Consider the following 54,987-nt stretch of genomic DNA (forward strand, 5'->3'; position numbering starts at 1 on the left):
AGAATAAACTTCGAAATGTAATCCCATATTTGAAACCATTTAATCAAAATTCACAAAATGGAAGTTCACAAGCAAGAAGAAGGTAAATATTTGCCTCCAAGAAAAAGCGCAGCAATTGACGCTATGTTGAAGATAAATCCGGATCACCCGATTGCAAAGAAATATCTGGAAGATTTTGAAAAGTACGGCAAGGCATTTACTGAATTTGTTAATGAGAATAAGCCAAAAGAGGAATTTGTAAAGCCGGAGTTAAAACCAATTGATCCAGAATATTTCTATGGAGCGTTTGTTGAAAATTACAAGTTTATTTCTGTAAAAGAATTTGACGAATCTCTAAATGATTTTGAATCAAGAAAGCTAGCAAGAACGTTAGTGTCATATTTCATCGGTAATAAAAGCTTTTATAAGTCACCATTGTTATGCAAAAATTCAGATGGTACATTCAAAAGTCAACCTGATATGAATAAAGGGCTTATGATTATTGGATCTTACGGCATTGGGAAAACATCAATAATTGAAACGTTTCACAATATTTTCAAATATGCCAGGGATAATGCTTTTAGGATTAAAAATAAAGCTGGTGAATTTGAGCAATTACGCTGGTATGATATATACTTTTCATTCTGCACGACTAACGATGTTGTGAGCGAATTTGAAGGTATTAAGAGAAATGAACATTCAGGTGAAGACTATGTCTGGGATCAGTTCTGGAAAAAACATTCAAAGGGTTTCAGGTATTATGATGACGTAATGACGGAGAAGGTAGCTAGTAACTTCGGAAAGGTTGAATTATTCAAGCAAATATTTGAAAAAAGATATTCCAACCGGGCAAAGACTATTATTAGTTTAAACTACGAAGGAGAAAGTATTGATTCGACTTTAGAAGCTTTCGCTAAACGTTATGGAGAGCGTAATTATGACCGATTGTTTGAAATGTACAATATCATTGAATTAAAAGGAGAATCATTACGAAAATGAAAACAAAAGTTAACCGAACGCCAACTGATTTACTGGATGATCTAAGAATTTACTGTTTTAGGCTCCGGGAAAAAGGATTATCGCTGCACAGAATTGCAATGAAGATAGGTAGAGATCACACAACAGTTATTTATCACTTAAGGATGTACAATGATCTTTCCAAGTTTGATAAAGGGTTTAAATATAAAATTAAAGAGTTTGAAGAAAATGAATTCATCAAAAAATACGAAGCCTTTAAAAAGAGATTCTGCATTAATGTCGTTTGTTGAATCACAAAAGCCAAAGAAGCCTGTTAAGACTGTGGGTGAGATGTTTAAGGAGTTGAGAAAAGAAGAAAGCTTTACTCAACAGTCAAAGCATTAAGTTCAATGGAAAGTTCTTTTAAAACCTCCAAAGCCTTAACTGCATCTTTCTTGGAAAAAGATCTTCCATCAGTATTATTTAGCTTTCTGCTTAAGTATGCAGCAGCGTTCTTATTTGTTGGCCACATTCTACTTGCAATGTGCGAAAGGTCAACCTTACAATGATTTTTAAATAATCTTCAACTGTCATACAGCAAAGATATAAAAAAATGTACAAAATAATTTGCACGGTACAAAAATAATTGTACATTTGTATCAACAAAAACAAACAATATGAAAACAACATTAATCATCATCGCTTACACTTTATTATTAATTGGAGGATTAACAACGGCAGCAATTTTAAATCCTGCTAAGACAGAAGTTAAATCAAAAACCTTTTTGGGAATTGATGCAGTGGGAGTAAAGCACGGATCTGGGGAAAAATCAACAATTAAATATCACTAACAAAAGCAAAATCAACAACAATTAAAATTTACAACATGGCAAAATTAACTGCACAATCAGAAACTACTTTTAAGTCAGGAGAAAAAGGGAAAAAAATCACATTAGAATTTGTGAGATTTGGAAAAAAAGGAGGTAAGAATACTAAAGAATACTTTAGAATAGTAACAGAATATCATGGTGTACAAGGAAAGACTCACTACGTTACGATTGAAGATTTAAAAAGAATGGTTGAAGACTCTGAGTTGCTAATAAAAGCAGCAGACGGAGAACTTTAGAAGTGTTTAACAAGGCTGGCCACCTATAACGGCCATCATGGTTATTAGTTTTCCCCGGCTTCTGGTTTTAGAAGTTCCACTGTGCCGGGGTTTTTATGAAAAATTTAAATCCAAAATATTATGAGTACAGAATACAAATACACTACCGATGGTAAAAAAGTTATTGTCGTTGGAAACTTAAACAGTCAAGAAAAAATAGTTCAAGAAATTTTCCTGGTAAATGGAAATGAAATACCATCTGGTGAAAATTTCGTAGTAAAATCATTACATGATGCTCCTGCTGTGTCTTGGAAAGAATCAAAATTGATAGAGCTTGAAACACGATATGAAAAAGATAAAAAGCACTGGGACGCGAGAATTGAACAATTAGACAGAGATAAGAGTTTAGCTTATGATTCATTATCAGCCCGTGTAAAATGGTTAAGAAATGTTGCAAAAGAACCTAGAGAAGAAGAATTTAAAAAGGTGGTTAATCAAATAGCTGATTTTATTTCAGATTCTGAAAAATGGGTGTTTGTTAGAGATTATAATGAATGGCATTTGGAAAAGTTCAATGAAGCAGGGGTTAACCACTTACTTGATAGGTATGAAAGTACTTGGGGTAGAAAAAGGTTTGATTCAATGAGACTTTTATCTCTTTATGGTAGATCTGATGGCAGTCTTGTTTTTAGGATCAATGAATATAGCGATGGCAGTGGAAACGATAAGGACGTGATGTTTTTTAAATCAAAAGAAGAGGCTTTAATTTTTATACAAAAAGAATTTGACGAAGAGAAAGAATATAATGATTACAGTTTAAAAACTGCTGAAAAGTTTGCATTGAACTTAAATGATGAAAAGCTAAAAGCTTACAATTCTAAGAAAAATTCAAATATTGAAAGACAAGTTAAAGAACTTGAAGAAAGATTAGCTTATCTAAAATCGCAGATCAATGAAAACTAAATACATTAAAGTATCAGTAGCTGATCGGCTGCCGGAAAAAGAGGGCAGATATTTCCTTTGGGTAGATAATCCAAATGCAAGGAATTTAAATTCTCAAAAACTGTCTACAGAATATAATATGGAACGACATTTTTTCAAGAATGGTGAATTCCAAACATTTTATGATACAACTCACTATCTTGAAGAAGTTCCAGACTATGAGGAGGAGATGAAGGAGGTGCTATCAATGGCATTAAACCGATTAGAAAATACGACTGAATATGAGGTTGTTGACTTTTATAAAGAAGATTGTGATAAAATCAGGAACTTTCTTAACAAGTAAAAAATATGAGAAAAATTCAATTTAGAGGAAATGAACTAGGTTCAGGAATTTGGGTTTATGGTTCGCTACTTAATTATGATCCTTGTCCTGTAATCCAAAGTATAGAGCTTTACGAAAATGCATATGACTATTATCAATGGGAAGTGAATCCCGAAACAGTCGGACAGTACACCGGACTCAAAGACAAAAACGGAGTAGAGATATATGAGGGTGAAAATTCTGTTAAGATAGTAATCAAAGGCTGTGGAGAAGGTTTAGCTGATATTGTAATGCATGAAGGTAAATGGTGCGTATATGAACGATCCCAAGGATTTGCTCCTTTGTTTGATTTACTAAATGGAAATTCTGCTGAAATCTACTGCAATCCAGACATACTAAAATAAACGGAACCCGGACCGTATTCTTTCCGGAAATAATTTAAAATTTTAATCAATGAAAAAACAAATTTTCATCGGTGCATTAGCACTGATCACACTGGCTGCGTGCCAAAACGAAAGAGAAGACATTACACAAGACAACAGCGAAATCGCCGTCCAAATGGTTAAAAATGACGCAAAAGGCCAGTCATCAAGGGCTGGAATTCCAAAGGATGAGAGTCTTGAACCTCCTGGTCCTAATGATGCTGTAATTTCTTGCCATACTGATTATGCTTATCCGACTGGCAATTCTTGTGTTTGGGTTAATGGTATGCAATTTAGAGTAACCTGGACTACTGTTTATGTAGCAAATACCAGCAGTGCTTCTTATCCAGAAAAGATATATGAGGCAAAACAAGTTTCATTCTGTGGATGCTAATCACACCCGGCCCTTCGGGGCCTTTTAATTCATATTAAATCACAATGGAAAATACATTAGAAAATAAAGCAAAGTTCTTCGCTCAGTATATTTGGCAGAAAGTTTTTACATGTAAGGAGTATGAAGGAGAAATAAAAATTCTTGATCCAATTTACTTTAACGCAAAAGATAAAATATTAAACCATTGGCTTGCGAATGAATACTACTTAGAACTCAAACCTCTTTCATCAATTACTGATGAAGAGCTTGTAAAATCGCAAAGTTTTACGAGTCAACAGCCCACAATGTAAAACTTGGTGATGGTCAAATTTTATTCGATTTTATTTATGGTGATCAAGATGCTTCCGGAGCTATTGAAATTACTGATGGTTACTGTTTGGATTGGTTAAGAAGTAACGGATTTGCTACTGAATGGATGGGATTATCTGTTGAAGATCTTGTGAGTTTCGGTTGGATTAAAATTAAAGAAAACTAGCCATGAAAGTAAAACGAATTGTTTCATATCATCAAGGACGCGAAATATATGGTACTTATCCATACAGTGATGATGATTTGTATTGCTGGTTTAGTCACTATAATGGAAATACAGCCGATTGTAAGTTTTTGTTTGATAATAAAGCCTTAAGAGGTGTGAAATTAGAACTAACCATTAAAGAATATGAAATATGAGTCACCAAGAGAAACAGAGCATATTTGATGAGTATGCAGTTCAAAACGGATATGAAAATTTCATAGAAATAATTTCAGATTACATTACCCTCAAAAATCCTGAAGACATTCTAAAACATGCTTTTTTAGCCTGCGACCTCGTACAGGAGGAACAGCAGAGAGAATATCTGCCAGTTTAGGAAATGTAGAAACAGTAAAAAGTATTCTACATGAGCATGAGAATGAGTTGGGAATGATGGATGAAGAAGAATATGTATTGCTTAGGAAGGCTGAAATAAAAGAAGGCAAAGAGTTTTAAAATCTGTGAAATCAATCATTAATCCCGAAAACAAAATACAATGAAACTAACATCAATGACAGAATTCGTTCTGCAGCATAAAGGGAATACTGAATTCCATATGAATGACACAGTACTCAAGACCGGAAAGCTGATGCAACTTTTTTTCAAATATGCAGAATTCCTTAATCAGTACACCACATTGGGAATGTTTGTTCCTGTAGATGATCATGAAAATGTTATAGTAAGACCATACCCTTCAAAATATGGATACCATCAATCTTGTTCTCCCGAAGAGCAATCGGGATGGATGTATGATGGTGGAGAAGATAAGTATCATGAAGCTTTAAGAGTATGGGAAAAAGCCAAAGAAAAGGTTTTGTTTGAAGGGTTTGAGATTGAAGACATAGGTCTTGGTTCAATAGCAATTCGGAAAAATGGTTTGATAATAATGCGATGTTCAAAGGCCGTAGGTGCTACATGGGAAAATGTGAATTCTTATCCTAATATTGAAAGTTTAGTAGAGTTCGATATTGAATTAACCCCTTCCGCTTTAAAACAAATAGGCTTATGAAAGAACTAGGAGAACTAACCCGGGAGATTTGGAATAAACTGCCTAGGCTGATATACGAAGATGAATTCGAATTATTTGATGAGTCTAACGGATATAGGCATACAGAAAAACTACTGATTCCCGAACCTCCAATGCTTAACGATGTCATCGACTGGTTGTCATTTACAGCGAAATCAGAATTAGTAATTGATTTCTATGGAGGTATTGGAGAAGTAGTATGTGAACGTGGAGGATATTATATTTCTTCACTCGCTAAGTGGAATCTCTCGGAACCCTATTTAAAAGACCAATCCCCTGAGCTAATAAACTTCCTTCACTCACTTATAAAAACAAAACAATAATACAATGATAGAACTTTTAGAAATGCACGGAAATTCTATTGAACTTAATATAAATGAAATTAGGCGATATAGAGGGACTGATTTACCAAAAAATGGGACTTGGATAGAAATGAACTCAGGAACTGAATTTAGAGTATTTGAAAGTTTTGAGGAAGTCGATGAAAAAGTAGAAAAACAAAAAAGAAAAGCAACTTTAACCAATAAATAATAAAGTAATGGAAAATCAAAAAACAGGCGTAGAGCTTATCGCCGAAGAAAGACAAAAGCAAATAGGCAAACATGGATTTACAGCACAACATAGTATTGAGCATCCTGAATGGTATGATAAAGAGCAATTAGCTTATGCAGCTCATTCACTATTATCACTGGAAGGCAAACCTGCAATGTACATTAAGGAGCCAGATAATTGGGATAAGGAATGGTTTATTAGAATTTTGAAAAAGCATCAGCTGATAAAAATTACAGGTACAGAGTAGCAGGAGCTTTTTTGGCCGCTGAATTGGATAGAATTCAACTTATTAAAACCTCTTAACCCCGTGCCATCTTAGGGTGGCACTTAAAACAAGAATTATGGAAGAAAAGAAAATCAAAATAACATTTGGAATTCAAAAAAAACATATTGAAAAGATAGAAGAGAGAGTAGCACGCTATGATAGCCTTCTAACAGCAGATGATACTTTAAAAAATGGTTGGATTTTGTATGATAGAACTTTCTGGATTAATCGTGGAGAAGAATTCGAATGCGAGCCTTTAACCCTTGCGCTCCATTATTTTAAATACAAAAATAAGAACTCATGATAGCACCACAAGAACTACGTTTGGGAAACCTGGCATTAATGGGTGAAGATAAAATTGTAAGAATATTATGGTTTAGACTTGAAAACGCCTGTGTAATGGAGTTTGGTGTAGAATATCCATCTGGTATTGTTGAGCTGGACAGATTGAAGCCTGTAGAACTAACAGAAGAGTGGCTGATTAAGCTAGGTTATACATCCGATGAACCAATTCTTTCTGATAAGCCAATGTTCTACAGAAAAGGAAATCATAAAATATGGTGCCCTTTTGATCGGTTTCTTGATGAATATTACAGGTTTGAAATAAAATATGTACACCAGTTACAGAATCTTTACTTTACTACACAAGGAAGAATTAAAATAGAACAGTCTTAACAGGATATTAAAATAAAGCCCCTGAATTAACAGGGGTGTTTTTAACTGAAAAATATACGTTGATATTCTGTTTTGTCCAGTTCAGCAGGAATCCAGAATGGTCTTAAATCAAGGGCTCCGCATATTTTCAAAGACGTAGCAAAAGTCATTTCGCTTTCATTCTTCAAATTTCTAACTAAGGTACTTTCATCAATGCCGATAAGTTTTGCTAGTTGTAATTGTGTTAACCTTTTTTCTTTTCTTCTATCAGTTATGAATTTAAAGAACATTTGTTTGCCTACTTCGGCTGAATTATCGAAATTTGCCATAAGATTTTAATTTTAAATTAAAGTTTTATTATTACAAATAGGCCCTCAATTCAGAGGGCTTTATTTTTAAAGGCTTTCTAGTTCATTTAATGATTCAACACCAGCTGCTTCAAGTAAATTAGAAATAGCTCTTCTTCTCTCAAATGATAACCCGAAAGTCTCACCTTCAAAAACTGCAACATACATTTTTTGTTTAGATTTGATTTTTATTACCATCAAGCCTCCAATATTCAATCAATTCTCCTTCGTTTACGAAAACTTCAAATATTCCATTTTTAGATAAGTCAATTTGAGATTCAATTTTTTGGTCAAAAGTTAATGCGTTCATAATGTTTGATTTTAATTGTTATTGTTTGTTTTATTATTACGATGTAAAGATACAAACTATTTTTAAAACTTGCAAATACGCAAGTAAATATGCAAGCAAATATTTCTAATAATATTACAATTTATTTCAATTCTAAATAAGTTAGATTAATAAATAAAAATTGTTAGTAAAAACTATAAAAAAGTTTGATAGATATTGCGTTGACACTTTTATTTTCGTAACTTTACTGTAAAGCAAAGACTTATGAGTGTGGGATATAGTAAGCAGTATCAAAATAGGAACAAGTATAAAGCGGTAAAGCAAAAGGTTGATGGGTATACTTTTGATTCTAAAAGAGAGGCTTCTTACTATATGGAACTACAATGGAGATTAAAGGCTGGGGATATTAAAGAAATCATCAAACAAAAATCAATAGAGCTTTATTGTAATGAGAAACTTATATGCAAGTATAAGGTTGATTTCTGTGTTGTAACGAAAGAAGATGAAGTGGAACTACATGAGGTTAAGGGCTTTGAAACAAGGGACTGGATGTTGAAGTGGAAAATGACAGAGGCACAGCTTGAAGATATTGGAAATAGGCAGTTTGGAGGAGTTGTGCCGAAACTTGTTTTAGTTAAGTAAGATATGTTAATTGTTGTTGAATTACCAAGCACAGATGATGAGTGCAGAGGGGAAGGAGAGTTGGTTGATGGAGGAGGGTGCTTGGTGTTTTTTAAGTTAAAAGAAATGACAAAAAGAAAAGAACTGAGGTTTTTGAAAAGTTCAATGGATTATGCGCATACACAGGCAAGGCATTGAATGATGATTGGCAGGTTGATCATGCAGTTAGTAAATGTAAACATTTATATAATACTTATTATAGTTGTGGAAGCGTTGAAGAAGTAAATGCGAAACTAAAAGAGGTTGATAATATGGAAAATCTTTTACCTGCTTTAAAAATTGTTAATCATTACAAAAGAAGTTTAGATGTTGAATCATTCAGACGATATATGTCTAATTTCCATATAAGATTAGCAAAACTGCCAAAGAAAACATTAGTGGATAGGACTAAAAAGCGAATTGAATATATGAATGAGGTGGCGAACGCCTTTGATATTTCAATTGAAAAGCCTTTCAGTGGTAAGTTCTATTTTGAGACAATTAAAACGTGATGCTAGCATATAGGTAATGCGGTGGCGGGTGATAACACTACACAGAATCCGGTTCGAGTCCGGAGCATCAGCAAAAAGAAGGGTGAGAGGATTATTGCCTTTGTTTTTAACATTAATATTCAGAAAATCCATATTGCAACTATGGTTGGCACCGGGGAAGACTGGAAATGGAAATCCGATAGAATAAATGGTTTTTAGTCCGAGATACAGAGTAGGCGACATTTATGAAGGTGCAAGTCCTTCGATTTCCACAATAAAGAACAGTGGCGGAATTGGTATACGCGTCTGCATAGGCAGAATGACTTAGGCGAGGTTCGATACCTCATTGATTAATTAGTTTGGAGTACACTTGTAGTACCACTTGCTGTGAATTGGTTCGAAACATACAACAGTAAACCCCAAAGTATATATTCGGTTAAAGGCTTTGAAGGCGACTAATTAATACCGAAACGACTGGATAGACTAAGCGTTACAGGTTCGAATCCTGTCTGTTCTTTTAAAATGTCGGGGTTGATGTAATTGGTAGGCATGAGATGGAGTCTTGAGGGAATATAGTTATCGGCCAGTAACTCCCTCGTACAGGTTCGAGTCCTGTACCCCGAACTAGTGATTTGATTTAATGCAGTAGGAACTTTTTTCATATTAATATTTTGTGATTTGGTGTCCCGCTGCTGTAATAGGTAGCGGGGTTTTTAATTTAGGGAGTATGGGATTTTTAAAAATAATTGGAGTAATTGGGAAACATTGTCTGTGGGTACAATAAACTCAAAGATTTACTTATTGCAGGCTAGAAAGCATAAGAATGGAAAGATTAAGTTTCGTGTAGAGGTTTCATCCGAAGCATACTATGTTAAAATGGCTGAAGTGGAAGAAAATCTTAAAAGTAAATTTTAAACTAATTTTCTATGGCAGATGGAGTGACAGGGAGTGCGGTGAATGAATTGGAGGTTTCGGAAAGAGAGTACGAAAGCCGAATTCGAGCAATTAAGAACCTGGAAAAAATGAAGAAGATAGAAAGCACGTGGTGTCGTGTTGGAGTGTGTATGTTGAGAGGGGGAATATTAACGACTTTTAAACCTAATGATGGAAGGAAGAGACGATAAGGGAAAGTTTGTTGAAGGGAATCAGATTTCAGTAGGTAATGAAGGTGGAAGGCCTGCATTGTTTACAGACCCCGCAGTACTTGAAGAAAAGACTCTGGAATACTTTGAATGGTGTAAGGGTGAATTTATTATTGAGCATAAGGTCACTTCAAAAACAACGGGTAGTGGAAAATCTCAGGTAACAACTACAGAAAGTGAACCTGTGCAGATTTGGCTACGTTGGCCAGAGAAACCTAGTATTACCGGATTGGCTTTATATCTTGGATTTGAAAGCCGACAATCACTATATGACTACTTAGAAAAGCCGGAGTTTTCTTACTACATAAAAAAAGCTCTTCTACATGTGGAGAATACCTACGAAAAAGGATTGTGGGATGGCAAGGTTGTAGGACCTGTTTTTGCTCTTAAAAATATGGGCTGGACTGACAAGCAGGAAGTAGATCAGAAAACAGATTTATCCATTCATTGGAACGAGGAAAAGACATATGAGTAATGAGGTTGTCAAAAAAGCAAACGATTGCTCTTGACTATTTAGAAGATGGAGTAACTAATGAAATAGGGTATGGTGGCGGTGCTGGTGGCGGCAAGTCTATTCTAGGTTGTTACTGGCAACTTAAAAACCGTTTGAAATATCCAGATACTCGTGGATTGATTGGAAGAGCATCTTTAAAGACGCTGAAGGAAACAACATTGCAGTCTTTTTTTATGTGGCTAACCAACAAGGCTTAAAGGCTAACATTCATTACAAATTCAACGCACAGTCAAATCAGATACTTTTCCCGAATAAATCAATAATATTTTTAAAAGACTTATTTCTCTATCCTTCAGATCCAAACTTTGACGAATTGGGATCACTTGAAATTACAGACCTGTTCATTGATGAGACCGCTCAGATAACTAAAAAAGCATGGGATATTGCTCAATCAAGGATTAGATATAATCTTGATATGTATGGTTTAGTTCCTAAAGCATTATGGACTAGCAACCCATCTAAGAACTGGAATTACCAAGATTACTATCTACCTGATGAAAAAGGTGAAATGCCGGATAACCGAAAGTTTGTTCAATCTCTGGTTACCGACAATCCGTATATCTCAAAGCATTACATTGATAATCTTCACAAGCTTCCGGAAGTAGATAAACAAAGGTTACTTTATGGTAATTGGAGATATGATGATGATCCTGCAAGGCTGATCGAATATGATAAAATCATTAATGCATTCAGTAATTCATTTGTTGCGGAGGGACAAAGATATATAACGGCAGATATAGCCCGTTTTGGTAGCGATAAGGCGGTTATTATTGTTTGGTCTGGCTATCGAGTGTTAAAAATAGTTTCAATCGACAAATGCTCAATTACAGAGCTTGCCGAAAGAATAAAGTTATTAGCACGAGAGTATGGCGTCCCGGTAAATAATATCGTTTGTGATGAAGATGGAGTAGGCGGTGGAGTAGTTGACGTTTTAGGCTGTAAAGGCTTTGTAAACAATGCAAAACCATTTGAAGAAAACGAAGCGATTGTACAGTATCAAAACCTCAAGTCACAATGTTATTTCCATTTGTCTTATAAATTCAATTCGGATCTTATATACATCGGGGAAACTGAGTACAAAGACGTTATAATTCAAGAGCTCGAACAAGTCAAGCGACATAACATTGACAAAGATGGGAAACTGGCAGTTATTCCCAAGGAAAAGGTAAAAGAGTTGTTAGGAAGGTCGCCAGACTTTTCAGATGCATTGATGATGCGTATGTTTTTCGAACTAGAACCAAAACAAGAAGTGTTTGTTTTTTAAGTAAATTAGCTAAAAAAGTTAAATGGTAAATGTTGATTATATACACGAGGCAAAAGTATTTCTTCAATTAATGTATAGAGAAGAATGGATGACTGATGATGATTGGCAGGAATTTATTCGAATTTATAGTGAAGAATGCAAGCAGTTAGGAAATCAATATCCTTCAATAGAAGAGCATGCGGAAGCTTTGAAAAAGGGTGTAGATAATGGATATTCAATAGAGATTCAAAAAGAAATGTTAATAGAAATCATTAAAAATAAGTCTAGCTGACATATAAAGTGATTTAAAACATAAATAACAAATTTTCACTATATTAGAGATAAATGAAGTTAGGAAATGGCGAAGGATAATTTTTTTGGGAGGTTGTGGGGTAATGTTGTTGGATCTGCTAAAACTTTTGAAAATGCATTCAACAAGGCCTTTTATCAATTTATTGGTGGACAGGCAGCACAGTACGATTATAAGGACTCCACGTATTTAGACAAAGGATATGGTACAAATCCGGACGTTTTCGCCGTTGTTAATCAGATGTGCGATAAGACAAAAGCAGTCCCTTATGCTGTAAAAAATGTAAAAGACAAACAGAGTCTTTCTAAATTATCCTCATTACGAAATGCCACCAATGGTAATTATTCAACCAAACAATTAGCTGATAAATTCATTCTTGAATCAAAAGCTTATGAGGATAAGGAGCTTCCTTTTCCTTTAGATAAACCAAATCCTAACCAAACATGGGGAGATATTCTTTCTCTTTTCAAGCTATATTTGAAAATTACAGGAAACTATTATCAGTTTTCAGTATCGGCAACAGAAGGAGTAAATTCGGGGGTTCGAAATTGGTTTATGTGTTGCCTTCACATAAATGAAAATTGTTCTTAAAAAAGATGCTGATATACTTTATGATGAAAATCCAATAGACTACTATTTATTACGAGACGGAGAACAGTATATTAGATTTCCTGCCGATCAGATTATACATATTAAAACAGCAAATCCTTTTTGATTTAAACGGATCACATCTTTATGGATTATCGCCTATAAAAGTATTGCTCAGAAACATCGAATCGTCAAATGAAGCATTGAACAACAATGTTAAAACAATGAAGAATAGCGGTGTATTTGGATTAATTTCGGGCAAAGACTCGGTTTTAACAGCAGAACAGGCTATGCAATTAAAACAACGCTTAGTAGATATGGATAAGGATTCGGGTAGATTGTCAAAAATAGGAGGTCTTTCGGTCCCAGTTGATTTTACTAAGCTGTCAGTTGATACAAAGGATTTATTGCCTTTTGAATTTCTTAAGTTCGATCAAAAAGCAATATGTAATGTTTTAGGTTGGTCCGACGCTTTATTGAATAATGATAACGGTGGTAAGTATGATAAGCAGAAGGAAGAGCGAAAAAGAGTAATTACAGATAATATACATCCTGATTTAATACTTCTTCAACAGGCGTGGACAGAAAAGTTCATCCGAAAGTTCAAAGGATATGAAAATGCCGTCATAGAATTTGATATTACAGAACTGCCAGAAATGCAGGAAGATTATAAAGCCATGGTTGAATGGATGGACAAGGCTCCATTAACACCAAATGAAAAACGTACAGCCTTAAAGTATGAAACACTTCCGGATGATGGAATGGATACCGTTTGGATTAACTCTGGACTAAAACGCATTGATGATGTTGGAATAACCGCTTCAGACGTGCAAAAATCTTATGAATACTTAAAAAATGATATAGTATGAAACTAAAAGACGTAAATATAAACGCAGAAGATCTTTTAAAATTCTTCAATGAACACATTGCTTTTGAACAAGATCAGTCGGTAGATGAGAGAGGATTTACTCTTAAATTTTACTATAAAATGGAAGTATCTGAATTAGCTGAATTCATAAAGGAATCTGCCAGTAAATATAAAACGGAAAGAATTATTCCGAATACTACGCCAGATCAGAGATCAATTCATCCGTCACTTTAAAATGTCTGATCAAGTTTACAATTCATATATTCAACATTTCAACGCTTACGAATCAAAGGCGTTGAAATTGTTGCTTACTGAATTTGGTAAACAATTAAAGGCTATCAAGTTTGACAATCTGACTTTTGATCATGCAAAGCACGTTATCATTTTTAACTTTGATGAAGAAAGCCTTAAGAATACGCTTTACAAAGTGCATTATACCATTGGCAAGGCTTACGGAGCATTTATAGCTAAACAACTTAGAAAAGATAATCCTATACAGCTTAAAAAATGGAAACCGCTTCCTTTTTTCAATGAAGCCTTTCAACAATTCCTGATTCAGTATTATAGTAAATATGGCGGTACTTTGATAAGGACTTTATCCGAAACTATGACTGCTTCCGTAGTGTCCGAAATTACAAAAGGAACATACGAAAATGAAACCGTTGAAGAAATGCGAGATCGTATATATAAGACAGTAAATAAACGTGACTTCTATCTATGGCAGGCTATGAGAATCGCCAGAACTGAAACAGGTTTTGCAATGAATTCAGCCAAAGAAATAGCCGGACAAACTTCAGGTGTATTAATGCAGAAAGTGTGGATAGGGCGAAATGACGGAAGAGAAGACCTTCTCATGTTCAAGCCAACGGCCAGAAAGTTGATCAAAACGAAATGTTTTCTGTGGGAGGTATTAAAATGAAACATCCAGGGGATAGAGAAAACGGCACAGCCGAAGAAACAGTAAACTGTAGGTGTACTTTTGGTTACGAAGCTAAAAGAGACGAAAACGGGCGATTAATTTTCACAGATTGATACATAATCAAAATAAAATCACTATATTAGAGATAATGACGAGGGCAAAATGGAGAAGGAATTAAAACAACTATCTTACAATCTAAAGGATTTAGATGAAACTAAAGGCATCGTAATTGCCTATGCAAATGCATATGACTTTGAAGACTCCGACGGTGACATTTCTGCAAAAGGATCTTTTGACAAGACCGTTTCTGAAAACTTCAAAAGAATTCGTGTTTTAAAGGATCATAATCCACGGGAAATGATCGGCGTTCCTCTAAATATAGACACTAAAGATTCATTTGGACTACTTACAACAACTCAATTCAATATGCAAAAAGATCTAGGTAGAGACATGTTTACCGATGTCAAATTAATGCATGATAATGGATTGAACGCTGAGTTATCAATCGGATACAAGGTTGTAAGGCGTGATGAGCGTAAAAAGGCGATTATCACCGAATATCAATTAATGGAATATTCTTTTCTTTCCAGTTGGGGAGCAAATCAGCTATCCACTGTTCAGGGTATAAAATCCATTAAAAGTACTTATGGGATATTAGAACTGATCGAAAAATCATACAACCTTGATTATTCAGATACGAGGCTACGACAAATCGAATCTATCTTACAAACTATGACCAAAAACACTCAGGAAGAACCGGAGCCGTCCGAAGCTGACACCCCATCTTTTGAGCCGTTGATAAAGCAAATAAATAATTTAAAATTTAACATTCAATAATATGGACGTAAAAGAATTAGAAGGGGTAATTGAAAGTAAATTTAATGACCTTAATAAACAAGTTTCAGACTTTCAAAAAGCATCTGGTGAAAAGTCTGCAGAACAGTATAAGGAGTTAGAGACGAAAATGTCTGAACTTCAAAAGCAAATCGAAGAAGGGCTAAAGGCTGCTGATAATTCTCAAGAATTAAAAGACACTTTAGGTAAAATGCAGGACCACTTGGATAATTTAGATATGAAGCTTCAAAGAAAAGGAGTGATGAATGGTGTTGTAAAAACTTTGGATACTGCGGTCAAAGAACATTTCGACAATGAAGGTATTAAGGCCTCTATCGAAACCATGAAAAAAATCAACAGTCTGCTGTTAATTTTGAAGTAAAGGCGGCCACAACAATGGTTTTAGGAAGTTATGCTGGAAACGCATTAACAACCGAAATTGACAGGGTTATTTCTGCAGCGCCTAACAGAATGCCGTTGTTTAGAAATATCGTTAATGTTTCTACCATCAGAGGTAATAAGGTTACATGGGTTAACAAGGAAGCGCAAGAAGGAACGGCTGGAATGACAGCGGAAGGGGCTAAAAAGTCTCAAATCAGCTGGACTTATACCGAAGAAAGCGCAGATGTTAAAAAGATCACCGCTTTCGTTAAAGTTTCAAAAGAAGCCCTGGATGATCTTGATTTCTTAAGATCTGAAATTAATACCGATCTGAGAGAAGCAATCGAAATTAAACTTGACGAACAGATTTCTGATGGTGATGGAGTAGGTCAAAATCTTAAAGGTATTTTACAGTATGCACCAACATTTACTGTTACGGGAACTTCTTTTGCTACAGCTGTATTCAATGCTAACAGACTTGATGTTCTAAGAACTGCAGTAGCTTTGGTTAAAAGAAAAGATTTAACCCGAATTATATTGTGATCAGTCCGATGGATGCTGCTTTAATGGACCTTGAAAAAGGAACAGACGGCCATTATATTTTGCCTCCATTCGTTACCGCTGATGGACAAAGAATTGCCGGGGTTGTAGTTATAGAAAACGAAGCAATTGAAGAAGGTTCTTTCTTGATTGGTGATTTCACAAAATCAAATCTAAGAATTCGTGAGGAGATTAATATTAACCTTGGTTATGAGAATGATGACTTCACTAAAAACTTAGTTACTATCCTTGCTGAAATGAGAGCTGTACACTATATTAAAAAACATCATATTCCTGCGTTCTTGCAAGGAACATTTGCCGCAGCTATTACGGCTATCAATAAACCTGAAACTGTATAAACTATTTTATTCATTTGAAAGTTATTATCGCTCCCTTTTTTGGGGGCGGTTTTTATTGAAATTAAACTGAAAATCACTATATTAGATATAAACCTAAAAGAATTAAAATGAAGATAAAATTATTCAGCCTGTATCAGATAGGAATGATCAGTCTAAAATGTATGGAGTTGGAACAGAATTGGATTTAGGAGCAGAAAGAAACAAAGCTGCTGTAAATAAAAAAGTGGCCGTTTGGGTTGACGAAAAAGGAGCTGAAAAGGTTTCGATTCCAACCGATAAAAAAGAAAAAGGTTTCAAAGGCTGGATCTGAAGTAATTGAAACTAAAAAATCAGAATAATGCCTTTTTCTGTACACAAATGCAGGTTGTCAATCAAAAAACTAAGGAGTTAGTTTGGATTGATGGAATGAGGATTGAGGCGGCAAGTTGGAAGCTTGCCCAAGAAATCATTGATAAAGAAAATTATCATTATCTTATTATCACCGGGCAATTAATCAAAGAAATTCCATATAAAGAAGGAAGCTTTGAGCCTGACTGGAAAAACGCAGTTGATTACACCAAATTAAACCAGAATTAATGGCAAGCAGTTACGATCATATATTGTCAATTGATGACGTTAAAAGGTATCTTAGATTAGAACCTGAATTTACTGATGATGATTCGGATTTAGAAAGAATGATTGCTTCTGCCTTCGGGTATATTGAAAAGCAAACACAGCATATTTTCAAACCACAGGATAGAACATATCGTAAAAGTTATTCAGATTATATCAATGTTTATGATTATCCGATTAATACAACTACTTTTCCAGATAATGAAGTGCCTCTTTATTATCCTGGCTTTGTCAGGTTTTGCGGAGTTGATTCTATCACAGTAAATGTCGGGTATACATCAAAAGAAAAAGTGCCTTCAGAACTGATTGACAGTGCGCTGCAAATAATCAAAGTTTGGTATTACGAAGCTGAAAAGAATGTTAATACCACTTTACTTCCGGAAAACGTGAAACAGATTATAGACACTAATAGACGTTTTATAGCATGTTAGCAAGGGAATATAACAGATTGATTGAGATATGGAATAAAACATTTGTTCCTGACGGTTTCGGGGGAAATTTGCCACAAGATGTATTTGTGAAAAAGGTTTGGGCTAAAATCACTACCAATGCCGGGAATAAGTTTGTAAGCTTCGGAATAGAAAAGTTTGTCAATCCGATTGTATTTTCGGTAAGGGATAAAAAGAATGATGTTACTTACACGGAGAATCATTTTGTGAAGTATCAGGGAAAACAGTTTTTTATAAAGGGTACAGAGCCTAAAGGACTCGAACAAATGGAATTAAATTTATTATGTGATGAGAGTTAGAGGATTACGGGAAACATTAGCCTTACTAGATCAATTTGGCGAACAAGGCCGAAACAGGATTAAACAGATTACTGCTGTTACAGGACAAGAAATAGCAACAAAAGCTTCGCAGAATCTATCTGCTTATACTGATGTTGACCAAAATGGAACAATATCGCAGTCTATCAATGCGAAGATTGAAAATAACGGCTTCAAGGCGGTTATTTCAGTGAATCAACTCCCTATGGGAGCTTATATAGAGTTCGGCACCGGGACATATGTTCAGGTGGCTGATGAATGGAAAGATATTGCCTGGCAGTTCTATGTTAACGGAATGGGACAACTACATCCGCATCCGTATTTTTACCCTGCGTTTAACGAAGGGCGGGAAAAATATTTCCAAGATTTGAAAGACGCCTTGGACTCTCTAGCAAGGCAATTTAATAGAAGATAATAACTCCTTTTTTAAAGGAGTTTTTTTATTTACGTATTCCGTAATTCATTTTATTTCATTATATTAGAGATAATGAGGTTGGAATTATGGTGAAGAATCCTGATAAATGGATCAGAAAGTATTTTAATGATACTCTTTCAAATATGGTAGTGAACGGAATACCCGTTAAACTATACGACACTACTACCCCCAACAAAGATACGGCAATGATCATTTTATCCACACAAAGTGGATCAGATCAATGGAATAACAAATGTTCGCTTGATAAAATGCGAGATATTAATATTGATGTTGTTACTCGATATAGCGGCAACGTTGGAAGCCGGGCTTTTTAGATGATATTATTGAGGAAATATTACAAAGGACCGAAAATATTACAGTTGAACATTTTATAGTTCAATACTACAACAAATCATATCCACTCGATTTAAATCAATCAACATCAACCGAAACTATTTACAGAAAAATAATTAAATATTCATTAAAACTTACAGAAGATGGCAGGTGAAAAAACACTAAAGGGTAAACTTGAAATTCTTTTCATTTATTGCTCGATCAAGAATGCAGAGGGAACAACAGTAGCAGCGAATTACTTTCCTGTGGGATGTCTTACAGCAAATAACATTACAAAAACTGTAGAAACGAAGGAGGGGACGATAACAAAGTGTAATCTATCACCGGATCCTATTTATGGGCGTAAATCTTACCAGGGTGGATTTGAAGCTGTTGCAGTAGAAAATGATGGCCTTAAAGCTAGTTATGAGGCTATTTCTGAGGCTATGGATGATGCGCATGCAAACGAAAAACCAATTTTTGGAAGATCGAAACCACGCTTTCAGACGGCACTAAAACAACTGAATTTGGTAAGGCAATTTTGACCGAGCTAACTCGTGAAGCTCCTGTTGATGGAGAAATTACATTTTCTGGAACACTTCAAGGTATCGGTGAAATTTCAAAAACAGATTTACACGTATAATCATGAGCAGGTACATTAAATTAAATATCGGAGGAAAAGAAAGAGGTCTAAAGTTCGGGATTGGATTCTTGCAGCAATTTACAGAACAGGAAAATATGACCTTAACGGATCTGTTTGTAAAATTTGAAACAGACTCGTTTTTCACGGTTCCTAAAATGATTTATCACTCACTTACTTGCAATGACAAAATAGCCGGAAATACAATCGACTATACAATAAATGACGTATATGATTGGGTTGATGACCTTGGTATGAAGTCAGACGAAATTACTCGGTACTGTACTACTTTCATAGAATCAATTAAAGTTCACATGCCGGCACCGGAAAAGAAAGAAGGTGAAGAAGATCCTGAACAAGAGGGAAAGAAGAAGTCTCAGAAGAAGGGAACAAAGAACTAAACTTTGACACTGACGTCATTGCGTTCGCTTTGGTCGATCTGCAATGTCCCTCCTATGATTACGTAATGGATATGACTTGGAGGAATTTTCTCTGAGACGTGATCGTTATCTGAAATTAAAAGAGGACGAATATATACGTCAGGCTCAACACACCAGAATGTTGGCATATTGGACAATGGTTTCAACAGGGGCTATTGACACAAGAAAGATGTCTATTGACAAGTTTATGCCAATTAAGGGAAGTGATAAGGTAAAGACCAGAATTGAAAACTGGCAAAAAGAGGCATTTTGAAGGCGGTAAATGAAGTGGTAAATGAATCTGGAAGTAGAACTGGGAGCGAGCCCGGAACAGCTGGGTAGAGACTTAAATACAGCCGGGCAATTGATCCGGAATTTTGTAAATCAAGCTGAAAGAATAGGCGATGTAGGCGATAAATTAAGCTCGTTAGGTCAAAAATTAACAGCTGGTATTACATTGCCTGTTGTTGGGCTTGGTGCAGCATCTGTAAAAGCATATGGAGATATTCAAGCCTTACAAAAGGTTTAGAGGCCGTGATGAGAAGTGCTTCCAAGGCGGCAAATGAAATGACTAAACTAAGGGAGGTTGCTAAACTTCCAGGTCTAGGAATGGAAGAAGCTGTTAAGGGTTCGATCAACCTTGAATCTATTGGTTTTTCTGCTTCTAATGCTAGAAATATCCTCCAACAATTCGGAAACGCGGTTGCCACCGTTGGTAAAGGGCGTGCAGAGTTTGAGCGTGCTATTTACGGGGTGCAGCAATTAGCAAATACTAAATTCCCGTTAGGTGAAGACCTTAATATTATTAAAGATGCGGTTCCACAGGTTTCGAAATTACTTACTGAAGCATTCGGAACTTCAAGGAGTGATGATTTAGCCAAAATGAAAATAACGTCTAAGCAGGTGCTTGATGTTATTGTTGGGGATTAGAAAAGCTACCTAGAGTTTCCGGGGGAATAAATGGAGCCTTTGAAAATTTAGGTGATTCAATGAAAACCAACCTCGGTAGAGTTGGAAAAGTAATTGACGACAACCTGGATATTTCAGGCTTGATCGACAAGTTGACAAACGGAATAGAGTCTCTAGTTTCTGCATTTGAAGACCTTAATCCTGGTGTTCAAAAAGGGATTATCGTTGTGGGTGGATTAGCCGCCGCAATAGGTCCGTTATTAGTTGGTTTAGGCGGTATAATGGCTGCAATTCCTACAATTGTATCAGGTACAGGTGCATTAGTTTCCATTTTGGAGCCTTGTCAGGTCCTATAGGTTTAACAGCTTTAGCGCTTGGAACTCTTACCGCAGGTATTATAGCTTACAATCTAGCAAATGAAACAGCAGAAGAAAGAGCTGAAAGATGGTCTAAAAGCTTATCTAAAGCAACCGTAACGGCTCAGGCCGAAATTGCAAGTTTAGATCAATTATACAAAAAGACACAAGACACCAGCATATCAATAAATGAAAGAAGATCTGCTGTTGATGAACTTCAGAAACTTTACCCTTATTACTTCAAAAATATTAATGATGAGATAATCTTAAATGGTGGTGCTACAAAGTCCTATAATGAATTAAGAGGTGCTATTGTTAACGCTTCGTTAGCACGTGCAGCACAGGACGAATTAGATAAAAGAAGTCAAAGGAGATTAGATGAAGAGCTTAAGATTAGAGAAAAGATCAATAGGGCCGTACAATCTTACAAAAACCCTGAACCTGTAAGTATATCAATTTCGGGAGGAACTGGTGGCGTAGGTACACAAATTACCAGAACAGCTGAAGAAGTAAAAGACAGGCAGCTTTAGTCATATTTGAAAACGTCAAGGCTTTGAAAAAGCTTGGCAAAGATTATGACAATGAGAATAAGGATCTTCTAAGTATTATCAAAGATGGTTATGCTGATATTGCCAAAGTCAATGCTGACGGAGGTGATAATTTCGCGAAAACAATCAACTTTGACAAAGCTAAAAAAGAAACAGAAAAGCAGTTGGCAGAAATTTTTCCTGTAGGTTCTGAAGCAGAGTTAAAACAAAGAGCCGAACTACTAAGAAAAGCAATTGAAACATCGATTAACGGTATTGTTAAAATAAGAAAGGTCGATGCTTTTGGAAAAGATACAGACAAAAACGGACAGCCTTTACTTACCGGAGAAATAATAAGTTTATCTGATGCAAGAGACCGATTAGAGCAAATACTGGCACAAATTTCATTATTGGAAGTTAAGCCCCCTCAGGGTATTACAAATCTGCAAAAATTCAGAGAGAGCTTCACAAGTGAAATTTTAGGGATTCAAAATGCGGCCTCTTCATTTAGGTTCAGCCTCGCATCTGGAAGCAATAATCCATTTGACGGCATTATTAAAAATATTGACACGCTTGGAAGTTCAATAAGTAAAGTAGAAACCTTTAAAAGTGCTATTTCCAGAAATTTACAGGAAATGAGTGCTGATGTAGCAACCAATGTAAATAGTATTGGGGATTCGTTTCTTTCGTTACCTAAAAAAATCGGATTAGGAATTGACAGCACCACTGTTCGACAAGCGGAATTCGCAAAGTTAGTAGAAGATTTCAACAAAGATTTTGAAAACCTTGTCACTTCATCAGTTTCAACTGGTATAACAGATATGTTTAATTCAATTGGGGCTGCTATTGCTGAAGGTGGAAATTCTATGTCAAAAATAGGAAATTCATTGCTTGGGATGTTTGGGAACTTTTTATCTAGCATGGGTGCTTTATTGATCAAGTACGGTACATTAGCAATAATGAAGGGTACACTTGATGAAATTATTAAAACAGGAGGTTATCAAGCGATTGCGGCAGGTATTGCTGCTGTTGCTGTTGGTGCAGCCTTGTCAGTTGCAGGTGGGGCTATTGGAGCCCAAGCAAAAAAGGAATGAGTGGATCTACTTCAACAAGTGGAGGGGCTGACTATACAGGGAACACTTACTCTTCAAATTATACCTCTGGTGGTTCGTATGGGGGCGGATATGGTGAGGTAGTATTCAGAATAGACGGATATGAACTAAAAGGCGTATTGGACAGAGTTAACGGTAAAATAGATAGATTAAATGCAGGCAACTAGTATAGGAGTAAGTAATAATTCATTATCATTAACATATGATAAAGTAAATAATATACTGACAGGAGATAAATCATTTACAGTCGTGGTTTATGGCATTGGTGATGAACCGGTTGATGATTTTTTCGTCAGTTATTCAACCACGGAATCATACGTTAAATTCTTTCCCGCTTTTGGAGTTACTGCACCTTCTCCAAAGATAATTCAAATAAGTATTGATGAAACATTATTCGATTTACAATCTGGAAACTATACTTTTTATATAACATTGTCTTCTTCTTTTGCGCTTGACGTATTGATAACAGTATATTTAAATGTTATTGAGGGGAGGATCCAGGAGGTGGTGGAGAAACGGGAAGAGATTACAAATTAAAATACTTTTTTGAAAATCAAACTGGATTAGATTTATTCAGATGTGAAATTCATATGGACCAGTTTGCCGGAAATGCAGTTGAGATAAACGGTACAGCAACATATAAATTCCAAAATAAGACAGATCACTTCCAGCCCATCGTAGCTTCGAGCTTAAATATAAGTTTGCTGGCTACTACAGATTTAGATCTTCAAGACCTATACTCTGAAGATGAACAAACATTCAAGGTTTTTTTAAAACGAAATGGACAGATCATTTTTATCGGATTTCTTAAACCAGATGGCATAAATGAGGATTATGTGTACGATAAATGGATGCTTGACATTGATGTTTTTGACGGATTATCTACGCTTAAGAATATACGATTTACCAATGATAACGGAATTCCTTTTTCAGGTAAATACACCGGATTAAGTATTTTGACTGCATGCCTTAAAAAAACAGGGCTTGATTTGCCGATCAATATTAATTGTGCGGTGATGTATGAAACTGGTCCCGGAAGCTTTAGTGCATTTGAAACTTTTTATCTGAATACTGCCAGATATTATCAAAATAATTCAGATGCAATGGATTGCGAAAGTGTACTAAAATCAATTCTGCAACTTTTCAATGCATCTTTAATACAGCACAATGGCGAGTGGTATATTTATCGGCCAATAGATTTAGAAATTCCAACAGTGACATTTAACAAATTTGAAGATAACCTATATAAAAGCACTTTTGTAGTTAGCCCTTTAGTTGAAATTGGTAGTCAAATTAATAATTTTGAAATATTCCATTGCGGAGCCAATCAAAGAAAGAGTATTTCTTCAAGTGTCCAAGCATACCGAGTTACTTATGAATATGGTAATGCAAGTTCAGTATTTTCGAATGGTGAACTTCAGTTATCAGGAGGCGGTTTGGATATTCCAGGCTGGACCGTTCATAATGTTGATGGATTGGTATACAGGAATGAAGACGGAAGAGGTTTAACTTCTAAAACCTTTACTGAACCGGGATCTGATGAAGCGTTGTTAATAGACTTAAATCAAGCTATAGACATTAATAAGGGCGCTGTAATCAAAATGATAATAAGGTTTGCAAATGAAAATATAAATTCAGTTGGATTAAGATTTGCTATTGGAGTCGGAGGAAAATATTATAATACAGATAGTAACGATTGGCAGGATGGCGGAGTTGTCAATTTCATTGCAAATTATTCATTTGAAGGATTTTATCCTGGCGGCGGAGCAATTAAAATGTGTAAAGGATTAGGAGAGGCGACTTATGAACTCACAATCAAATCACCTGTTGATGGTAATTTATCGTTAACGGTATATAGGGATAGGCATCAGCTTGGAGGTGGAGATTTTATTATTCGTTCAATAGATGTTGTCCCTAATGATTCTGGAAATATTAAAGGGAGGGATTATACGGCATTTAGGCTTAAAAGAGTATCAACAGTTACAAAACCAAATATAACATTGTATAACGGCGACTCTATTTCAGACTTATTTGTTGGAACTATTTACAAAAACGATGCAGATACTCCAACGGAAAAATGGAAAAGGCTAAATGATCCAAACTCTGAAACTACAGGGCTTCAGGAATTATTATGGCTAAATGCTGAGGACAACCTTAGAATAGCACCTCGTCCAATGATAATATTTGAAGGTGACATTAAAGGCTACATCCCTTTCATAAGCTATATTAAAATAGACAAACATGATGGGAAAAAATTCCAACCAACAGCCTACACTTTCAATACTTCAACAGGTATTTTAAGACTTACAAGCAGGGAGTTTGAATCTAGCTATATGCAAAAAGAAGTTGACTTTAGAGTTGACGTAAAAGATAATTATGGAAACGAAACAAAAGTGACAATTGTTTAACTGATTTTCACTATATTAGAGGTAAAGGGGTTTAATAATGAAGCAGATAAAAGGAGAAGAAAACCTTTTTATATTAAAAAAATGGGAATTGGGTGCCTGCTGCGTGTCTAACAGCCAGCCCTATTTCTGAAAATTCTGAAACCATAAAGACTACAACCCGCGATAATGCCGGGTGGAATACTGACTATCCAACGAATCAAAGCTATACAATTGCGTTATCTGGCGTCATGATTAAAGATGATGCGGACAGCGGCAATAATGTAGTTTCATACCGTGAATTGAGATCATATAAGCGAAACAGAACTTTGATTGAATGGATGCGAAAAACGCTATCCGGTTGGTACGTTGATTCAGGTAAAGCGCATATAACAGATATTTCAGACTCTGATTCTGCTGGTGAGTTGATAACATTCACCGCTACATTATTAGGATATGGAAAGCCAGAAGAAGGAACAGACAAGGTTTATTTACTTGGTGACAATGATGGGGAAATTTTAGGCGATAATGATAACACAGTAATAAAAACTTAATAAGATGGGAGAACCAATTAATCCAGATTTACTAATTATAAAAAAGACAGACGAATTAGAATATAACAACAATCCGAAAGACTTACTGGCGGCTGATTCAGAGGGCAATTTAGTTAAAACAGACTACGCCACTTTAAAGTCAGCAACTGTATCAGATTCTAAAGGAGAGGCAACGCCAACGAGTTCACCTACAGCCTGGGCACCTGGTGATCCATATTTATTTGAAAAATGGGATGTAAAGACACCGGGCACATATACAAACTTCAAAGACGGATCTACGCCAACGCCGCAGCCGATAGTTATTGCAGCAGCAGACCTGACTGATAACTTCATGCAAATATGGGTTACTAACGGTGTGTCACAAAAAGCACCTTCGCCAAAACCTGTTGTATCTGGAGTTATTCCAAGCTGGACTGCTCAATCATATGTAGGGAAAATTCAGGTTGCTTACAATAATAAGGTTTATGAGTTACCTGAACTTCAAACGGCGTCGGCAACAGATGTACCTGGAACATCAACAAAATGGGTTGAAAAAGTAGGGGTTTCTTTGAGTACAACATTTAAGAATTATATAAATCCATCATTAGAAGTCGGAGCGTTAGCCTTGAACAATGGTGCTGTAACAGCATCAACAACAAGAGGGCGACCTATTTCATTTTTAGACATCGCATATGCTGCACAGTTGGAATTGATAGGAGATATGTTATTTCAGAATATTTTCTATTATGATTCAAATAATACATTTATTTCAACACAAGTGATTAATGGTAAGACTTTTACCCCTACAATTCCAGGAACAGCTGTTAAATTTAAATTTTCATTATATCATACGACTAATACACAAACCGTAACTCAGGCGGAGTTAGATGCATTGAAAATTAATTGTTATTCTGCCGTAGATACAACCATGAAAACCGTTGTAGACAATTCAAATAATTCAGTAAAAGTAACAACTGATTATAATTCGTTTATTATAAATTTAGGGGACGGCATTTATAAAGAACTTGGTGGAATTGATATTACCACAGGTGGTGACGTAAGTAATAATATAAGAATCCGTACTGAAAAAATATCAGTATTAGATGGTGTTCATTCTTTAACTCAGGATTCCGGATATGTCATTTCTCGTGTTGTTTACTACAAAGATGGAGTTTATACGGGTACTTATGGTACATCACCTGATTTCACAATTAATACGTTAACAGTAAACCAAATTAGGTTAGTTTGGTCAAAAACGAATGCTACAACCGTAATAACTCAGGCAGAAGTAGATGCATTCAAATATACACTTCAAAACAAAACTGTAAGTAAGTTTGAGCAGCAACAGGATATTATTAAGAAGAATGCTTCGAAGGTAGTTTCATGGTTTACAAATAAAAAAATGTCTAGTCTTGGTGATTCAATAACTTACGGGTTTATTCCAAGAAATTATACGGGTTATCCAGGGCAACTTGATTCTTACGCCAAACAGGCAGCAACGCTTCTCGGAATGACATGGGAAAATAAAGGAATATCCGGAAGTACATTAGGAGAAGTTACAGCAGGTGATACCGTTACTCGTGATCCAATGGTAGACCGTTTCTCTTCAATGGCTTCTGATGCTAAAGTCGTAACCTTTATGGGCGGAACAAATGACCTTAGAAATATATCCCAATTGGGAACAATGGATGACCGTATAAAAACAACCTATTATGGAGCTTTACATTTATTAATTCAGGGTCTTTTAAATAAGTATGTATACAGCCAAAGCTTAACGCTTTATAAAGATATTCTGATAGTTGGAATTACGCCAATAAAGATTTATCCGGATACCGCCTATAACAGCTTAAAAATGACAAATTATGTTGCTGCAATGAAAGAGGTTTGCGCTTACTATTCAATCCCTTGTTTTGATGCTTATAGTTTAAGCGGACTTACTCCATCGGAGTTCCGAACGCTTCAGGGTACGGAAACCGGATATACTGATATGTACAATCCATTAATTACTGACGGAGTTCATCCAACAAAAGAAGGTAATGCTAAATGGGCGGAGGTTTTTGCAGGTTGGTTGAAAACTTTGGTAGTATAAAAAAATAACTGAAAATGAAATGTGGAATCAACTAATAAATTAATTAACTAGTATGCCAACACCACCAGCAGAGAGCATCGGCGGAAGATTAGTAAGCCAGCTTAAAGAAACGATAAAAGATAAAAGAAAGTGCTTAGACTTCATGATGGCATCAGTAATTTTCATTGCTGTTGTTTTGGAGCTAATAAGTTGGAGGTTTTCACAGGGCGAACAGGCGGTAATTGCTAGTCCTGGGAACAATTACTTAGTGTATTGGTTCCCGCTTATGAGCAGCTTAACAGTATGGGTATTTTCGCTCTTCTTTTTGCTGAAGATATTCCGGTATAAAGCATGTATTTATACGAAGTTGGTTAGTATTATTTACTTCTCAATTCAAACGTTCAATATAAGTGCTTATGTTTTAAAGTTTGGAAGTAGTTTTTACAATCATGTAATATATCCAGTATTTCTATTCAGCATACTAGGGTTAACATTTTTAAAGGTACTAAGATGGCTTTTACAAAAACCGCAATAGCTTTTATCTGGAAGATGATAACATACAAAAACGGGGCTAACGCTTTGTTTAGTTTTTGCGCATCTTCAGGTTTGACCACTGGGTTATGGTTATCGGGAAACCTGGAAAGATTTAATAATATTTTCATTAAGGACGCTGATCCTAAATCAATATTTTTTCCCTTCCTGGTAGAATCAGTTATGATTATAATTTTCCTTCCATTAACTGGGCTTGATTTTATTTTAGGTCATAGAGTTGCTAGGAGTATCAGAAAGGAAAGTTTTAAACCTGAAAGATTCTTTGATACAATGATAAAAGCAACTGCTATTATATTAGTAACATCTGTTTTAATGTTTTTAGCTTTTGGAGTAGGAACGGTAACGAAAGGAGGCGATTGGTTAAGTGGATCCATTTGGGGGATTCTTATGGTTGCTTTAAGCTTTTTTGGGTTTTAGCTATAGGATTTGAGTTTTCAAGTGTAGGCAGAAATTTTGAACTTTTAAATGGAAGCAAGTCAGCAATATTTAAATTTTTTGATAAAATATTGGTAGTTCTTCAGGATAAAGCTATAAGGAAAGTTGAAAGTTCTTTTAAATTAGAAATAGACGATGAAAAAGACAACGATAATAATAATTAGTTTGCTGTTATTGTTGCTTGGATGTAAGGTCAAAAGAGTATCAAAAACAGCTCAGTCTTCTGTAAACGAAACAGAGTACATCAAGAAAGAAATTAAGACTCAACAGGATCTTTTAAAATCTGAATTATCAGTAGTCAAAATTGATAGTGAGAAACAGAAGACAAAGCTGGAAAATTCAAATGTTGAGATTCGGGGAAAGGCTATGGACAAAATACCGTTGACATTCTTCAATGTTGTGAACGGAGATACTATAAATCTATTGAAAGTTTCCGGTAACGCAGATGTGTTTTTCAGCTCAAATAAAAGCATTTTAGATCAAAATAGTTCAAAAATCAATGAGAATAACAGGAATGAATCAAAGAAGGCTGAAAATAAAGATGAAGGCTTTGTTTCCGGTCTGGCAAAAACAGCAGAGAAAATTCAAACTAAAACTGTTGATGTAGTGAAAAGAGATTTTCAGGTGGGCGTTTATATTACTGGATTTTTAATAGCAGCACTCGTCATCATTGTAACAGCAATAATTTTATACTTAAAAAGAAAATGAAAACATCACAAAAAGGAATAAATCTAATTACATCATTTGAGGGATTCAGTTCAAAGCCTTATCTGGATTCAGCAGGAATTCCAACAATAGGGTATGGCAACACTTACTATCCGGGAGGAAAGAAAGTAACCATGAAAGATCTGGCGATCACGAAAGAAAAAGGAGTAGATCTATTCGCAGCAGTTTTGCCAACTTATGAAAAAATCGTGAATTCAAAAATAAAAGTTCCATTGACGCAAAACCAATTCGACGCTTTGGTTTCTCATACATATAATACCGGTGGCTCAGACGGTCTGTTCAAGCTGGTAAACAACCATGCGTCAGAAGCCGCAATACGGAACTGGTTTACTACGAAATATATTACGGCCGGAGGAAAAGTTTTAAACGGACTCATTCGTAGAAGAAAAGCAGAGGCAGATTTGTTTTTTACGAAATAAGATGAAGTACTACAAGACCGTTTTTAAATGAAAAATCCCTGCTATAAAGCGGGGATTCATTTTATAAGTTTTGTAGTACTGAATTTTCTATCATTTCGTGTCCTCCTTTAAAAATAACTAATGATATATTTTCATAGTTCTTATGAAGGTATATGTCACGACTGCCAATTTTTCCAACTGGTTTAGGGTTAGTTTTCAACATATTTACATCTTCTGTACTAACAAATTTTTCATTATCAGTACAACCAATGTCATTTAATGTTTTATTATAAAAATTAATAGAATGAGATATTGGAACTACTGCATCATTTAAGCCTGCATATAAATTAATTCGGGTTTTTCTTATTGCATCTGGACTATTCCAAAAAATAGGTGATCTTTTTAATGCTTCCTTAGAATTAAAAATTCCATTTTGCGAACCAACACATTTATAAACATCTTCTGCATAATTAAGTTTACTTTTTTGTGTTTCGCTATACCATGCATTTAAATCAGATATTGGACACCATGCAGAAATAGAATATAGTTTATGTTTGGATTTTAGTAAAGCAGCGATAGTAGCATATGCTCCACCACTCAAACCAACAATAGACACTTTGTTTCTATCGCAATTTGAATTTTTTATTGCGTACTCAATAGCATTATCAATATCTTTAATTGCTTTTGGACTAACACAGGCATCAAATGTATTATTCCTGCCTTGGAAATCAGGATGAATATAATTCCAATTATTTTTTTTGCATATTTCACTTAATTTGTCTTCCTGTGTATAATCTCCTACCCAAGTATGTAAACTTACAATCAATGGCATATTTGCTTTTGAAGATTTAAAAAATAAGCATCCTGAGTGTTATTGTCGTATGTAATTTCAACCTTCTTGAAACTTTCATTCCACTTATTTTTATTACATCCTACTATTACAAATGTTAACAAGACAAGATAGAGTATATTTTTCATAATTAATTTATTGAACTAAAATTGTTATCGTTTTTGGTTTAGAACTTCCAGACATTAATAACATTAAATATACTAAAAGCCATAAACCGCCTGTAATTAATGATAATACAATATGCAAGGCATGATTAATGCTTCCTTTTTTTGCATCACACACATTCTGGTCTCATCATTTTTATCTACAATGGTATAACCTTTAGAAATCATTTTTGAAACTTCAGTATTAAACTTTTTTAATTTCTCATAGTCTTGTATCATTGGTGTAATTTTTTCACAAATATAAAAACTTTTAAATAAATCGATTTTGCGGAAAACCGTAAAAATTATTTGTTGGAATAATGTTGGAATAAATAAAAATAAAAATCCCCAAAAGCTTGAAAATAAGCTGTATAGGGATTTACTATGAGGTACCTAGCGGATTCGAACCGCTGTAGATGGTGTTGCAGACCACTGCCTAGCCGCTCGGCCAAAGTACCATTTTTACCATTTTTCAGGTGTGCAAATATAGTAAAATTTCTTTATGAACAAAAGTTTTTAAGCAATTTCTTTCTTTCCAAGAGCTTCTATTTCGCTTTTTGCTTGAATTTCAGCCTGATAATTTTTGAGGTTAATTACTCTTGTTTCACTCAAGCTGTCATGCCATCCGTTTACACCAAGAAATGATAGACCGTCAAAGGGAACAATTCTGGAAAGACTTCTGTATGACGAAGCATTATTGTATTCAACAACATTTAGAATTCTTTTCATGATTGGTTATTAGTTTTTTAGTTTGTGTTTTATTGAGATTTTAAAATCCGTTGACAAGAAGTTTTAATGAAGCATTCGTATCAATAATGGCGGTGATTCCTGTATTGCTGAGTAATATTTTGCTGGGCTTAAGATTGAAAACTTTTCCGTTCATTTTTAAACCCTTATAATACTCCTTGTTAAAGGCTTCTTCAATACTTTTTCTTGAAGTCTCTTCCAGTTCCTGGGTTGGGATGCCATATTCTTCCTCAATCATTTTTACGATTTTCCCCTGGAAGAGAAGAGAAGCCGTTTTCTGCAGAATATTGTTGGTTTTCAGCTTAAATTTGGTTTCTGATAAAACAATTTTTCTTTTTGTTTCATCATATACCGGAATTCCTGAAATAATGGAAGTTCCTTTTATGTAGCCGTCTGTTTGTGCTTCTATAACTACTCTGTTATCTACACCATAAACTCTGATATCTGTTACTTTTACTTTAGAATCACGTACATCAAATTCTTTGTTCAGGAAAGTTTTTCTAGCCATATTACTTGCTTCTGTAAAAGGAATATTGGCTGTGGTCTGCAAGATAAAATTGTCTGCAACAGTAGGTGTTGTATTAAAATTGGCAACGCTGGTTACCGGGGAAGAGGCAGCCGGTTTGCTTCCCGTGAAAGTTTCGGAATAAATATCAACACCAAGCGTGGCATTGATCTGATTTCCATAAAATTTCAGAGGGGTAATATTAACTCCTACCGGGCTTACCTTCAGCCATGTATTGTATTCTTCAGAGATATTGAAAGGCTGCAGAAAAGTATTCCAGGCCATTAGGGCGTATTGCTGGAAGTTGAGTTGTGTCGCCATCTGCTGATCTATTGTTTTGCAGAATTTCTCCTGCTGCTCTTTTAAGCTTTTTTCAACCAGAGCGGTAATGGGAATCTGTATTCTTCCATAATCAAGAACAGGCTTGGTTACCCATCTGAAGCCATTGGGACGGGTGTTTGTAGTGATAGTCCAGTTATTTTTAAAAGTAACTGTTGTATTGAAAGACATTACCGTCTCAAAAGTGGTATTCTGATACGTATATACTCCTAATGTACCAATTCCTTTTTCTGCCCATATTTTTAATGGAACCTCAATCAGTAAATTCTGACTTGTTCCACCTACCAGGCGGATAGGTCTTGTTTTCCAGACTTTTACCTTAAACTGATCATTATTATTGTCTGTATAAGAGTCATCCTGATAAACAAGGTCTTTCACAGAAGCATTGATCATATTGCTCAGTTCAGAAAGAGGAATGGTCACGGGCATCGTGATACTGGACTTTATCTTTGGAAAGTTGTAAGCCGCCAACTGATTATCAACGCCTGACTGACCAAAAGCGCTGATCCCTGCCACTAAAAATAATATTTTGAAGAATTTCAATTTGAATGTTTTTTTAATCAACGAAAATAAGAATTTTAATTTTCCGGTTTAAAACTCTTTTCCAGCTCAATGCTGGCTCCTTTCATTTCTCCCTGCATAGGAGGAGCTGTTTTGGTGATTTTTAATTTAATATAATCAACCTGTGGGAAGCTGCTGTGAATTTTTGTGATCATTCTTCCGGCTACATGTTCCAGTAGCCTGGATTTTATTTTCATTTCGCCATGAAGGATATCATTGATGTCGGCATAACTTATGGTGTCATGCAAATCATCGGATTCTGCTGCTTTCCACAGATCGGTATGAAGTTCTACGTTCAGAATATAATACGTTCCGATAATATTTTCTTCCGGAAGTACACCATGGTACGCATATATTCTTACATCTTCAAGATATATCTTGCTCATTGTTTCAGGTTTTATGAAGCAAAAATCGTCTTAATTCTTCAAAATCTGAATTTATTTCTACAGTTTTTTCTCCTTTTTCATCAACTCGTTCAATGACTCCGGAATTTCAATCTGGGTATGGATTGCTTTTTCCACTGCAGCAGGGAATTTTACCGGATGGGCTGTCCCGAGGATAAATCCCTTCTGTTCCGGATTTTCTTGCAGATACTGTGCCATAGCAGTATAGGCAACCGCACTGTGGGGTTCCAGGATGTATCCATATTTCTCATAAACTTCCGTGATGGTGTTCATCGTTTGGTCATCATTAATGGAATACGCAGATATTTTATTTTTAAGGTTTCAAATTCGTGTCCGAAAAGCTCTAAAATTCTTACAAAATTGCTTGGGTTGCCTACATCCATGGCATTCGATAAGGTAGCTACAGTTTTTTGTGGCTGGTATTTTTGAGTTTTAAAATAATCCGGAATGACCTGGTTAGCATTACAGGCAGCAATGAAATGGCTTGCTGTCAAACCTCTGAAATGAGCGAGCAGTCCGGCGCAGATATTGCCGAAATTTCCACTCGGTACACAAATGACCGGCTGTTCCTTATACTGCTGGATCCACTGTTTTAAAGCGATTAAATAATAAATCTGCTGGGGAAGCCATCTCGCAACATTGATAGAATTGGCTGAAGTCAAAAATAACTGTTTATTGATTTCTTCGTCTGAAAAAGCCTGTTTAACAAGGTTTTGGCAATCATCAAAGCTCCCGTTCACTTCCAGTGCAGAAATGTTTTCTCCTAATGCTGTCAACTGCTTTTCCTGAACCGGGCTTACTCTGTTTTTTGGATAAAGAATGACCACATTGATTTGTGGGATTTTATAAAAACCGTGCGCAACAGCACCTCCTGTATCTCCGGAAGTGGCTACAAGAACAGTAACTTTTTTCTGCTCATCCTTCAGAAAATAAGACAGACAGCGGCTCATAAATCTTGCTCCGATATCTTTAAAGGCAAGAGTAGGACCATGAAACAATTCTAAAATGGCTATCTGCTCACTGATCTTTACCAAGGGAATCTCAAAACTGACGGTTTCCGCTACAATTTCTTCGAGTATTTCTGACGGAATTTCATCTCCAACAAAGTCTTTCATACATCTGTATGCAATTTCCTCATGGGAATACTGATGAAGATTCCGGATAAATTCTTCGTTAAACTGAGGAATGCTTTCCGGGAAAAATAATCCTTTTTCCTTTCCCTGACCTTTTATGGTTGCTTCTTTGAAATTTATTTTTTCCTGAGAATCTTTTAAGTTATAATATTTCATTTCTGTTATTTTTCTTCAATGATTTGAATTCCTGCCGGATTTATTTTTGAGACATATACAAAGCTTTCTATTTCAATTTTATCATAGACTGATTTCATCATCTGAGCCATTTTTTCTGCCGTTTCTTTTTGTTCTGACAGCATGAAAATGGAAGGCCCGGAACCGGAAATTCCTCCTCCCAAAGCACCCAGTTGTAAACTCATCTTTTTGATATCGTCAAATTTCGGAATGAGAATACTGCGGATAGGCTCTATAATGACATCGTTGAGACTTCGTCCAATTAATGGGATATCGTTTTTCTGAATTCCAGCTATGAGTCCGGCAATATTCCCCCATTGCTCAACAGCGCTTTTTAGAGTGATATTCTTCTTTAAAATCTGCCTGGCATCTGAAGTTTTGACTTCCACCTGCGGATGTACGGCAGTCACAAACAGATCAGGGCAGCTCAGCGGAATAATATCAATCGGGTTTGTTGATTTTACCAGGGTAATTCCTCCATAGATACAGGGTGCAATATTATCTGCATGCCGTACACCTGAAGCGAGTTCTTCTCCAAACATGGCAAAATGAACCATTTCTTCCTTTGTTAATTTGTTTTCCAATAATATATTGGCTCCAAAGGCGGCTCCGGCGGCACTTGCCGCACTGGAGCCGAGCCCGCTTCCAGGCTTTATATGTTTGTGGATGATTACTTCAAAACCGGTTTTCAGATTAAAATATTCCTGGATTTTCAACAGGACGATGCCTGCAACATTTCCGGAAGGCTCTTCAGGAAGTCCGAAGGCGTCGGTATGTTTTATGATAATGTCCGGAGTGTCCAGCAGTCTGAATTCCATCTCATCATAAGGTTCATGTACGGCCATTCCCAGAATATCGAATCCGCACACCAGATTGGCTACAGTAGCCGGCACTTTTAATTTTACTTTTTTCATAATATTATTTAAATAGAACGGATTATATCTGCAAAAACTCCGCTTGCTGTTACATCAGCTCCGGCACCGGCTCCTTTTACAACCAGTGGCTGCTCAGAATATCTCAATGTTTTGAAAATGACAATATTATCTTTACCATAAAGGTGAAACAGATCACTTTCGGGAGCAATATGCTGTAATCCCACCTTAGCTTTTCCATCTTCAAACTCTGCAACATATTTCAGTATTTTACCTTCGTTTTTGGCTTTATTCAATAAGCTTTTAAAATGATCTTCATACACTGTAAGCTTTTCATAAAAATTATCAACACTTCCCTGCATGCATTCCTCCGGCAGAAAACTGATATTTTCAATTTCTTCAAACTGAAGCGGATATCCGGCCTCTCTTGCCAGAATTAAAATTTTTCTTGCCACATCCTTTCCGGAAAGATCAAGCCTCGGATCCGGCTCTGTGTATCCTTCCTTCTGGGCCTGTGCTACCACTTCAGAAAATGTTCTGCTGCCGTCATACTCATTAAAGACAAAATTCAATGTCCCACTTAGTACAGCTTTAATAGATTGGATTTTATCTCCGCTTTTGATCAGGTCGTTAATGGTTCCTATAACCGGAAGTCCGGCACCTACATTGGTTTCAAAATAAAAATTGCAGTTGTGATTTCTTGCGGTATCTTTTAATGCTTTATATTGTTTAAAATCTGAGGAAGCCGCAATTTTATTACAGGCCACAATATTCACACTTCTCTTTAATAAATTTTCATAAATTTCCGGAACATCAGGACTTGCCGTAACATCAACAAAAACAGAGTTTCTCAGATTCCTCCGGATTATTTCTTCAGCAAATTCTCCGGCAGAAGCTTTTGCCCCTGCTGATTCCAGGTAAGATAGTTTTCCTGGGATATCCCCTGATCCGCAAATAACATATGACGACTGTTGGAAATTCCTGCAATTCTCAGATTGATTAAAAAATTTTCCTTTAAATAATCATTCTGGTTATAAATCTGCTGAACCAGTTTTGAACCTACATTCCCTGTTCCGCAGATATAAAGATGGATCTGCTTGATTTCAGATTCAAAGAATTCTTCATGAAGTACATTAACTGCTTTTTTGCTGTCTTTTTCTGAAATGACAATACTGATATTTCTTTCCGAAGATCCCTGTGCAATAGCTCTTATATTGATACCGTTATTTCCGAGACATCCAAACATCTTTGCACTGACCCCGCTTCTGCTTTTCATATTTTCTCCCACTAAAGCTACAATGGAAAGACCGGTCTCAATTTTTACCGGAAAAACTCTTTTCAGGTTGATGTCATCAGCAAAGGAACTGTTGATCGAATATTCAGCACGTAAAGCATCTTTTTCTTCAATAGCAACAGTGATGGAATGTTCTGAAGATCCCTGGGTAATCAGAATTATATTTATTTTTTCCTGACTTAAGCATTGGAATAATTTTGCCGAAATACCGGGAATTCCAACCATTCCGCTGCCTTCCAGTGTAAGCAGGGCAATATGGTTCATATTTGAAATTCCTACTGCAACCTGCCTTCCGTTCTCAGAAGATTTCAGCTGATGGGAAATTAAAGTTCCCTGAGCATCAGGGTCAAAAGTGTTTTTGATGATCAGGTCAATATTTTTCACCATGACAGGCTGAATGGAAGGTGGATAAAGCACTTTTGCCCCAAAGTGCGACAGCTCCATCGCTTCATGATAAGATATTTCTGAAATAGGTTTGGCATTGGAAGCAAGACGGGGATCTGCAGTCATCATTCCGCTGACGTCAGTCCATATCTGGAGCTCTTCCGCATGAACAGAAGCTGCAATAATAGAAGCTGTGTAATCTGAACCGCCTCTTCCCAGTGTTGTCGCATTATTTTTTTCATCGCGGGCTATAAAACCGGGGCCTACGATGATACGGTTCTGCTTTTCACTGAGAAAACCTACAATATTCTTTTCAGTAAAACTGAAATCTACTTTTGCGTGAGTGAAATTGCTGTCTGTTCTGATAAGGTCTGCAGAGTCCATCCAAATGCAGTCTAACCCTTCATGCTGTAATCTCGCTGCAATAATTTTTGAAGAAAGAAATTCTCCGTAAGATGCAATTTTATCTTTGATTCTGGCAGTAAGCTCACCAAGTACAGAGATTCCGTTGCAAAGATCTTCAATATCATTGAAATGTTTTTTTACAAAGCTCAGCCACGAACTTTGTTCCGCAATTGGGAAAAGTTCTTTCACTAAGTTAATATGCTTTTCTTCAAGGTCTTTGATAATCTGTATATACTTTTCATCTTTTACAGAAGCATTTTCAGCTGCTTTGATCAATTGATCTGTAACACCATGAAGCGCTGATACAATTACAACAACCCTGTTTTTTAAAGATTCACTTTTTATAATTTTTTCCACCAGTAAGATATTCTGAGAATGGGCGACTGATGTTCCGCCGAATTTTAAAACTTTCATCAATTATTTATTTGAAGTTGGATAAAAAAAGTGGCTACTCTCTGAAAAAGAGTACGGGTACCGGAAATTATATGTGAAAATTTACCCCGTTATGGGGTAGTTGTTGTAGTTGTGAATGTAGAAACAGAAGATATGCCTGAAATAAGTGATTTCAGGGCAGAAATATCAGATATGTTTCTTAGAAAATTCATTGTAACGGAACAAATGTACAAATTATTTTGAAACGGCCAACTTTTTAATCCTATAAAATTTATTTCCTTTTTTAGAGATATATTTGCTGTAATTGATTAAAAATCTTATATTTAGGATTTTAACCATAATAAAATTAACCATGAAAAATTTAAAAAAAGTGAATCGCAAGAATCTGAAGTCCATCCGTGGAGGAGATGTGAATGATTGTTTTGAGTATTGTCCTGCAGGCCCATATGGACCAGGTGAACCCAAGTCATGTGCAGATTATCACGCCTTGCCGCAATGCTGTAAAGGAAGAGTACTGGTCAGTTTTGAATGTTCTGATCCGTATTGATTTTTAAGCAATAAACAATAATTTTCTTATTTCTAATCTTAAAATTAAACATTATGAAAACAATTAAAAAATTATCACGTGAGCAAAAGAAAAACATCACCGGAGGATTTACTGATATCCAGATTGAAGCTTGTGGTGGTGAACAGTTTGTATGTTTCCGCGGAGGTGGACAATGGGGATGCTGGCTGAAACCGGGAGGAACCTGTTATGCACCAATGCTGTAAATATTGGTATGTTAAATCATTTAAAAATTAGAATGACTATGAAAAGTATAAAGAAATTAAACCGAAAAGAACTTGAACGAATAAATGGAGCCGGCCCGTCAAGATGTGCAGGATGCCCACAGAATGCTACATTCGGAGATGGCCCGGGATATCAGTATTCCTGTGCGGCTTATCAGGGACTTCCAGATTATTGTAAAATGTGTGTTCTGGTAAGCATAGAATGCGTGGATGGAGGAGTATCCTAAACTATATTTGTACTAATAAGATAATGAAAAAGCACTGTGAAAAACAGTGCTTTATTTTTTAACAATTGGGTGGGAAATGTTCACCTTTCGGAACACACATTGGTTCTCCATAACATCCTGTTCCGCAAGTTTCATGTATTTCGCAGTTTAAGCTACATATGCCCACGCCTCCTTTTACATTTTTAAGACTTTTTCTGTCTAATTTTTTTAGATTTTTCATATTTATTATTAGTTTAGATTCTAAATATAATAAATATTCAATGACTAAAAAATTATTTTATGCTTTTAGAAAGATCAAGCATGGCTTCAATAGGTTTCAATGCTTTTAATCTTAGTTCTTCGTCGATAAGAATCTCAGGAAGTTCATACTTCATGCACAGGTAAAGCTTTTCCATGGTATTACGTTTCATGTAAAAACATTCTGAACAGTTACAGCTTTCGTCAAAAACCAATGCAGGTATCAGTTCTTTGTGAGGAGCGCGTTTTTTCATTTCGTGAAGAATTCCTTCTTCTGTGGCGATAATGAATTTCTGGCAGTCGTCTTTTTCCACATAATTCAGCAGGGCAGAAGTAGACCCGATAAAATGAGCCAGTTTTAAAACAGCTTCTTCACTTTCAGGATGAGCAATCAGTTTAGCATCCGGATTGTCTGCCAGTTGCTGTGCAATTCTTTCCATTGAAAAAGCTTCGTGTACTACACAGCTTCCATCCCAAAGGATCATATCACGTCCTGTTTTTTTAGATAAATATCTTCCCAGGTTTTTGTCCGGTGCAAAAATGATTGGTCTGTCTTTCGGAAGAGCTTCAATAACTGTTTCCGCATTGGAGCTTGTTACGATAATATCACTTTCTGCTTTGGTTTCCGCATTACAGTTGATGTAAGTGGCAATTAAAGCATTTGGATGCTGCTCACGCATCTTTCTCAGCCCTTCTCCTGAGCAACCGTCTGCCAGTGAACATCCGGCCATGGTATCAGGAAGAACTACTTTTTTAGTTGGGTTCAGAATTTTAGCGGCTTCTGCCATGAAATGTACTCCGCAGAATACAATCATGTCTGCATTGGTTTCTTTTGCCTGTCTTGCGAGCTGTAAAGAATCTCCCAGGAAATCAGCGATATCCTGAATTTCTCCCGGTTGGTAGTAATGGGCCAGGATAACAGCATTTTTTTCCTCTTTAAGTTTAAGAATGGCTTTCACCAATTCTTCTCCCTGAGGAATAGTGATATCTTTTATATCCAGAAATCCTCTTACAGGAATTGCAGATTTAGCTTTTTCTAATGTTTCGGTACTCATATCAACCTCAATTTTTTATTATCAGAAGCTAGAGGTTAGAAATTAGAAGTTAGATTTTGAGAGTATTGATTACTTCCATCTTCTGGCTTCTATCTTCCAGCCATTACTTACTGATAAAACTTTTTATTAAACTTTCTATTTCTTTTTTAGCGGTATCAAGATCTTCATTGATCACGATCTTGTCAAACCCGCTGGCATAGGTCATTTCTTCTGCTGCCTTCGCTACACGGGTTTTTATAGTTTCTGCATCATCTGTATTTCTGGAAACCAATCTTCGTTCCAGCTCTTCAATGGAAGGTGGTTCTATAAAGATAGACAAGGCCTTTTCGCCAAAGTATTTTTTTAATGAAATACCTCCTTTTACATCTACATCAAAAATAACAACTTTTCCCTGATTCCAGATTTTTTCCACTTCAGATTTTAAAGTACCGTAATATTTGTCAGTATATACTTCTTCATATTCTACAAAAGCATCTTCGGAAATTTTCTGTCTGAACTCATCCGGTGTCAGAAAATGATAATCTACCGCATGAACTTCGCTTCCCCTCGGTTGTCTCGTAGTACATGAGATTGAAAATTCCAGTTCTGGAAATGTTTTCAGTGAATGCTTTACCAATGTAGTTTTTCCGCTCCCTGATGGTGCTGAAAATATAATTACTTTATCCATTTTTTGAGTTTCGGGTTCCGGGTTCCGAGACTTGTGTTCCATTCTTAGAAAGAGCCACGTATCTCATAATCCGTACCTGCGTTACAATACGTTTAACGTTTGTTCTTTTATTTTTTCCAGGTCATCTTTCATCATTACTACCAGTTTCTGGATTTCTGCATGATTGGCTTTAGACCCAAGTGTGTTGATCTCCCTTCCGATTTCCTGAGAAATGAAACCCAGTTTTTTTCCGTTGAAAGACTCATTGTCCATTACTTCTTTATAATATTTCAAATGCTGGGCAAGTCTTACCTTTTCTTCAGAAATATCAAGTTTTTCAGTGAAATAGGCCATTTCCTGGTAGAAACGTGTTTCATCAACATTTTCAAATTCTTTCAGGGATTTCTGGTAACGTTCTTTCACGCTTACAATTCTTTCTTCCTCAAAAGGAATCACTTCTCCAAGATATTTATCAATATTCTGAATATTCCTGTTTAATTCTTCATGTAAAATACCACCTTCCGTTTTCCTGAATTCTTCAAATCTGTCAACGGCATTATTGACAATTTTAGCCAATGCTTCCCATTCACCTTCTGTAAGCTCATCAGGTCTTGAGGTAATGGCATCAGGAAGTCTTACTGCCATTTTCAGGTATTCAAAATCGGGACCGTCAGAAGCTATGTTTTTAAGTTCGTTGATATAAGAGTCGATTAAATTTTTATTGATTTTTACATCATTAGACTCTTCAAGGTTCTCAATATTAACGTAGCAGTCTACTTTTCCACGGATAATTCTATCGTTAAGAATTTTTCTGATTTCAAATTCTTTTTCTTTATAACGTAAAGGAATTTTAATATTCAAATCAAAGCTCTTGCTGTTCAGAGATTTAATATCAATTGTAATTTTTTTCCTTCAAAAACATCTTCGGCTCTACCGAATCCGGTCATTGATAAAATCATAGTTTTTTATTGTTCTACAAAGATAAACATTTAAGTCTATAGTTTGGCTAATGTTGAATGGCTGGAAGATGGAGGGAGGCAGGAAGATTGTTATCATTATAACCTATATCTAATTTTGCCTTCCAGCTTCAGGCTTCCAACTTCCAGCAAATTAAATAAACCCATTTTCGTAAATTAGCGGGGTGAAAAATAAAAATTTAATTTCTGTTGTAGGACCCACCGGAATTGGTAAAACGAGACTGGCAATTGATTTGGCCCAACATTTCAATACCGAGATTATTTCCTGTGATTCCCGTCAGTTTTTTAGAGAAATGAAAATAGGAACAGCTGCGCCTTCAGAAGAAGAACTGGCGGCAGCACCTCATCATTTTATAGGAAACCTTTCTGTGGAAGAATATTACTCCATCGGGCAGTATGAAGAAGATGCGCTTGAAAAACTCAATGAACTTTTTACCACCCATGACACTGTCATCCTTGTCGGTGGAAGTATGATGTATGAAAAAGCTGTGATAGAAGGTCTGCATGATTTGCCGGAAGCCAATGCTGAAAACCAGGAAAAGCTTCAGACTATGATGGAGCAGGAAGGAATTGAGAAACTTCAGGAAATTTTACAAGAACTCGATCCGGAATATTTCGGTGTGGTGGATATTCACAATCATCGTAGACTTTTACGTGCCATTGATGTAATCTGGCAAACCAATACAAAATATTCTGAATTAATTGCGGTGTCACAGGATTCCAGAAATTTTAATGTTATCAGGATCGGAATTGAAGCTCCAAGGGAAGAGCTGTATGAGAGAATCAACCGCAGAGTGGATATTATGATGGAAAGCGGATTGCTGGATGAAGTGAAGGGCCTTGAGAAATTTAAAGATCTGACGGCTTTGAATACGGTAGGTTACGCTGAACTGTTCAAATATTTTGATGGAGAGTGGGATCTTGATTTTGCGGTTTCAGAAATTAAAAAGAACAGCCGCAGATATGCAAAACGCCAGCTGACCTGGTACAGAAAAGCGGATGATATTCATTATTTACAATTAGGATATTCTGAAAAAGACTTTGACGATTTGCTAAAATGGATTGCGGAGGAGTTTCATGAATAAATTAAGAGCTCTGTTTGTCATTCTGACGAAGGAAGAATCTCATCAATCATTTTAAAGATTCTTCATTCCACTTTGTTCCATTCAGAATGACAGTACGGATGGCCATTAATTAAGGTTTTTTATATTGAAAAAATGCGGTCCATAAAGGACCGCACTTCAACAAATATAATTTAATTTACTACTTCCAACCGCCGCCCAGCGCTCTGTATAGATCTACAATGCTGCTTAATCTCTGTCTCTTAATGGAAGCCAGGTTCAACTCTGCCTGTAGGGAATTTCCCTGTGCTGTAATCACTTCCAGGTAATTGGCTGAACCTCCTTTATAAAGAAGCTGTGCACTTTTAATTCCGTCTTTCAGTGTAGCGGCCTGCTCCGTAGCTTTCTGCTCCTGAACTTTTAAATTCTCATTGGAAACCAATGCGTCAGCAACTTCGCCCACCGCATTCAATACAGACTGACGGAACGCAAGAACATTTTTCTCTCTTTGAATTTTAGCTACTTCCAGATCTGTTTTCAATTGTCTTTTCTGGAAAATTGGCTGGGTAATTCCTCCTAAAACCGATCCGAATAACGAAGCCGGAATCTGGAACCAGTTGTCGAATTTGAAGGAATTTACACCGCCATTGGCAGTAATTTTTAATGCCGGATACATATTGGCCTGGGCAATTCCTACCATGGCATTGGATTCTAATAAAAACAATTCCTGCTGACGAACGTCCGGTCTTCTGCTTACCATTGCTGCAGGAAGTCCGGCAGAAATGTTTTGTGGTAAGGAAGTATCAGACATTTCGAGCGTTCTGTTTACTTTATTGGGAAGTTCTCCAACCAGGATACTCAGTGCATTTTCCTGGATGGCAATATTCTGTTCCAGCTGGGCAATCAGAAGCTCTGTTGCCTGTTTCTGTGCTGCGGCCTGCTGTACTCCTAAAGAAGTGTTATCACCGCTTTCCCACATTTTTTGGGTCATTAATAAGGTATTGCTGGTGAGTTCCAGATTGGATTTTGCGATCGCCAGTTGTTTATCAAGCATCAGCAGGTTATAATATCCCTGTGCAATGGCAGCTACTACCTGAGTCTGAACTGCTTTTGACCCTTCATACGTTTGAAGATACTGCATTCTTGAAACCTCCTGCTGATTTTTGATTTTCCCCCAGATGTCAGCTTCCCATGAAAGGTTGAAGGCTGCGTTATAGTCTTCAACATGGCTTGAACCTAAAAATAAATTTAAGCTTTGCCCGTTCATGCTGTTTTTGGAAGGCCTTGAGATCTGTCCGCTTACTCCGAAACCTACATCCGGATATTGCATATATTTTGCCTGTTTCAGCTTTTCCTGTGAAGCCGCAACCTGCTTTAAGGCAATCTGAAGGTCATAATTATTTTTAATTCCTTTTTCAATCAGTTCCTGTAAAACAGGATCGCTGAAAAACTGTTTCCACTCCAGGTTGGCGATGCTGGCAGTGTCTGCAGTTGCAGTATACTGAAACTTTTCCGGAAGCGGCAGCTCAGGCTCCGTGTATGCCAGTTTTGACACACACGATACAGAGCCTATAGCCAGCGCAAAAGTTAGAATAATATTTTTTACTCTTTTCATAGTTGTAATAGACTTTTAATAGATACAAAATTTGAGTGTTTTGCCACAGGTGATTCAGATTTTCACAGCATTCTTAGCTTACAATCACTTAAAGCGAAATCTTTTGTGGCTTAATCTATCTCAGTTTTGTTAATCTTTATTATTGAGCTGAAGCTAAAAGTTCTTCTTCCATTTGTTTTTTCAGAAGTCTTTTCTTTTTTCTGCTCGGCATTTTTTCATGCAGATACTGGAATATTACATACATTACCGGGATGATAAAAATTCCGAATAGTACCCCCGTAAGCATTCCTCCTACAGTACTATAGCCGATAGAGTGGTTACCTTTTGAAGATGCTCCCTGTGTCCAGATCAATGGAAGCATTCCCACGATGAAGGCAAAAGAGGTCATTAAGATCGGTCTTAAACGTAATCTTGATGCCTGGAGTGCAGATTCTATTAAAGTTTTTCCTGCTTTTCTTCTCTGTACGGCAAACTCTACGATCAGGATGGCATTCTTTGCTAAGAGTCCGACAAGCATGATCAATCCCACCTGAACATAAATGTTATTGTCAATTCCTGCCAGCCCTGTGAAGGCAAATACTCCGAAAATCCCTGTTGGAATGGTAAGAATAATAGCAAAAGGAAGCACATAACTTTCATACTGAGCGGCCAGCAGGAAGTATACAAACAGAATACTTAAGAAGAAGATAAATGCAGTCTGTCCGCTTGTTTTGATCTCTTCACGGGTAATTCCTGTCCACTCATATCCATATCCTCTTGGTAATGACTGCTGGGCAACTTCTTCTACCGCTTTGATGGCATCTCCGGTACTGTATCCCGGTTTTGGTGTTCCGTTGATCGTTACTGCATTGAAAAGGTTATTTCTTGTTACCGTTTCAGGTCCGAAAGATCTTTTAACGTTACCAGTGTTTTGGCCGGAACCATTTCTCCTGATTTATTTTTCACATAAATGCCTTCCAGTGAATTGACGTCTGTACGGTAAGGAATATCGGCCTGAGCCATTACTCTGTAATATTTTCCGAATCTGTTGAAATCCGATACAAAGCTGCTTCCGAAATAAATCTGCATGGTCTGCATCAGTTCTGTTACCGAAACACCCAGCTGGTTGGCTTTATCCGTATCCACATCAATAGTGTACTGAGGGTTTCCTGCTGCATAAGTGGTAAAGGCAAAAGCAATTTCAGGTCTTTTCATCAGCTCACCAATGAACTGCTGAGTGGTTGTTCCCAACTGTTCAAAAGAACTGTTTGTTTTATCCTGAAGCATGAACTCAAATCCGGAAACGTTACCGAAACCTTGTACAGTAGGGAAGTTGAAGAAGAATGCATTGGCATCTTTTACCTGGCTTACCTTTCCTGTTAAAGTTCCTGCAATCTGATCAGGATCTTTCATTTCACCACGCTTGTCATAATCTTTAAGCTTAATGAAACCTGCAGAATATGGAGAAGCGTTAGCATTACTGATAAAGTTCATCCCGTCGGCTACCCAAAGGTGATTCGTTGCCTTTTCACTATTGATGATCTTGTCGATCTGAGCTGTTGCTCTGTGTGTTCTTTCCAATGAACTTCCCGGAGGAGTATTCACTGCATATAACACGAAACCCTGGTCTTCAGTAGGAATAAATCCTGATGGTGCTTTTTTGATCAGGAAGATACTTGCTGCTGTAATGATAACAAGACCTCCTATCGCAACCCACTTATTTTTGATTAAAAACTTAAGACTGTAGATGTATTTTCTGGTCATGCTGTTGAAGCTGGCATTGAATGCATTAAAGAACCTTGCTCCAAAACCTGTTTTATGACCATGTTCACCATGCTCTCCCTGAGGATCATTCAGAAACATTGCACATAATGCCGGACTTAATGTTAACGCATTTACTGCTGAGATTAAAATCGCAATAGCTAATGTAAAAGCAAACTGTCTGTAGAAAACTCCTGCAGGTCCCTGCATGAAACCAACCGGAATAAACACGGCACACATGACCAGTGTAATAGAGATAATAGCTCCTGAGATTTCACTCATCGAGTTCATTGTAGCATGTTCTACCGGCATTCCTGTCTGTTCCATTTTTGAGTGGACGGCTTCCACGACCACAATCGCATCATCCACTACAATACCAATGGCCAGAACCAATGCAAACAGTGTAAGCATGTTAATACTGAATCCAAATAACTGCAGGAAGAAGAATGTTCCGATAATTGCCACAGGAACTGCAATGGCAGGAATTAACGTAGATCTGAAATCCTGAAGGAAGATATATACTACGATAAATACCAGAATGAAGGCAATTACTAAAGTTTCCACAACCTGATGAATAGAGGCATCCAAAAAGTCTTTGGAATTATACATGATAATAGGTTTTACTCCTTTGGGAAGGGTAGTTTCCATTACTTTCACCTGCTTTTCAATTTCTGTCAGGATTTCATTGGCGTTGGATCCTGCAGTCTGTAAGATCGCGAATCCGGCAACCGGTTTTCCATCCACTCTGTTGGTAGCAGTATACGTATAAGAACCGAATTCTACTCGTGCCACATCTTTTAACCTTAAGAAAGAACCATCACTGTTTGCTTTGATGGCGATGTTTTCATAGTCTTCATCCTTGTTCAGTTTTCCTTTATATTTAAGGATATATTCGTAAGTTTCCTTACTTCCCTGTCCAAGACGACCAGGAGCAGCTTCAAGGTTGTGATCTTTAATGGCTCCCAAAACTTCCTGAGGCGAAAGATTATTAGCCGCCAGACGATCCGGTTTCAGCCAGATTCTCATCGAATAATCCCTAGTTCCGAATACCTGAGCCTGTGCTACCCCGGGGATACGCTGTATCTGTGGAATAACATTAATCTTCAGGTAATTCTGAAGGAATAATTCATCATATTGTTTTGCATCTTCACTGGTTAATCCCATGAACATGATCATACTGTTCTGTACCTTCTGTGTGGAAATTCCCGCCTGTACTACTTCCTGAGGCAGCTGGCTCATCGCTTTGGATACACGGTTCTGTACGTTTACTGCGGCGTTATCCGCATCAGCACCCTGTTTGAAGAAGACGCTCAGGGTCATGGTTCCGTCGTTACTGGAGTTTGAGGTCATATACGTCATGTTCTCTACTCCGTTCACAGCCTCCTCAATCGGGGTCGCTACCGAACGTGCTACAACCTCAGCGTTGGCTCCCGGATAGAATGCCGTTACCTGTACACTCGGTGGAGCAATGTCCGGGAAGAGGGCAATCGGTAAATTAAAGAGAGACAGGGCTCCCAATAATAAGAGTATTATGGAGATGACCGTTGAAAGGACCGGTCTTTCTATAAATTGTTTTAACATAAGAAGTTTATTTTTTAAGTCTTCTGTATTCGGAAAGGATTATAATGGTTTCGCTTTTAATAAGCTGTCAGAAGAAATATTTTTCGGCTTGACAGAAGCACCGTCTTTTAAGTTCCCGATTCCTGTGAATACGATTTTTTCTCCAGGCTTAAGCCCTTCAGAAATAAAATAATAGCTATCCGTTTTTCCTGATATTTTGATCGGTCTTCCGGTTACCTTCTGATCTTTACCCATTACGTAGACATAGGTTTTATCCTGAATTTCGAAAGTAGATTCCTGCGGAATTACTACCGCATTGGAAATCAATTGAGGCATACGCACTCTTCCGGTGTTCCCCGTTCTTAAAGTTCCGTTGGCATTAGGAAATACGGCACGTACACTGATGGCTCCTGTCGTTTTGTCAAACTGTCCGTCTACAATGCTTAGTTTTCCTTTTTCAGGATAAGTACTGTTATCAGCGATCACCAGTTCTACCATTGGCATATTTTTCAGTTTCTCTTCCAAAGTAGCTCCCGGATATTTATTCTGGAAAGCAATAAAGTCAAGTTCACTTAAAGAGAAATAAGCATAAATTTCGCTGATATCAGATAATAATGTTAATGGATTAGGATCTGTTCTGGAGATCAGACTTCCTTTTTGTAAGGAATTCTTCCGATATAACCGCTTACAGGAGCTGTAATGGTTGTAAATCCTACATTAATTCTGGCATTTCCTACAGAAGCTCTGGCTTGTGCAGCAGCAGCAACGGCAGCTTCGTAATTGGCTTTTGCGGTTTTAAGCTGTACATCAGAAACTACTTTTGCAGCAACCAATGGCTGTAGTCTGTCTACTTCCACTTTTGCTTTCTGGATATTGGCATTGGCAGCCTGCAGATTAGCCTGTGCCATATTCATCTGTTCGCCGTAGCTTCTGGAATCTATTTTAAATAATGGCTGTCCTGCTCTTACATAAGAGCCTTCCTCTACATAGATTCTGTCAAGATAACCGTCTACCTGAGATCTGATTTCAACATTACTTTTTCCTTCCAAAGCAGTAGGGAATTCCTGATATGTAGTAGCGGGTGATGTAATAACGGTATAAACCGGAAGTTCTGGAGCTGGCGGCGCGGCATTGGTGCCTTCTGCGGCCTTGGTGCAGCTCTGTAAAAGAATTATACTTGCAATAAGTACAATAAACCTTGTTTTTCCAGGTATTTTCATTGTTAGTTTAATTTTTAATGAAGTGTTAGATTTAAGTAAAGTTTTTTTGATAAATGCTGTTTTTTTCCTAACAGTGTTAATGGTTAGTTCAAAAAAAATTACAGAATTTTTAATGTGCAATGAGGTCAATCGTTTCCATAGCTGAATTTTTTAATGTTGCTTTTATATATAAGATGAGGTGTATATGTGTTAATTTTACTAACAGTGTTAATTGATTAAGCAAAAAATGATTACTTTTAACAGCTGAATGTTATGAATTGCTTCATAATAATTTCATTTTTTAGTCAGGAATAACAGAATAATTTTCCATTAATTCAGTGTTAAATTTCCTAACGGTGTTAATTTTTAATTCAAAAAAATTTACAAAGACTTAATAAAAGCCGAAACAGTTTCGTCCAAAGTCGTCTTATTCATTGTTGAAGGGATATCAGCAGTACGCATCATCATAATAGAGATCATTCCGTGAACGGCAGAAAACAGAGCATGAGACATATGACAGGCATTGTCGGGATTGGATCCGTTTTTCTTAATAATCTCATAAGTACATTCATAGATCAGTTCCTGGAATGACGAAAATTCCTTTTTCATCTGTCCTTTTCCGCAGCATTGCATTCCAAGACCAAACATCAGCTGGTAATATTCCTTATTTTTAAAAGCAAAGTTCCAGTACGCATCCACAATGGCAACAAGCTGCTCTTCCGGAGTGTCGTGTTTCTGCTGAGCTTTTAATAATTCTATGTGTAACTTGTGAAAGCCATCTAATGAAATTTCAAACAGAATGGCATCTTTATTTTCAAAATAATCATAAACTACAGGGGCACTATACTCAATAGCATCTGCTATTTTACGCATAGAAAGTGAACCCCAGCCTTCGGTTTTAGCCAAAGTAAAAGCAGCCTGCAAAATATTTGCACGGATGGATTCTTTTTCTCGTTGACGGCGTTCATGTAGACCCATGATATTTTTTTACTAACAGCGTTAGCAAAACTACAAACTTTTTGATATAACTTCCAAAGGATATTATGATTTTTATAGATTGGACTACTACTTAATGAAAAATAAATGAAGGCTGGAAGCTGGAAGAATGGGAGCTGGAAGTTATTTCTAACATTAAATAATGGAATAATAGAATTTGGCTATAACTATTTTTGAGCCTTAAAATCTTCCCTCCTCCAGCTTCCTTACCCTACAAAAATAAAATGTCTGTTTCAGAACCCGGCTCAATTAACAAAAGAAATAATTATCTTTGCCAGTAAAGAAAAAAGGATATGAATACTCCATCAAATATGCTGGCATTAGGAACAAAAGCACCGTTTTTTGAGCTTCCTAACCCGTCAAAAACAAATGAACTTCAGTCATTGGAAGAACTGAAAGGAGAAAAAGGAACACTGGTTATCTTCATGTGCAACCATTGTCCGTTTGTTCTTCATGTGATTGATAAGATTAATGAATTATACGAAGATTATAACGAAAGAGGAATTGAATTCATAGCAATCAATGCCAATGACGTTGAAAAATATCCGGCAGATTCTCCGGAAAAAATGATTGAATTCCAGATTGAAAGAAGATTTGATTTTCCTTACTTATTCGATGAAAGCCAGGCGGTAGCCAAAGCTTATGATGCGGCTTGCACACCGGATTTTTATTTCTTTGATGATAAACTGGATTTGGTGTACAGAGGTCAGATGGATGATTCAAGACCTGGAAACAATAAAGATGTAACCGGTGAAGATTTAATCATTGCTTTTGAAAATCTTTTGGCTGGAGAACCTCAGGAAGAAATTCAAAGACCTAGCATGGGATGTAATATTAAATGGAAATAATTGCTGGTTGGTAGTTGTTTAGTTACCGGTTTTTACTTAATAATATAAAGCTGCTCTTTTGGAGTGGCTTTTTTGTTGATTGTAACATCGTTCACTTAGCTATTCGCACACTTTGTCACTCCGCAGGAGTCTCAGCATAGTTTGTCTTATTATAAGTTACTGCAAAATTACATATGAGAAAGCCTGGATTCCTACGGAATGGACAAGTACGAGAGCATGATCTATTCATCCACTTTTGTCACTCCGCAGGAGTCTCAGCATAGTTTGTCTTATTATAAGCTACTGCAAAATTACGTATGAGGAAGCCTGGATTCCTACGGAATGACAAGTACAACATTTAGTATGGCCACAAACACTTTTGTCACATCGCAGGAGTCTCAGCATAGTTTGTCTTATTATAAGTTACTGCAAAATTACATATGAGAAAGCCTGGATTCCTACGGAATGGACAAGTACGAGAGCATGATCTATTCATCCACTTTTGTCACTCCGCAGGAGTCTCAGCATAGTTTGTCTTATTATAAGCTACTGCAAAATTACGTATGAGAAAGCCTGGATTCCTACGGAATGGACAAGTACGAGAGCATGATCTATTTATCCACTTTTGTCACTCCGCAGGAGTCTCAGCATAGTTTGTCTTATTATAAGCTACTGCAAAATTACGTATGAGAAAGCCTGGATTTCTACGGAATGACAAGTACGAGAGCATGACCTATTCATCCACTTTTGTTACACCGCAGGAGTCTCAGCATAGTTTGTTTTTATTATAAGTTACTGCAAAATTATATATGAGAAAGCCTGGATTCCTACGGAATGGACAAGTACGAGAGCATGATCTATTCATCCACTTTTGTCACACCGCAGGAGTCTCAGCATAGTTTGTCTTATTATAAGCTACTGCAAAATTACATATGAGAAAGCCTGGATTCCTACGGAATGACAAGTACAACATTTAGTACAGCCATACAGTTTGCCACCCGCAGGAGTCTCAGCAAAAATTAAAAACTTACCTTAATTTTAGCCTCTTTTTCAACCTTCAGATCCACATTCACTTTATTATGTGTATAATTCTTAATAAACTCCGAAGGTGTTTTTCCTGTATATTTTTTAAACATCCTGTTAAAGTATGTTACATTATTAAAACCACATTGATAGCTGCATTCTGAAATAGATCGGTCCTGTACCATCAGCAGACATGCCTTATTGATTCTGTATCTGTTTACAAACTCTGTAAAAGTGATCTGCGTCGCTTTTTTGAAAAAATTACAGAAAGCCGGCAGTGTGAGATTAGCCAGTTTTGCAACATCTTCAATATCAATTTCCTTGTCATAATGATGTTCTACATAAGTGAAGATATTTTCGAGGCGGGCTTTATTTTTGGAAATAATCGTGTAAGGCATAATTTCTTTATTCAGTAGATCATAATCTTCACATTTCGAAAGTTCAAAAAGAATTTCCAAAAGCAATAAATATCTTTTATAACCTTCTGATTCCAGCATAAGCTTCAATTTTGGGAGCATTATTTTTTTTACTTTATGGTGAAAATGAATCCCGTATTTTGAAAGTTCCAGAAGATTTTTGATGGATCTGGCTTCTACTTCCTGCTGGGGAAACTGAAGGATTTCTTCCTTAAACTGAAGGACAATTTCTTCATGAGGGTCAATGGAGTTCAGTCCGAATCCTGAGTGGGGGATATTAGACCCGATTAACACAAGATCTCCATTTGTGTAATTACTTTTATGGTAGCCGACGTGGCGGGTTCCGCTCCCGGAAATGACACATACCAGCTCAATTTCGGGATGGTAATGATATTCCCATTTGAACTCTGAGATAGGGGAATTATTATGAATAGTGCGGAACGAACTCTTTTCATTAGGAATCACCCTTTCAAAAGTAACTTTCATTTAATTAATCATATTTAATTCTTAAAAATACTAATTATATTAATATAGTTCAAATATTGATTTACTGTGTTAAATTATCGTTAACACAAATGCTTCTATCTTAGCCGACAAGAAGTAACCTGAATGAAAAATATTAAGATCAAGGCCGTTTTATTTTTAAATTATTTTGTCTTTGCCATTCTTCTGAATTCTGTAGGAACTGTGATCCTGCAGGTACAGCAGAATTTTGGAATTTCAAAATCCTCGGCCAGTGTTCTGGAAGGCTTTAAAGATCTTCCGATTGCCATATGTTCATTCATTCTTGCTTCATTTCTTCCTAAAATAGGAATCCGGAAATCAATGCTGATTGCCTTGCTGCTGGTAAGCTGTATGTGTTTTGTAATGCCGTTTACCAATGCATTCTGGGTATTCAAACTATTATTTGCCATCGTAGGTATTTCATTTGCCCTGATCAAAATATCGGTTTTTACTTCTATTGGATTGGTAACTGAAACAGATAAGGAACATTCCAGTTTTATGGGATTTCTGGAAGGGTTTTTCATGATTGGAGTATTGGCAGGGAATGTTTTATTCAGCTTATACATTGACGATCACAATCCGGAATCTACACGATGGCTGAATGTATATTGGGTTCTCGGAGGACTTTCCAGCCTGTCTTTTTTATTCCTTTTCTTTTCAAAACTGGATGAGAAAGAAGCGAAAAGTGAGAAAACAGATCTGTTGGGAGATTTAAGAAACAGTGCAAGTCTGTTCAGTTATAAAAAAGTGCTGTGCTTTTTATTATGCGCTTTCCTTTTTGTACTGGTAGAGCAGAGTTTTCAAACCTGGACGCCTACTTTTTATAAAGAGATTTTAAAAGTACCAACCTCCATGAGTATTCAGGCGGGAGCAGTTTTGGCAGGTGCTTTTGCACTGGGTAGATTCTTGTCGGGGTTTTTCTCCAAGAAATTCAGCTGGTTCTATGTGGTTTCTTTTTGTGTGACAGGTTTTGCCATTAGTTTGCTTCTGGTTCTGCCGTTAACTCACAATATTCATATAGATACCGATACAAGTTGGCTGAATGCCCCATTGGTTGTGTATTTGTTTCCTTTGATGGGAGGTTTGCTGGCACCAATTTATCCGAGTATTAATTCTGTAATTCTGGCATCTATTCCCAAGTATCTGCACAGTGCCATGTCAGGGTTAATTGTTGTGTTCTCAGCAATCGGAGGAACTATAGGTTCCATCATTACCGGTTTTGTGTTTCAGGAATTCAGCGGGCAGCGGGCATTTTATCTGTCCTTGATTCCATTGTCATTACTGATCACTTCAGCGGTTTTCATGAATAAATTAAAAATTAATCCTAAAAAATAGCAATGAGTAATCAACTTTATATAAACGATATTCAAAACCTTTTTGATGACGTGCAGCGATCTGAAATTTTTGAAGATCAGAAAATGATGACGGATGCGGTTCCCTTATTTCCTGTTTCAAAGATCAATGAAGATTATGAAAAAACGAAAAACAGTCCCGGTTTTGATCTGAAGGATTTTGTAATGGCTCATTTTGATTTCTTAGGGGCCAGAGTTTCTGTTCAGAGGGAAGATCACCTTCCGATTGCGCATCATATTGAAAAATTATGGGATGAACTGACCCGAACGGCATATGAGGAAAAAGGAACACTGTTAAAATTACCGAAACCTTATATTGTCCCGGGTGGCCGTTTTAATGAGTTTTTCTATTGGGACAGTTATTTTATTATGCTTGGATTACAAGCTTCCGGCAGGATAGAAATGATGGAAAATATTATTGAGAACTGCTCTTATCTTATTCAGAATGTAGGATTTGTTCCCAATGCAAGCAGAACTCATTTCCTGAGCAGATCACAGCCTCCTTATTTTTCATTAATGCTGGATCTTCTTTTTGAAACAACTCATGATCAGGAAATTTATACAAAATATTATAACACTCTTGAAAGGGAATATGCTTTCTGGATGAATGGGGAAGAAGGACTTGAAAACAATTCCAGTATAAAAAGAGTAGTAAAAACAGCAGACGGAGATATTCTTAACCGGTATTACGATGCAGAAAATGCACCACGTCCTGAAAGCTACCTGATCGATATTGAAGATCATGAAAAAACAACAGGA

General features: G+C 36.4%; 72 protein-coding genes, 2 tRNA genes and 6 pseudogenes (2 of these 80 only partly in view). 60 read left to right on the forward strand and 20 right to left on the reverse strand.

The window, feature by feature from the left end; translation table 11 throughout:
• The 3 genes in view from OWR28_RS02415 to OWR28_RS02425 are tightly spaced (each overlapping or abutting the next) and all read left to right on the forward strand, a layout consistent with a single transcriptional unit that may run on beyond the window.
• Positions 1-86 carry the 3' end of a hypothetical protein gene (locus OWR28_RS02415; RefSeq protein ID WP_332385331.1) on the forward strand. It extends 133 nt beyond the left edge of the window, so 86 of the gene's 219 nt are visible here — the last part of the coding sequence; its start codon lies off the left edge, out of view; it ends in the stop codon at positions 84-86.
• Positions 58-978: a hypothetical protein gene (locus tag OWR28_RS02420; RefSeq protein ID WP_332385332.1), complete on the forward strand. Its 921-nt coding sequence runs from the start codon at positions 58-60 to the stop codon at positions 976-978. Before OWR28_RS02415 ends, OWR28_RS02420 begins: the two co-directional genes overlap by 29 nt.
• Complete coding sequence (locus OWR28_RS02425; RefSeq protein WP_332385333.1) at positions 975-1,247, forward strand: helix-turn-helix domain-containing protein; 273 nt, start codon at positions 975-977, stop codon at positions 1,245-1,247. Before OWR28_RS02420 ends, OWR28_RS02425 begins: the two co-directional genes overlap by 4 nt.
• Positions 1,248-1,318: 71 nt before the next feature.
• Here OWR28_RS02425 and OWR28_RS02430 read toward each other — a convergent pair whose 3' ends face one another.
• Positions 1,319-1,468 (reverse strand): hypothetical protein, encoded by a 150-nt coding sequence (locus OWR28_RS02430; RefSeq protein WP_332385334.1) that lies wholly within the window; start codon positions 1,466-1,468, stop codon positions 1,319-1,321.
• A 145-nt stretch (positions 1,469-1,613) separates the two neighbouring features.
• Here OWR28_RS02430 and OWR28_RS02435 point away from each other — a divergent pair, with 145 nt between their 5' ends.
• From OWR28_RS02435 to OWR28_RS02500, 14 genes are all read left to right on the forward strand, one after another.
• Positions 1,614-1,787, forward strand: coding sequence for a hypothetical protein (locus OWR28_RS02435; RefSeq protein WP_332385335.1), 174 nt, complete (start codon positions 1,614-1,616; stop codon positions 1,785-1,787).
• A 35-nt stretch (positions 1,788-1,822) separates the two neighbouring features.
• The gene (locus OWR28_RS02440; protein WP_332385336.1) at positions 1,823-2,062 is read left to right on the forward strand and encodes a hypothetical protein; all 240 of its coding nucleotides are present in this window, start codon (positions 1,823-1,825) and stop codon (positions 2,060-2,062) included.
• Positions 2,063-2,182: 120 nt separating this feature from the next.
• Entirely contained in the window at positions 2,183-3,004 is an 822-nt protein-coding gene (locus tag OWR28_RS02445) for a hypothetical protein (protein ID WP_332385337.1), read from the forward strand.
• The gene (locus OWR28_RS02450; RefSeq protein ID WP_332385338.1) at positions 2,994-3,326 is read left to right on the forward strand and encodes a hypothetical protein; all 333 of its coding nucleotides are present in this window, start codon (positions 2,994-2,996) and stop codon (positions 3,324-3,326) included. The genes OWR28_RS02445 and OWR28_RS02450 overlap by 11 nt, the downstream gene beginning before the upstream one ends.
• Positions 3,327-3,331: 5 nt before the next feature.
• Complete coding sequence (locus OWR28_RS02455; RefSeq protein WP_332385340.1) at positions 3,332-3,709, forward strand: YopX family protein; 378 nt, start codon at positions 3,332-3,334, stop codon at positions 3,707-3,709.
• A gap of 49 nt (positions 3,710-3,758) precedes the next feature.
• The gene (locus OWR28_RS02460) at positions 3,759-4,121 is read left to right on the forward strand and encodes a hypothetical protein (protein ID WP_332385341.1); all 363 of its coding nucleotides are present in this window, start codon (positions 3,759-3,761) and stop codon (positions 4,119-4,121) included.
• A gap of 44 nt (positions 4,122-4,165) precedes the next feature.
• A complete protein-coding gene (locus tag OWR28_RS02465) occupies positions 4,166-4,411 on the forward strand; it encodes a hypothetical protein (RefSeq protein ID WP_332385342.1) in 246 nt (81 codons plus the stop codon).
• A 375-nt stretch (positions 4,412-4,786) separates the two neighbouring features.
• Positions 4,787-4,969, forward strand: coding sequence for a hypothetical protein (locus OWR28_RS02470; RefSeq protein WP_332385343.1), 183 nt, complete (start codon positions 4,787-4,789; stop codon positions 4,967-4,969).
• 159 nt (positions 4,970-5,128) lie between these two features.
• Positions 5,129-5,641: a hypothetical protein gene (locus tag OWR28_RS02475; protein WP_332385344.1), complete on the forward strand. Its 513-nt coding sequence runs from the start codon at positions 5,129-5,131 to the stop codon at positions 5,639-5,641.
• Positions 5,638-5,982, forward strand: a complete 345-nt coding sequence (locus OWR28_RS02480) for a hypothetical protein (protein WP_332385345.1) — start codon at positions 5,638-5,640, stop codon at positions 5,980-5,982. Before OWR28_RS02475 ends, OWR28_RS02480 begins: the two co-directional genes overlap by 4 nt.
• Positions 5,983-5,986: 4 nt before the next feature.
• Complete coding sequence (locus tag OWR28_RS02485) at positions 5,987-6,190, forward strand: flagellar FlbD family protein (protein WP_332385346.1); 204 nt, start codon at positions 5,987-5,989, stop codon at positions 6,188-6,190.
• Positions 6,191-6,197: 7 nt separating this feature from the next.
• Entirely contained in the window at positions 6,198-6,458 is a 261-nt protein-coding gene (locus OWR28_RS02490; protein ID WP_332385347.1) for a hypothetical protein, read from the forward strand.
• A 94-nt stretch (positions 6,459-6,552) separates the two neighbouring features.
• Positions 6,553-6,780 (forward strand): hypothetical protein, encoded by a 228-nt coding sequence (locus tag OWR28_RS02495; RefSeq protein WP_332385348.1) that lies wholly within the window; start codon positions 6,553-6,555, stop codon positions 6,778-6,780.
• Positions 6,777-7,151 carry a hypothetical protein gene (locus OWR28_RS02500; RefSeq protein ID WP_332385349.1) on the forward strand — a complete coding sequence of 125 codons (375 nt, stop codon included), beginning with the start codon at positions 6,777-6,779 and terminating at the stop codon, positions 7,149-7,151. The genes OWR28_RS02495 and OWR28_RS02500 overlap by 4 nt, the downstream gene beginning before the upstream one ends.
• A gap of 41 nt (positions 7,152-7,192) precedes the next feature.
• On the opposite strand, the gene OWR28_RS02505 is transcribed toward OWR28_RS02500, so the two are convergent.
• Entirely contained in the window at positions 7,193-7,459 is a 267-nt protein-coding gene (locus OWR28_RS02505) for a helix-turn-helix transcriptional regulator (RefSeq protein ID WP_332385351.1), read from the reverse strand.
• Positions 7,460-7,652: 193 nt separating this feature from the next.
• Complete coding sequence (locus OWR28_RS02510; RefSeq protein ID WP_332385352.1) at positions 7,653-7,787, reverse strand: hypothetical protein; 135 nt, start codon at positions 7,785-7,787, stop codon at positions 7,653-7,655.
• A 243-nt stretch (positions 7,788-8,030) separates the two neighbouring features.
• On the opposite strand from OWR28_RS02510, the gene OWR28_RS02515 reads away from it, so the two are divergent.
• The 36 genes from OWR28_RS02515 (at position 8,031) to OWR28_RS02690 (ending at position 29,821) form a co-directional block, all read left to right on the forward strand.
• Positions 8,031-8,408, forward strand: coding sequence for a DUF1064 domain-containing protein (locus OWR28_RS02515; RefSeq protein ID WP_332385353.1), 378 nt, complete (start codon positions 8,031-8,033; stop codon positions 8,406-8,408).
• Between the two features lie 173 nt (positions 8,409-8,581).
• Positions 8,582-8,938 carry a hypothetical protein gene (locus OWR28_RS02520; protein ID WP_332385354.1) on the forward strand — a complete coding sequence of 119 codons (357 nt, stop codon included), beginning with the start codon at positions 8,582-8,584 and terminating at the stop codon, positions 8,936-8,938.
• Between the two features lie 504 nt (positions 8,939-9,442).
• Positions 9,443-9,541: transfer RNA gene (locus tag OWR28_RS02525), tRNA-OTHER, on the forward strand.
• Positions 9,542-10,018: 477 nt separating this feature from the next.
• Positions 10,019-10,534, forward strand: coding sequence for a terminase small subunit (locus OWR28_RS02530; RefSeq protein WP_332385355.1), 516 nt, complete (start codon positions 10,019-10,021; stop codon positions 10,532-10,534).
• A 5-nt stretch (positions 10,535-10,539) separates the two neighbouring features.
• Positions 10,540-10,770, forward strand: coding sequence for a hypothetical protein (locus OWR28_RS02535; RefSeq protein WP_332385356.1), 231 nt, complete (start codon positions 10,540-10,542; stop codon positions 10,768-10,770).
• Positions 10,749-11,837: a hypothetical protein gene (locus tag OWR28_RS02540; protein ID WP_332385357.1), complete on the forward strand. Its 1,089-nt coding sequence runs from the start codon at positions 10,749-10,751 to the stop codon at positions 11,835-11,837. Before OWR28_RS02535 ends, OWR28_RS02540 begins: the two co-directional genes overlap by 22 nt.
• A gap of 22 nt (positions 11,838-11,859) precedes the next feature.
• On the forward strand, positions 11,860-12,108 hold the full coding sequence (locus OWR28_RS02545) for a hypothetical protein (protein ID WP_332385358.1): 249 nt from the start codon (positions 11,860-11,862) through the stop codon (positions 12,106-12,108).
• A gap of 66 nt (positions 12,109-12,174) precedes the next feature.
• The gene (locus tag OWR28_RS02550; protein ID WP_332385359.1) at positions 12,175-12,717 is read left to right on the forward strand and encodes a hypothetical protein; all 543 of its coding nucleotides are present in this window, start codon (positions 12,175-12,177) and stop codon (positions 12,715-12,717) included.
• Between the two features lie 113 nt (positions 12,718-12,830).
• Positions 12,831-13,583, forward strand: a complete 753-nt coding sequence (locus tag OWR28_RS02555) for a phage portal protein (protein ID WP_332385465.1) — start codon at positions 12,831-12,833, stop codon at positions 13,581-13,583.
• Positions 13,580-13,816 carry a hypothetical protein gene (locus OWR28_RS02560; protein ID WP_332385360.1) on the forward strand — a complete coding sequence of 79 codons (237 nt, stop codon included), beginning with the start codon at positions 13,580-13,582 and terminating at the stop codon, positions 13,814-13,816. The genes OWR28_RS02555 and OWR28_RS02560 overlap by 4 nt, the downstream gene beginning before the upstream one ends.
• A gap of 1 nt (position 13,817) precedes the next feature.
• The gene (locus OWR28_RS02565; protein WP_332385361.1) at positions 13,818-14,501 is read left to right on the forward strand and encodes a hypothetical protein; all 684 of its coding nucleotides are present in this window, start codon (positions 13,818-13,820) and stop codon (positions 14,499-14,501) included.
• Positions 14,502-14,663: 162 nt separating this feature from the next.
• On the forward strand, positions 14,664-15,338 hold the full coding sequence (locus OWR28_RS02570; RefSeq protein ID WP_332385362.1) for a hypothetical protein: 675 nt from the start codon (positions 14,664-14,666) through the stop codon (positions 15,336-15,338).
• Between the two features lies 1 nt (position 15,339).
• Positions 15,340-15,717, forward strand: coding sequence for a hypothetical protein (locus OWR28_RS02575; protein ID WP_332385363.1), 378 nt, complete (start codon positions 15,340-15,342; stop codon positions 15,715-15,717).
• Positions 15,718-15,731: 14 nt separating this feature from the next.
• A complete protein-coding gene (locus OWR28_RS02580; protein ID WP_332385364.1) occupies positions 15,732-16,259 on the forward strand; it encodes a phage major capsid protein in 528 nt (175 codons plus the stop codon).
• Between the two features lie 8 nt (positions 16,260-16,267).
• A complete protein-coding gene (locus tag OWR28_RS02585) occupies positions 16,268-16,615 on the forward strand; it encodes a phage major capsid protein (protein WP_332385366.1) in 348 nt (115 codons plus the stop codon).
• Positions 16,616-16,772: 157 nt separating this feature from the next.
• Positions 16,773-16,925 carry a hypothetical protein gene (locus tag OWR28_RS02590; protein ID WP_332385367.1) on the forward strand — a complete coding sequence of 51 codons (153 nt, stop codon included), beginning with the start codon at positions 16,773-16,775 and terminating at the stop codon, positions 16,923-16,925.
• 47 nt (positions 16,926-16,972) lie between these two features.
• Positions 16,973-17,191: a hypothetical protein gene (locus OWR28_RS02595; RefSeq protein WP_332385368.1), complete on the forward strand. Its 219-nt coding sequence runs from the start codon at positions 16,973-16,975 to the stop codon at positions 17,189-17,191.
• Complete coding sequence (locus tag OWR28_RS02600) at positions 17,191-17,658, forward strand: head-tail connector protein (protein ID WP_332385369.1); 468 nt, start codon at positions 17,191-17,193, stop codon at positions 17,656-17,658. Before OWR28_RS02595 ends, OWR28_RS02600 begins: the two co-directional genes overlap by 1 nt.
• Positions 17,652-17,975 (forward strand): phage head closure protein, encoded by a 324-nt coding sequence (locus tag OWR28_RS02605; protein ID WP_332385370.1) that lies wholly within the window; start codon positions 17,652-17,654, stop codon positions 17,973-17,975. Before OWR28_RS02600 ends, OWR28_RS02605 begins: the two co-directional genes overlap by 7 nt.
• Positions 17,965-18,408: an HK97 gp10 family phage protein gene (locus tag OWR28_RS02610; RefSeq protein WP_332385371.1), complete on the forward strand. Its 444-nt coding sequence runs from the start codon at positions 17,965-17,967 to the stop codon at positions 18,406-18,408. The genes OWR28_RS02605 and OWR28_RS02610 overlap by 11 nt, the downstream gene beginning before the upstream one ends.
• Before the next feature lie 497 nt (positions 18,409-18,905).
• Positions 18,906-19,286: a hypothetical protein gene (locus tag OWR28_RS02615; RefSeq protein ID WP_332385372.1), complete on the forward strand. Its 381-nt coding sequence runs from the start codon at positions 18,906-18,908 to the stop codon at positions 19,284-19,286.
• Positions 19,287-19,386: 100 nt separating this feature from the next.
• Positions 19,387-19,782 (forward strand): hypothetical protein, encoded by a 396-nt coding sequence (locus OWR28_RS02620; protein ID WP_332385373.1) that lies wholly within the window; start codon positions 19,387-19,389, stop codon positions 19,780-19,782.
• Positions 19,783-19,939: 157 nt separating this feature from the next.
• A complete protein-coding gene (locus OWR28_RS02625) occupies positions 19,940-20,074 on the forward strand; it encodes a hypothetical protein (protein ID WP_332385374.1) in 135 nt (44 codons plus the stop codon).
• A gap of 21 nt (positions 20,075-20,095) precedes the next feature.
• A complete protein-coding gene (locus OWR28_RS02630; protein ID WP_332385375.1) occupies positions 20,096-20,329 on the forward strand; it encodes a hypothetical protein in 234 nt (77 codons plus the stop codon).
• Positions 20,330-20,337: 8 nt separating this feature from the next.
• On the forward strand, positions 20,338-20,730 hold the full coding sequence (locus OWR28_RS02635) for a tape measure protein (protein ID WP_332385466.1): 393 nt from the start codon (positions 20,338-20,340) through the stop codon (positions 20,728-20,730).
• Between the two features lie 59 nt (positions 20,731-20,789).
• Entirely contained in the window at positions 20,790-21,065 is a 276-nt protein-coding gene (locus tag OWR28_RS02640; protein WP_332385376.1) for a hypothetical protein, read from the forward strand.
• Positions 21,050-21,595 carry a hypothetical protein gene (locus OWR28_RS02645; RefSeq protein WP_332385377.1) on the forward strand — a complete coding sequence of 182 codons (546 nt, stop codon included), beginning with the start codon at positions 21,050-21,052 and terminating at the stop codon, positions 21,593-21,595. The genes OWR28_RS02640 and OWR28_RS02645 overlap by 16 nt, the downstream gene beginning before the upstream one ends.
• A gap of 23 nt (positions 21,596-21,618) precedes the next feature.
• Positions 21,619-22,686, forward strand: coding sequence for a hypothetical protein (locus OWR28_RS02650; RefSeq protein ID WP_332385378.1), 1,068 nt, complete (start codon positions 21,619-21,621; stop codon positions 22,684-22,686).
• Positions 22,683-22,871 (forward strand): hypothetical protein, encoded by a 189-nt coding sequence (locus OWR28_RS02655; RefSeq protein WP_332385379.1) that lies wholly within the window; start codon positions 22,683-22,685, stop codon positions 22,869-22,871. Before OWR28_RS02650 ends, OWR28_RS02655 begins: the two co-directional genes overlap by 4 nt.
• A complete protein-coding gene (locus OWR28_RS02660; RefSeq protein WP_332385380.1) occupies positions 22,858-23,241 on the forward strand; it encodes a hypothetical protein in 384 nt (127 codons plus the stop codon). Before OWR28_RS02655 ends, OWR28_RS02660 begins: the two co-directional genes overlap by 14 nt.
• Before the next feature lie 53 nt (positions 23,242-23,294).
• The gene (locus OWR28_RS02665) at positions 23,295-25,112 is read left to right on the forward strand and encodes a hypothetical protein (protein ID WP_332385381.1); all 1,818 of its coding nucleotides are present in this window, start codon (positions 23,295-23,297) and stop codon (positions 25,110-25,112) included.
• 92 nt (positions 25,113-25,204) lie between these two features.
• Entirely contained in the window at positions 25,205-25,642 is a 438-nt protein-coding gene (locus OWR28_RS02670; protein WP_332385382.1) for a phage tail tube protein, read from the forward strand.
• Between the two features lie 4 nt (positions 25,643-25,646).
• Positions 25,647-27,710: an SGNH/GDSL hydrolase family protein gene (locus OWR28_RS02675; protein ID WP_332385383.1), complete on the forward strand. Its 2,064-nt coding sequence runs from the start codon at positions 25,647-25,649 to the stop codon at positions 27,708-27,710.
• A gap of 489 nt (positions 27,711-28,199) precedes the next feature.
• Positions 28,200-28,658 carry a hypothetical protein gene (locus OWR28_RS02680; RefSeq protein WP_332385384.1) on the forward strand — a complete coding sequence of 153 codons (459 nt, stop codon included), beginning with the start codon at positions 28,200-28,202 and terminating at the stop codon, positions 28,656-28,658.
• A 153-nt stretch (positions 28,659-28,811) separates the two neighbouring features.
• Complete coding sequence (locus OWR28_RS02685) at positions 28,812-29,384, forward strand: hypothetical protein (RefSeq protein WP_332385385.1); 573 nt, start codon at positions 28,812-28,814, stop codon at positions 29,382-29,384.
• The gene (locus OWR28_RS02690) at positions 29,381-29,821 is read left to right on the forward strand and encodes a lysozyme (RefSeq protein ID WP_332385386.1); all 441 of its coding nucleotides are present in this window, start codon (positions 29,381-29,383) and stop codon (positions 29,819-29,821) included. Before OWR28_RS02685 ends, OWR28_RS02690 begins: the two co-directional genes overlap by 4 nt.
• Before the next feature lie 61 nt (positions 29,822-29,882).
• Here the strand turns inward: OWR28_RS02690 and OWR28_RS02695 are convergent.
• The 8 genes and pseudogenes from OWR28_RS02695 to thrA all read right to left on the reverse strand — a co-directional run.
• Positions 29,883-30,635: pseudogene (locus OWR28_RS02695) on the reverse strand (alpha/beta hydrolase family protein); the annotation flags it as partial.
• Between the two features lie 545 nt (positions 30,636-31,180).
• Positions 31,181-31,251 (reverse strand) — tRNA-Cys (locus OWR28_RS02700).
• 58 nt (positions 31,252-31,309) lie between these two features.
• Positions 31,310-31,522, reverse strand: a complete 213-nt coding sequence (locus OWR28_RS02705) for a hypothetical protein (protein WP_332385387.1) — start codon at positions 31,520-31,522, stop codon at positions 31,310-31,312.
• 40 nt (positions 31,523-31,562) lie between these two features.
• Entirely contained in the window at positions 31,563-32,927 is a 1,365-nt protein-coding gene (locus tag OWR28_RS02710; RefSeq protein WP_332385389.1) for a DUF4403 family protein, read from the reverse strand.
• Between the two features lie 35 nt (positions 32,928-32,962).
• Positions 32,963-33,331 (reverse strand): dihydroneopterin aldolase, encoded by a 369-nt coding sequence (gene folB, locus OWR28_RS02715; protein ID WP_332385390.1) that lies wholly within the window; start codon positions 33,329-33,331, stop codon positions 32,963-32,965.
• Between the two features lie 4 nt (positions 33,332-33,335).
• A pseudogene (thrC, locus tag OWR28_RS02720) lies at positions 33,336-34,638 on the reverse strand (threonine synthase).
• 5 nt (positions 34,639-34,643) lie between these two features.
• Positions 34,644-35,570, reverse strand: a complete 927-nt coding sequence (locus OWR28_RS02725; RefSeq protein ID WP_332385391.1) for a homoserine kinase — start codon at positions 35,568-35,570, stop codon at positions 34,644-34,646.
• An 8-nt stretch (positions 35,571-35,578) separates the two neighbouring features.
• Positions 35,579-38,025 (reverse strand): annotated as a pseudogene (gene thrA / locus OWR28_RS02730) (bifunctional aspartate kinase/homoserine dehydrogenase I).
• A 331-nt stretch (positions 38,026-38,356) separates the two neighbouring features.
• On the opposite strand from thrA, the gene OWR28_RS26750 reads away from it, so the two are divergent.
• The 3 genes from OWR28_RS26750 to OWR28_RS02740 are packed head-to-tail and all read left to right on the forward strand — an operon-like array spanning position 38,357 to position 39,020.
• The gene (locus tag OWR28_RS26750; RefSeq protein WP_433986291.1) at positions 38,357-38,551 is read left to right on the forward strand and encodes a bacteriocin-like protein; all 195 of its coding nucleotides are present in this window, start codon (positions 38,357-38,359) and stop codon (positions 38,549-38,551) included.
• A gap of 53 nt (positions 38,552-38,604) precedes the next feature.
• Positions 38,605-38,775, forward strand: a complete 171-nt coding sequence (locus OWR28_RS02735) for a bacteriocin-like protein (protein WP_332385392.1) — start codon at positions 38,605-38,607, stop codon at positions 38,773-38,775.
• 38 nt (positions 38,776-38,813) lie between these two features.
• Complete coding sequence (locus tag OWR28_RS02740; protein ID WP_332385393.1) at positions 38,814-39,020, forward strand: hypothetical protein; 207 nt, start codon at positions 38,814-38,816, stop codon at positions 39,018-39,020.
• A gap of 58 nt (positions 39,021-39,078) precedes the next feature.
• Here the strand turns inward: OWR28_RS02740 and OWR28_RS26755 are convergent, their stop codons facing one another.
• The 4 genes and pseudogenes from OWR28_RS26755 to OWR28_RS02755 form a co-directional block, all read right to left on the reverse strand.
• Positions 39,079-39,240 carry a bacteriocin-like protein gene (locus OWR28_RS26755; RefSeq protein WP_494168421.1) on the reverse strand — a complete coding sequence of 54 codons (162 nt, stop codon included), beginning with the start codon at positions 39,238-39,240 and terminating at the stop codon, positions 39,079-39,081.
• A gap of 52 nt (positions 39,241-39,292) precedes the next feature.
• Complete coding sequence (gene nadA / locus OWR28_RS02745) at positions 39,293-40,312, reverse strand: quinolinate synthase NadA (protein ID WP_332385394.1); 1,020 nt, start codon at positions 40,310-40,312, stop codon at positions 39,293-39,295.
• Between the two features lie 103 nt (positions 40,313-40,415).
• A complete protein-coding gene (gmk, locus tag OWR28_RS02750; protein WP_332385395.1) occupies positions 40,416-40,979 on the reverse strand; it encodes a guanylate kinase in 564 nt (187 codons plus the stop codon).
• A gap of 81 nt (positions 40,980-41,060) precedes the next feature.
• Positions 41,061-41,917 (reverse strand): annotated as a pseudogene (locus tag OWR28_RS02755) (YicC family protein).
• Positions 41,918-42,099: 182 nt separating this feature from the next.
• Between OWR28_RS02755 and miaA the strand changes: the two are divergent.
• Entirely contained in the window at positions 42,100-43,020 is a 921-nt protein-coding gene (miaA, locus tag OWR28_RS02760; RefSeq protein ID WP_332385396.1) for a tRNA (adenosine(37)-N6)-dimethylallyltransferase MiaA, read from the forward strand.
• Positions 43,021-43,198: 178 nt separating this feature from the next.
• Here miaA and OWR28_RS02765 read toward each other — a convergent pair whose 3' ends face one another.
• The 4 genes and pseudogenes from OWR28_RS02765 to OWR28_RS02785 all read right to left on the reverse strand — a co-directional run bounded on the left by OWR28_RS02765 (position 43,199) and on the right by OWR28_RS02785 (position 50,088).
• A complete protein-coding gene (locus OWR28_RS02765) occupies positions 43,199-44,611 on the reverse strand; it encodes an efflux transporter outer membrane subunit (RefSeq protein ID WP_332385397.1) in 1,413 nt (470 codons plus the stop codon).
• 139 nt (positions 44,612-44,750) lie between these two features.
• Positions 44,751-47,932: pseudogene (locus OWR28_RS02770) on the reverse strand (efflux RND transporter permease subunit).
• 39 nt (positions 47,933-47,971) lie between these two features.
• Positions 47,972-49,131, reverse strand: a pseudogene (locus tag OWR28_RS26760) (efflux RND transporter periplasmic adaptor subunit).
• A 360-nt stretch (positions 49,132-49,491) separates the two neighbouring features.
• On the reverse strand, positions 49,492-50,088 hold the full coding sequence (locus OWR28_RS02785; RefSeq protein WP_002976724.1) for a TetR/AcrR family transcriptional regulator: 597 nt from the start codon (positions 50,086-50,088) through the stop codon (positions 49,492-49,494).
• A 311-nt stretch (positions 50,089-50,399) separates the two neighbouring features.
• On the opposite strand from OWR28_RS02785, the gene OWR28_RS02790 reads away from it, so the two are divergent.
• Positions 50,400-50,954: a thioredoxin family protein gene (locus tag OWR28_RS02790; protein WP_332385400.1), complete on the forward strand. Its 555-nt coding sequence runs from the start codon at positions 50,400-50,402 to the stop codon at positions 50,952-50,954.
• Between the two features lie 998 nt (positions 50,955-51,952).
• On the opposite strand, the gene OWR28_RS02795 is transcribed toward OWR28_RS02790, so the two are convergent.
• A complete protein-coding gene (locus OWR28_RS02795) occupies positions 51,953-52,858 on the reverse strand; it encodes an AraC family transcriptional regulator (protein WP_332385401.1) in 906 nt (301 codons plus the stop codon).
• Between the two features lie 123 nt (positions 52,859-52,981).
• On the opposite strand from OWR28_RS02795, the gene OWR28_RS02800 reads away from it, so the two are divergent.
• The gene (locus OWR28_RS02800) at positions 52,982-54,211 is read left to right on the forward strand and encodes an MFS transporter (protein ID WP_332385402.1); all 1,230 of its coding nucleotides are present in this window, start codon (positions 52,982-52,984) and stop codon (positions 54,209-54,211) included.
• 2 nt (positions 54,212-54,213) lie between these two features.
• A protein-coding gene (locus tag OWR28_RS02805; RefSeq protein ID WP_332385403.1) for a trehalase family glycosidase crosses the window boundary here: on the forward strand, positions 54,214-54,987 show its 5' portion. Its footprint extends 714 nt past the window's final position; 774 of the gene's 1,488 nt are visible here — the first part of the coding sequence; its start codon is at positions 54,214-54,216; the stop codon falls past the right edge of the window.

Source organism: Chryseobacterium sp. 1B4, from assembly GCF_036631475.1.
Lineage (GTDB): Bacteria > Bacteroidota > Bacteroidia > Flavobacteriales > Weeksellaceae > Chryseobacterium.

What these genes read in the sequence shown, in the direction of transcription:
- OWR28_RS02420 (WP_332385332.1), top strand. Translation starts at nt 58, where the DNA reads ATGGAAGTTCACAAGCAAGAAGAAGGTAAATATTTGCCTCCAAGAAAA.
- OWR28_RS02425 (WP_332385333.1), top strand. Translation starts at nt 975, where the DNA reads ATGAAAACAAAAGTTAACCGAACGCCAACTGATTTACTGGATGATCTA.
- OWR28_RS02430 (WP_332385334.1), bottom strand. Translation starts at nt 1,468, where the DNA reads ATGTGGCCAACAAATAAGAACGCTGCTGCATACTTAAGCAGAAAGCTA.
- OWR28_RS02435 (WP_332385335.1), top strand. Translation starts at nt 1,614, where the DNA reads ATGAAAACAACATTAATCATCATCGCTTACACTTTATTATTAATTGGA.
- OWR28_RS02440 (WP_332385336.1), top strand. Translation starts at nt 1,823, where the DNA reads ATGGCAAAATTAACTGCACAATCAGAAACTACTTTTAAGTCAGGAGAA.
- OWR28_RS02445 (WP_332385337.1), top strand. Translation starts at nt 2,183, where the DNA reads ATGAGTACAGAATACAAATACACTACCGATGGTAAAAAAGTTATTGTC.
- OWR28_RS02450 (WP_332385338.1), top strand. Translation starts at nt 2,994, where the DNA reads ATGAAAACTAAATACATTAAAGTATCAGTAGCTGATCGGCTGCCGGAA.
- OWR28_RS02455 (WP_332385340.1), top strand. Translation starts at nt 3,332, where the DNA reads ATGAGAAAAATTCAATTTAGAGGAAATGAACTAGGTTCAGGAATTTGG.
- OWR28_RS02460 (WP_332385341.1), top strand. Translation starts at nt 3,759, where the DNA reads ATGAAAAAACAAATTTTCATCGGTGCATTAGCACTGATCACACTGGCT.
- OWR28_RS02465 (WP_332385342.1), top strand. Translation starts at nt 4,166, where the DNA reads ATGGAAAATACATTAGAAAATAAAGCAAAGTTCTTCGCTCAGTATATT.
- OWR28_RS02470 (WP_332385343.1), top strand. Translation starts at nt 4,787, where the DNA reads ATGAGTCACCAAGAGAAACAGAGCATATTTGATGAGTATGCAGTTCAA.
- OWR28_RS02475 (WP_332385344.1), top strand. Translation starts at nt 5,129, where the DNA reads ATGAAACTAACATCAATGACAGAATTCGTTCTGCAGCATAAAGGGAAT.
- OWR28_RS02480 (WP_332385345.1), top strand. Translation starts at nt 5,638, where the DNA reads ATGAAAGAACTAGGAGAACTAACCCGGGAGATTTGGAATAAACTGCCT.
- OWR28_RS02485 (WP_332385346.1), top strand. Translation starts at nt 5,987, where the DNA reads ATGATAGAACTTTTAGAAATGCACGGAAATTCTATTGAACTTAATATA.
- OWR28_RS02490 (WP_332385347.1), top strand. Translation starts at nt 6,198, where the DNA reads ATGGAAAATCAAAAAACAGGCGTAGAGCTTATCGCCGAAGAAAGACAA.
- OWR28_RS02495 (WP_332385348.1), top strand. Translation starts at nt 6,553, where the DNA reads ATGGAAGAAAAGAAAATCAAAATAACATTTGGAATTCAAAAAAAACAT.
- OWR28_RS02500 (WP_332385349.1), top strand. Translation starts at nt 6,777, where the DNA reads ATGATAGCACCACAAGAACTACGTTTGGGAAACCTGGCATTAATGGGT.
- OWR28_RS02505 (WP_332385351.1), bottom strand. Translation starts at nt 7,459, where the DNA reads ATGGCAAATTTCGATAATTCAGCCGAAGTAGGCAAACAAATGTTCTTT.
- OWR28_RS02510 (WP_332385352.1), bottom strand. Translation starts at nt 7,787, where the DNA reads ATGAACGCATTAACTTTTGACCAAAAAATTGAATCTCAAATTGACTTA.
- OWR28_RS02515 (WP_332385353.1), top strand. Translation starts at nt 8,031, where the DNA reads ATGAGTGTGGGATATAGTAAGCAGTATCAAAATAGGAACAAGTATAAA.
- OWR28_RS02530 (WP_332385355.1), top strand. Translation starts at nt 10,019, where the DNA reads ATGATGGAAGGAAGAGACGATAAGGGAAAGTTTGTTGAAGGGAATCAG.
- OWR28_RS02545 (WP_332385358.1), top strand. Translation starts at nt 11,860, where the DNA reads ATGGTAAATGTTGATTATATACACGAGGCAAAAGTATTTCTTCAATTA.
- OWR28_RS02550 (WP_332385359.1), top strand. Translation starts at nt 12,175, where the DNA reads ATGGCGAAGGATAATTTTTTTGGGAGGTTGTGGGGTAATGTTGTTGGA.
- OWR28_RS02560 (WP_332385360.1), top strand. Translation starts at nt 13,580, where the DNA reads ATGAAACTAAAAGACGTAAATATAAACGCAGAAGATCTTTTAAAATTC.
- OWR28_RS02565 (WP_332385361.1), top strand. Translation starts at nt 13,818, where the DNA reads ATGTCTGATCAAGTTTACAATTCATATATTCAACATTTCAACGCTTAC.
- OWR28_RS02570 (WP_332385362.1), top strand. Translation starts at nt 14,664, where the DNA reads ATGGAGAAGGAATTAAAACAACTATCTTACAATCTAAAGGATTTAGAT.
- OWR28_RS02575 (WP_332385363.1), top strand. Translation starts at nt 15,340, where the DNA reads ATGGACGTAAAAGAATTAGAAGGGGTAATTGAAAGTAAATTTAATGAC.
- OWR28_RS02580 (WP_332385364.1), top strand. Translation starts at nt 15,732, where the DNA reads ATGGTTTTAGGAAGTTATGCTGGAAACGCATTAACAACCGAAATTGAC.
- OWR28_RS02585 (WP_332385366.1), top strand. Translation starts at nt 16,268, where the DNA reads ATGGATGCTGCTTTAATGGACCTTGAAAAAGGAACAGACGGCCATTAT.
- OWR28_RS02590 (WP_332385367.1), top strand. Translation starts at nt 16,773, where the DNA reads ATGTATGGAGTTGGAACAGAATTGGATTTAGGAGCAGAAAGAAACAAA.
- OWR28_RS02595 (WP_332385368.1), top strand. Translation starts at nt 16,973, where the DNA reads ATGCAGGTTGTCAATCAAAAAACTAAGGAGTTAGTTTGGATTGATGGA.
- OWR28_RS02600 (WP_332385369.1), top strand. Translation starts at nt 17,191, where the DNA reads ATGGCAAGCAGTTACGATCATATATTGTCAATTGATGACGTTAAAAGG.
- OWR28_RS02605 (WP_332385370.1), top strand. Translation starts at nt 17,652, where the DNA reads ATGTTAGCAAGGGAATATAACAGATTGATTGAGATATGGAATAAAACA.
- OWR28_RS02610 (WP_332385371.1), top strand. Translation starts at nt 17,965, where the DNA reads ATGAGAGTTAGAGGATTACGGGAAACATTAGCCTTACTAGATCAATTT.
- OWR28_RS02615 (WP_332385372.1), top strand. Translation starts at nt 18,906, where the DNA reads ATGGCAGGTGAAAAAACACTAAAGGGTAAACTTGAAATTCTTTTCATT.
- OWR28_RS02620 (WP_332385373.1), top strand. Translation starts at nt 19,387, where the DNA reads ATGAGCAGGTACATTAAATTAAATATCGGAGGAAAAGAAAGAGGTCTA.
- OWR28_RS02625 (WP_332385374.1), top strand. Translation starts at nt 19,940, where the DNA reads ATGTTGGCATATTGGACAATGGTTTCAACAGGGGCTATTGACACAAGA.
- OWR28_RS02630 (WP_332385375.1), top strand. Translation starts at nt 20,096, where the DNA reads ATGAATCTGGAAGTAGAACTGGGAGCGAGCCCGGAACAGCTGGGTAGA.
- OWR28_RS02635 (WP_332385466.1), top strand. Translation starts at nt 20,338, where the DNA reads ATGAGAAGTGCTTCCAAGGCGGCAAATGAAATGACTAAACTAAGGGAG.
- OWR28_RS02640 (WP_332385376.1), top strand. Translation starts at nt 20,790, where the DNA reads ATGAAAACCAACCTCGGTAGAGTTGGAAAAGTAATTGACGACAACCTG.
- OWR28_RS02655 (WP_332385379.1), top strand. Translation starts at nt 22,683, where the DNA reads ATGAGTGGATCTACTTCAACAAGTGGAGGGGCTGACTATACAGGGAAC.
- OWR28_RS02660 (WP_332385380.1), top strand. Translation starts at nt 22,858, where the DNA reads ATGCAGGCAACTAGTATAGGAGTAAGTAATAATTCATTATCATTAACA.
- OWR28_RS02665 (WP_332385381.1), top strand. Translation starts at nt 23,295, where the DNA reads ATGGACCAGTTTGCCGGAAATGCAGTTGAGATAAACGGTACAGCAACA.
- OWR28_RS02675 (WP_332385383.1), top strand. Translation starts at nt 25,647, where the DNA reads ATGGGAGAACCAATTAATCCAGATTTACTAATTATAAAAAAGACAGAC.
- OWR28_RS02680 (WP_332385384.1), top strand. Translation starts at nt 28,200, where the DNA reads ATGGCTTTTACAAAAACCGCAATAGCTTTTATCTGGAAGATGATAACA.
- OWR28_RS02685 (WP_332385385.1), top strand. Translation starts at nt 28,812, where the DNA reads ATGAAAAAGACAACGATAATAATAATTAGTTTGCTGTTATTGTTGCTT.
- OWR28_RS02690 (WP_332385386.1), top strand. Translation starts at nt 29,381, where the DNA reads ATGAAAACATCACAAAAAGGAATAAATCTAATTACATCATTTGAGGGA.
- OWR28_RS02705 (WP_332385387.1), bottom strand. Translation starts at nt 31,522, where the DNA reads ATGAAAAGAATTCTAAATGTTGTTGAATACAATAATGCTTCGTCATAC.
- folB (WP_332385390.1), bottom strand. Translation starts at nt 33,331, where the DNA reads ATGAGCAAGATATATCTTGAAGATGTAAGAATATATGCGTACCATGGT.
- OWR28_RS02725 (WP_332385391.1), bottom strand. Translation starts at nt 35,570, where the DNA reads ATGAAAAAAGTAAAATTAAAAGTGCCGGCTACTGTAGCCAATCTGGTG.
- OWR28_RS26750 (WP_433986291.1), top strand. Translation starts at nt 38,357, where the DNA reads ATGAAAAATTTAAAAAAAGTGAATCGCAAGAATCTGAAGTCCATCCGT.
- OWR28_RS02735 (WP_332385392.1), top strand. Translation starts at nt 38,605, where the DNA reads ATGAAAACAATTAAAAAATTATCACGTGAGCAAAAGAAAAACATCACC.
- OWR28_RS02740 (WP_332385393.1), top strand. Translation starts at nt 38,814, where the DNA reads ATGAAAAGTATAAAGAAATTAAACCGAAAAGAACTTGAACGAATAAAT.
- OWR28_RS26755 (WP_494168421.1), bottom strand. Translation starts at nt 39,240, where the DNA reads ATGAAAAATCTAAAAAAATTAGACAGAAAAAGTCTTAAAAATGTAAAA.
- nadA (WP_332385394.1), bottom strand. Translation starts at nt 40,312, where the DNA reads ATGAGTACCGAAACATTAGAAAAAGCTAAATCTGCAATTCCTGTAAGA.
- gmk (WP_332385395.1), bottom strand. Translation starts at nt 40,979, where the DNA reads ATGGATAAAGTAATTATATTTTCAGCACCATCAGGGAGCGGAAAAACT.
- OWR28_RS02765 (WP_332385397.1), bottom strand. Translation starts at nt 44,611, where the DNA reads ATGAAAAGAGTAAAAAATATTATTCTAACTTTTGCGCTGGCTATAGGC.
- OWR28_RS02785 (WP_002976724.1), bottom strand. Translation starts at nt 50,088, where the DNA reads ATGGGTCTACATGAACGCCGTCAACGAGAAAAAGAATCCATCCGTGCA.
- OWR28_RS02790 (WP_332385400.1), top strand. Translation starts at nt 50,400, where the DNA reads ATGAATACTCCATCAAATATGCTGGCATTAGGAACAAAAGCACCGTTT.
- OWR28_RS02795 (WP_332385401.1), bottom strand. Translation starts at nt 52,858, where the DNA reads ATGAAAGTTACTTTTGAAAGGGTGATTCCTAATGAAAAGAGTTCGTTC.
- OWR28_RS02800 (WP_332385402.1), top strand. Translation starts at nt 52,982, where the DNA reads ATGAAAAATATTAAGATCAAGGCCGTTTTATTTTTAAATTATTTTGTC.